Source organism: Vannielia sp. (assembly GCF_029212645.1).
Taxonomy (GTDB): Bacteria; Pseudomonadota; Alphaproteobacteria; order Rhodobacterales; family Rhodobacteraceae; genus Vannielia.
In genome coordinates this window covers 1-41615 of sequence record NZ_JARGND010000029.1, presented here as the reverse complement: position 1 = coordinate 41615, position 41615 = coordinate 1, and the positions used below count along the sequence as shown (strand labels likewise).

Annotated in this window: 38 protein-coding genes and 3 tRNA genes; 20 read left to right on the top strand and 21 right to left on the bottom strand. The window is 63.7% G+C overall.

Annotated features, from left to right (window positions below; all coding sequences use genetic code 11):
• The 6 genes from P1U55_RS10635 to cobA form a co-directional block, all read right to left on the bottom strand.
• Window positions 1–767, bottom strand: a 767-nt coding sequence (locus P1U55_RS10635; protein ID WP_301047555.1) for a ferredoxin--NADP reductase, incomplete at its 3' end; no start/stop codon positions are given.
• A gap of 84 nt (window positions 768–851) precedes the next feature.
• Window positions 852–1268, bottom strand: a complete 417-nt coding sequence (locus tag P1U55_RS10630; RefSeq protein ID WP_301047554.1) for a DUF934 domain-containing protein — start codon at window positions 1266–1268, stop codon at window positions 852–854.
• A 3-nt stretch (window positions 1269–1271) separates the two neighbouring features.
• Window positions 1272–2057, bottom strand: a complete 786-nt coding sequence (locus P1U55_RS10625; protein WP_301047553.1) for a phosphoadenylyl-sulfate reductase — start codon at window positions 2055–2057, stop codon at window positions 1272–1274.
• A complete protein-coding gene (locus P1U55_RS10620) occupies window positions 2047–3714 on the bottom strand; it encodes a nitrite/sulfite reductase (RefSeq protein ID WP_301047552.1) in 1668 nt (555 codons plus the stop codon). The genes P1U55_RS10625 and P1U55_RS10620 overlap by 11 nt, the downstream gene beginning before the upstream one ends.
• Window positions 3714–4013 (bottom strand): DUF2849 domain-containing protein, encoded by a 300-nt coding sequence (locus P1U55_RS10615; RefSeq protein WP_301047551.1) that lies wholly within the window; start codon window positions 4011–4013, stop codon window positions 3714–3716. Before P1U55_RS10615 ends, P1U55_RS10620 begins: the two co-directional genes overlap by 1 nt.
• A complete protein-coding gene (gene cobA / locus P1U55_RS10610; RefSeq protein ID WP_301047550.1) occupies window positions 4010–4756 on the bottom strand; it encodes a uroporphyrinogen-III C-methyltransferase in 747 nt (248 codons plus the stop codon). The genes P1U55_RS10615 and cobA overlap by 4 nt, the downstream gene beginning before the upstream one ends.
• 137 nt (window positions 4757–4893) lie before the next feature.
• Between cobA and P1U55_RS10605 the strand changes: the two genes are divergently transcribed.
• A complete protein-coding gene (locus tag P1U55_RS10605; RefSeq protein WP_301047549.1) occupies window positions 4894–5358 on the top strand; it encodes an Lrp/AsnC family transcriptional regulator in 465 nt (154 codons plus the stop codon).
• A gap of 184 nt (window positions 5359–5542) precedes the next feature.
• Here the strand turns inward: P1U55_RS10605 and P1U55_RS10600 are convergent, their stop codons facing one another.
• On the bottom strand, window positions 5543–6724 hold the full coding sequence (locus P1U55_RS10600; protein WP_301047548.1) for a cytochrome P450: 1182 nt from the start codon (window positions 6722–6724) through the stop codon (window positions 5543–5545).
• 45 nt (window positions 6725–6769) lie between these two features.
• Between P1U55_RS10600 and P1U55_RS10595 the strand changes: the two genes are divergently transcribed.
• The 5 genes from P1U55_RS10595 (at window position 6770) to P1U55_RS10575 (ending at window position 13705) form a co-directional block, all read left to right on the top strand.
• Window positions 6770–8545, top strand: a complete 1776-nt coding sequence (locus tag P1U55_RS10595; protein WP_301047547.1) for an ATP-binding protein — start codon at window positions 6770–6772, stop codon at window positions 8543–8545.
• A complete protein-coding gene (locus P1U55_RS10590; protein ID WP_301047546.1) occupies window positions 8542–9768 on the top strand; it encodes a sigma-54 dependent transcriptional regulator in 1227 nt (408 codons plus the stop codon). The genes P1U55_RS10595 and P1U55_RS10590 overlap by 4 nt, the downstream gene beginning before the upstream one ends.
• Window positions 9769–10018: 250 nt before the next feature.
• The gene (locus P1U55_RS10585) at window positions 10019–11020 is read left to right on the top strand and encodes a DctP family TRAP transporter solute-binding subunit (protein ID WP_301047545.1); all 1002 of its coding nucleotides are present in this window, start codon (window positions 10019–10021) and stop codon (window positions 11018–11020) included.
• Between the two features lie 119 nt (window positions 11021–11139).
• Entirely contained in the window at window positions 11140–11829 is a 690-nt protein-coding gene (locus tag P1U55_RS10580; protein ID WP_301047544.1) for a TRAP transporter small permease, read from the top strand.
• Window positions 11798–13705: a TRAP transporter large permease gene (locus P1U55_RS10575; RefSeq protein ID WP_301047543.1), complete on the top strand. Its 1908-nt coding sequence runs from the start codon at window positions 11798–11800 to the stop codon at window positions 13703–13705. The genes P1U55_RS10580 and P1U55_RS10575 overlap by 32 nt, the downstream gene beginning before the upstream one ends.
• Before the next feature lie 123 nt (window positions 13706–13828).
• Here P1U55_RS10575 and tpiA read toward each other — a convergent pair whose 3' ends face one another.
• From tpiA to P1U55_RS10560, 3 genes are all read right to left on the bottom strand, one after another.
• Entirely contained in the window at window positions 13829–14590 is a 762-nt protein-coding gene (tpiA, locus tag P1U55_RS10570; RefSeq protein WP_301047542.1) for a triose-phosphate isomerase, read from the bottom strand.
• 209 nt (window positions 14591–14799) lie between these two features.
• Window positions 14800–15150 (bottom strand): iron-sulfur cluster assembly accessory protein, encoded by a 351-nt coding sequence (locus P1U55_RS10565; protein ID WP_301047541.1) that lies wholly within the window; start codon window positions 15148–15150, stop codon window positions 14800–14802.
• A gap of 85 nt (window positions 15151–15235) precedes the next feature.
• The gene (locus tag P1U55_RS10560) at window positions 15236–15598 is read right to left on the bottom strand and encodes an SUF system Fe-S cluster assembly protein (protein WP_301047540.1); all 363 of its coding nucleotides are present in this window, start codon (window positions 15596–15598) and stop codon (window positions 15236–15238) included.
• A 392-nt stretch (window positions 15599–15990) separates the two neighbouring features.
• On the opposite strand from P1U55_RS10560, the gene tgt reads away from it, so the two are divergent.
• Window positions 15991–17121, top strand: a complete 1131-nt coding sequence (gene tgt / locus P1U55_RS10555; protein ID WP_301047539.1) for a tRNA guanosine(34) transglycosylase Tgt — start codon at window positions 15991–15993, stop codon at window positions 17119–17121.
• A gap of 126 nt (window positions 17122–17247) precedes the next feature.
• Here tgt and P1U55_RS10550 read toward each other — a convergent pair whose 3' ends face one another.
• On the bottom strand, window positions 17248–17940 hold the full coding sequence (locus P1U55_RS10550) for an endonuclease/exonuclease/phosphatase family protein (protein ID WP_301047538.1): 693 nt from the start codon (window positions 17938–17940) through the stop codon (window positions 17248–17250).
• A gap of 40 nt (window positions 17941–17980) precedes the next feature.
• On the opposite strand from P1U55_RS10550, the gene P1U55_RS10545 reads away from it, so the two are divergent.
• The gene (locus P1U55_RS10545) at window positions 17981–18634 is read left to right on the top strand and encodes a hypothetical protein (RefSeq protein ID WP_301047537.1); all 654 of its coding nucleotides are present in this window, start codon (window positions 17981–17983) and stop codon (window positions 18632–18634) included.
• A gap of 6 nt (window positions 18635–18640) precedes the next feature.
• Here the strand turns inward: P1U55_RS10545 and P1U55_RS10540 are convergent, their stop codons facing one another.
• Window positions 18641–19921, bottom strand: a complete 1281-nt coding sequence (locus P1U55_RS10540; protein WP_301047536.1) for an MFS transporter — start codon at window positions 19919–19921, stop codon at window positions 18641–18643.
• Between the two features lie 409 nt (window positions 19922–20330).
• Between P1U55_RS10540 and P1U55_RS10535 the strand changes: the two genes are divergently transcribed.
• The 6 genes from P1U55_RS10535 to pgi all read left to right on the top strand — a co-directional run bounded on the left by P1U55_RS10535 (window position 20331) and on the right by pgi (window position 26317).
• The gene (locus P1U55_RS10535; protein ID WP_301047535.1) at window positions 20331–20963 is read left to right on the top strand and encodes a DNA-3-methyladenine glycosylase 2 family protein; all 633 of its coding nucleotides are present in this window, start codon (window positions 20331–20333) and stop codon (window positions 20961–20963) included.
• On the top strand, window positions 20964–21632 hold the full coding sequence (locus P1U55_RS10530) for an alpha/beta fold hydrolase (protein WP_301047534.1): 669 nt from the start codon (window positions 20964–20966) through the stop codon (window positions 21630–21632).
• A 172-nt stretch (window positions 21633–21804) separates the two neighbouring features.
• Window positions 21805–22389, top strand: coding sequence for an HNH endonuclease (locus P1U55_RS10525; RefSeq protein WP_301047533.1), 585 nt, complete (start codon window positions 21805–21807; stop codon window positions 22387–22389).
• 127 nt (window positions 22390–22516) lie between these two features.
• Window positions 22517–23974, top strand: coding sequence for a glucose-6-phosphate dehydrogenase (zwf, locus tag P1U55_RS10520; RefSeq protein WP_301047532.1), 1458 nt, complete (start codon window positions 22517–22519; stop codon window positions 23972–23974).
• Window positions 23971–24642 (top strand): 6-phosphogluconolactonase, encoded by a 672-nt coding sequence (gene pgl, locus P1U55_RS10515; RefSeq protein ID WP_301047531.1) that lies wholly within the window; start codon window positions 23971–23973, stop codon window positions 24640–24642. Before zwf ends, pgl begins: the two co-directional genes overlap by 4 nt.
• 73 nt (window positions 24643–24715) lie before the next feature.
• Window positions 24716–26317 carry a glucose-6-phosphate isomerase gene (pgi, locus tag P1U55_RS10510; RefSeq protein WP_301047530.1) on the top strand — a complete coding sequence of 534 codons (1602 nt, stop codon included), beginning with the start codon at window positions 24716–24718 and terminating at the stop codon, window positions 26315–26317.
• Between the two features lie 87 nt (window positions 26318–26404).
• Here pgi and P1U55_RS10505 read toward each other — a convergent pair.
• From P1U55_RS10505 to P1U55_RS10475, 7 genes are all read right to left on the bottom strand, one after another.
• Window positions 26405–26478: transfer RNA gene (locus P1U55_RS10505), tRNA-Gly, on the bottom strand.
• Between the two features lie 352 nt (window positions 26479–26830).
• Window positions 26831–28873: an ASKHA domain-containing protein gene (locus P1U55_RS10500; protein ID WP_301047529.1), complete on the bottom strand. Its 2043-nt coding sequence runs from the start codon at window positions 28871–28873 to the stop codon at window positions 26831–26833.
• On the bottom strand, window positions 28870–29379 hold the full coding sequence (locus P1U55_RS10495; RefSeq protein ID WP_301047528.1) for a hypothetical protein: 510 nt from the start codon (window positions 29377–29379) through the stop codon (window positions 28870–28872). The genes P1U55_RS10500 and P1U55_RS10495 overlap by 4 nt, the downstream gene beginning before the upstream one ends.
• A 156-nt stretch (window positions 29380–29535) precedes the next feature.
• On the bottom strand, window positions 29536–29766 hold the full coding sequence (locus P1U55_RS10490; RefSeq protein ID WP_301047527.1) for an N-(5'-phosphoribosyl)anthranilate isomerase: 231 nt from the start codon (window positions 29764–29766) through the stop codon (window positions 29536–29538).
• Window positions 29767–29814: 48 nt separating this feature from the next.
• Window positions 29815–30789 (bottom strand): methyltetrahydrofolate cobalamin methyltransferase, encoded by a 975-nt coding sequence (locus P1U55_RS10485; protein ID WP_301047526.1) that lies wholly within the window; start codon window positions 30787–30789, stop codon window positions 29815–29817.
• A 38-nt stretch (window positions 30790–30827) separates the two neighbouring features.
• Window positions 30828–31742, bottom strand: a complete 915-nt coding sequence (locus tag P1U55_RS10480) for a methylenetetrahydrofolate reductase (RefSeq protein WP_301047525.1) — start codon at window positions 31740–31742, stop codon at window positions 30828–30830.
• 16 nt (window positions 31743–31758) lie between these two features.
• Window positions 31759–32058 carry a virulence factor gene (locus P1U55_RS10475; RefSeq protein WP_301047524.1) on the bottom strand — a complete coding sequence of 100 codons (300 nt, stop codon included), beginning with the start codon at window positions 32056–32058 and terminating at the stop codon, window positions 31759–31761.
• A gap of 280 nt (window positions 32059–32338) precedes the next feature.
• Between P1U55_RS10475 and P1U55_RS10470 the strand changes: the two genes are divergently transcribed.
• Both P1U55_RS10470 and P1U55_RS10465 read left to right on the top strand, forming a co-directional pair.
• Window positions 32339–33451 carry a Ppx/GppA phosphatase family protein gene (locus P1U55_RS10470; protein WP_301047523.1) on the top strand — a complete coding sequence of 371 codons (1113 nt, stop codon included), beginning with the start codon at window positions 32339–32341 and terminating at the stop codon, window positions 33449–33451.
• Window positions 33452–33496: 45 nt separating this feature from the next.
• Window positions 33497–34228 carry an RlmE family RNA methyltransferase gene (locus tag P1U55_RS10465; RefSeq protein WP_301047522.1) on the top strand — a complete coding sequence of 244 codons (732 nt, stop codon included), beginning with the start codon at window positions 33497–33499 and terminating at the stop codon, window positions 34226–34228.
• A 40-nt stretch (window positions 34229–34268) separates the two neighbouring features.
• Here P1U55_RS10465 and P1U55_RS10460 read toward each other — a convergent pair whose 3' ends face one another.
• The gene (locus P1U55_RS10460; RefSeq protein ID WP_301047521.1) at window positions 34269–36527 is read right to left on the bottom strand and encodes a glycosyltransferase family 2 protein; all 2259 of its coding nucleotides are present in this window, start codon (window positions 36525–36527) and stop codon (window positions 34269–34271) included.
• A 279-nt stretch (window positions 36528–36806) separates the two neighbouring features.
• Window positions 36807–37754, bottom strand: coding sequence for a hypothetical protein (locus tag P1U55_RS10455; protein WP_301047520.1), 948 nt, complete (start codon window positions 37752–37754; stop codon window positions 36807–36809).
• 428 nt (window positions 37755–38182) lie between these two features.
• Here P1U55_RS10455 and lon point away from each other — a divergent pair, with 428 nt between their 5' ends.
• From lon to P1U55_RS10435, 4 genes are all read left to right on the top strand, one after another.
• Window positions 38183–40597: an endopeptidase La gene (gene lon, locus P1U55_RS10450; RefSeq protein WP_301047519.1), complete on the top strand. Its 2415-nt coding sequence runs from the start codon at window positions 38183–38185 to the stop codon at window positions 40595–40597.
• 164 nt (window positions 40598–40761) lie between these two features.
• Window positions 40762–41226 carry an HU family DNA-binding protein gene (locus tag P1U55_RS10445; protein WP_301047518.1) on the top strand — a complete coding sequence of 155 codons (465 nt, stop codon included), beginning with the start codon at window positions 40762–40764 and terminating at the stop codon, window positions 41224–41226.
• A gap of 12 nt (window positions 41227–41238) precedes the next feature.
• A tRNA-Val gene (locus P1U55_RS10440) sits at window positions 41239–41313 on the top strand.
• A gap of 88 nt (window positions 41314–41401) precedes the next feature.
• A tRNA-Val gene (locus P1U55_RS10435) sits at window positions 41402–41477 on the top strand.
• Window positions 41478–41615 lie beyond the last annotated feature (138 nt).

The following is a 41615-nucleotide window of genomic DNA, read 5'->3' as shown; positions in this document are numbered from 1 at the left end:
TCGAGGTTGAAGGCGAGGTTGCCGCAGACCATGGCGCGGTCTGTTTCGGGGTTCAGCGGCTCGGTGCCGAGGTCAGCGAAGGCCTCGCCCGAGCGCATCAGGTCGGTGATGCGGCCCATCTTGGGGCTCTCTTCGCGGGTCGTGGTGGGGTAATACTTGATCTTCTTCCAGAAGCCCTCACCGATCACCTCGTTGAGCAACTCGTCATGCTGGAGGCTTTCGATCAGCTTGGCACCATAGGTCAGCTCTGCGGCCTCGCGGCAGGTGTGGGTGATGATGACCTCGTCGTAATCCTCATAGGTTTGCGGCTCGCGCAGGAGCGATGCAAAGGGCGCAAAGCCGGTGCCGGTGGCGAAAAACCAGATCCGCTTGCCGGGCAGAAGCGCGTCATGCACGAGGGTGCCCACGGGCTTGGGGCGCAGGATGATCTCATCGCCCGGTTCGATGTGCTGGAGCCTTGAGGTGAGCGGGCCGGCCTGCACCTTGATCGAGTAGAACTCCAGCTCCTCATCCCACGACGGCGAGGCGATGGAATAGGCGCGCAGCAGCGGTTTTTGCTTGCCGGTTTTTGGATCGGGGTCGCCCATGAGGCCGATCATCACGAACTCGCCGGAGCGAAACCGCAGCGCGGCGGGCCGGGTGCAGCGGAACGAGAACAGCCGGTCGGTATAGTGCTCGACGGCGGTGACGGTTTGCGCATCGGGCAGGGTGGGCGTGGCTTTTACGGGCTGTGCGGAGGTGTCGTTCACGGGTTTTTGCTCGGTCATTTGCTCATGGTCGCGCCCTTATCGGGGTGGCGCCTTTCTGGTGCTTTGATCTGTATCAGAAATACTGAATGTGTCGCGCAGAATCTAGCCGCGCATCCGGTTTTGGTAGTCCCGCGCCTGCCAGTCGGCGCGGGCCTGCCACTCAGGCGCGGGCTGGCGGGCGGCAAGGTCGGGCGAGATTTCGACCTCGTCAAAGCCGCAGCGCCGGGCCATGGCGTATTGATCCGAGATCACGTGGCCAGCGGCCCGCAGACGCCCCTGAAAGCCCGCGCGGCGCAGGGTGCGGGCCTGGGTAAAACCGCGCCCATCGGCACAGCTGGGACAGGCGACGCGGATCATATCAATCTGCTGGAGGTGATCTGCCAGCGCGGTGGGATCATCCTCGGGGGCAAGATCAACGGCAACAACCGCCGCCTCGGTGGGCAGATCGGCCAGCGGAGCAAAGCCGTGTGTCCAGTCATCAGGCGCAAAGCCGCTGTCGGTGACGATTACGTTGCTCATGGGTCAGGCTCGCTTCAGCAGTTGGGGGGCGTCATTGGTATCTTGCCGGGCAGAGGGGGCGGGGCCGGGGACGGCGCGGCCATCAACAAAGTGGATGCCGCATTCTTCCTTGTCCTGCCCGCGCCAGCGCCCGGCGCGCACATCTTCACCCTCGGCCACGGGGGTGGTGCAGGGGGTGCAGCCGATAGAGGGGTAGCCCCTTGAAACCAGCGGGTGGCGCGGCAGATCGTGGGTTTCGATATAGGCACGCAGGTCATCCGCTGTCCAATCGGCCAGTGGGTTGACCTTGACGCGGGGGCCATCGGCCTCAAACCGGGGCAGATCGGAGCGGGTATCGGCCTGAAACCGCTTGCGCCCGGTGATCCAGCTTTCATAGCCCTCAAGCGCGGCGGCGAGCACGCGGGTTTTGCGCAGATCGCAGCAGGCATCGGTATCGCGCTGGTGCAGGGTGTTGCCCGGATCTTCGGCTTGCAGGGTCAGATTGCTGGCGCGGATCACCTGCACATTGGTGAGGCCAAGCGTGGCGGCCACCTCTTGCTGGTAGCTGAGGGTCTCGGGGAAGAGCAGGCGCGTGTCGATGAAGAGCACCGGCAGATCGGGTGCGACCTGAGCCAGCATATGCAAGAGCACGACGGACTCGGCGCCAAAGCTCGAGACCACCGCGAGGCGGCCCAGATCGGGCTCGTCCACGGCGGCGGCAATGAGCGCCTGCGCCGTGGCCCCCTGGTGGCGGGCGTGGAGGCGGTGCGCGAGGGCCGTGGCGGCGCTGTGCGGTGGATCAAGCTGCATGTCGAGCACGAGTCTCCGGGTAGAGGGCGGCCTTGAAGGGGGCATCGCCCAAACGGCGGAATGTTTCAAGGAAAGTCTCGTCGGCGCTGTCGCGCAGATCAAGGTAGGCGAGAATGAGCCGCTCGATCGCGGGCACGACATCATCCGCCGCGAAGCCCGGCCCCATGCGGGTGCCGATGGCGGCGGTTTCGGTGTGATCGCCGCCAAGGGTGATCTGGTAGTTCTCCACCCCTGCGCGATCCAGCCCGAGGATGCCGATATGGCCAACGTGGTGGTGGCCGCAGGCGTTGATGCATCCCGAAATCTTGATCTTGAGCGCGCCGACCTCATGCTCGATCTTGAGCTCGTCTATCCGGGTGGCGATCTCTTGTGCGACCGGGATCGAGCGGGCGGTGGCCAGAGCGCAATAATCCATGCCGGGGCAGGCGATGATATCGGAGGCCAGCCCGACGTTGGCGGTGCCAAGGCCCGCGCCGGAAAGTGCAGCGTGCAGCGTGGGCAGATCAGCTTTGTGAACATGCGGCAGGATCACGTTTTGCTCGTGGCTGATGCGCAGCTCACCGTGGCTGTGGGCCTCGGCCAGATCGGCCATGAGGCGCATCTGATCGGCGGTGGCATCGCCCGGCGTTGCGCCATGGGCCTTGAGCGAGATCGTGACGATGGCATGGTCCGCATCTTTATGGGCGGTGAGGTTGGTATCGGCCCAGGCGCGAAACACCGGATCGCCTTGATAAGCAGTATCATAGGCGGTGGTTGCGCCAGAGCGCAGGCTGGGGGTGGCGAACTGCGCCTCGATCCCGGCCAGCATTTCCTGATCGACGCCGGAAAACTCGGGCCGGATGCGGCGGAAGGCCTTTTCAACATCGGCGCGGATGGCCTCGATCCCGTGCTCGTGCACGGTGATCTTGACGCGGGCCTTATACTTGTTGTCGCGCCGCCCGAGGCGGTTGTAGGTGTGCACGATGGCCTCGCAATAGGGCAGCAGATCGGCGCGGGGCAGAAACTCGCGGATGACCTTGCCGATCATCGGGGTGCGCCCGAGGCCACCGCCAACGATCACCTTGAAGCCCTGCTCGCCGTCTTGCTCAACGATTTGCAGGCCGATGTCATGGGAGCGGATGACGGCGCGATCTGCCGCAGCGCCGGTGACGGCGATCTTGAACTTGCGCGGCAGGAACTGAAATTCGGGGTGGTCGGTGGACCACTGGCGCAGCAGCTCGGCCACCGGGCGCGGATCGGCCAGCTCATCGGCGGCGGCCCCGGCGAAGTGATCTGCGGTCACGTTGCGGATGCAGTTGCCCGAGGTCTGGATCGCGTGCATTTGCACATCGGCCAGCGCCTCAAGGATATCGGGCACATCGCGCAGGGCGGGCCAGTTGAACTGGATGTTCTGGCGGGTGGTGAAGTGGCCATAGCCCTTGTCATAGGTTTCGGCGATCCAGGCGAGCTGGCGCATTTGGGCCGAAGAAACAGTGCCATAGGGGATGGCGACGCGCAGCATATAGGCGTGGAGTTGCAGATAGAGGCCGTTCATCAGGCGCAGCGGCTTGAACTCATCTTCGGTGAGCGCGCCATCAATGCGGCGCTCCACCTGAGCGCGAAACTGGGCGACGCGGCTGCGCACGAAGGCTTCATCAAAGTCGGTGTAATGATACATCAGAGATCCACCTGCTTGCCATGGGCATAGTTGGAAGGGCCGGTGGCGCGGAAGCGCTCACGGAAGTGATCGGGCTGAGGGCCGGTTGCGCCCTCGGTGGCATCGGCGAGGTAAACGCCAACCACATCGGCCACCTGTAGCGAGGCGGCAGAAAGCGCCGCCTCGGCGGCCTGCTGCTCGGTGAAGAGGCGGGCCTGATCGTGGCGGCGGGTCCATTCGCCCGTGGCGGTGAGATAGACCACATCGCCCTCGATCAGGGCATTGGCGGTGACGACCTTGGGGGTGAAGGCGCGGCTCATCGGGTGGCCTCCAGAAGCGGCAGGGCGGCGGCGGCGGCGCGGGGCGCAAGGCCATAAAGAAGGACAGCGGGGCCGGTGAGGGCCTGAGTGGCCTCGGGGAGCGCGGCGAGGGTGGTGGCGATGCAGCGCTCATCGCGGCGCGAGGCGTTTTCGACCACGGTCACGGGGGTATCGGCGGCAGCGCCGTGCATCAGCAGCCGCCCTTGCAGGAAGCGCGCGCCGCGTTTGGCCATGTAGATCCCGGCGACGGCACCGGGGCGGGCGAGGGCGCGCCAATCCTGCTCGGTGTAACCTGCCACATCATGGCCGGTGAGCAGGCGCAGCTCGGAGTTGCGGCCCCGCGCGGTGAGGCTTTGGCCCAGCGAGGCGGCAGCAGCAGAGGCGGCGGTGATGCCGGGCAGGATGCGAAACGGGATGGCATGGGGCGCGATGGCCTCGATCTCTTCATCCAGACGGCCAAAAACCGCAGGATCGCCCGCCTTGAGGCGCACAACGCGCAGGCCCTCCAGCGCGAGGGTGACGAGCAGCGCGTTGATTTCCTCCTGCGCGGTGGACGTGCCAAACCCGTGCTTGCCGACGTTGATCTTGCGGCCCGGCGCGAGGGCGAGGATTTCAGGCGAGACCAGCCGATCATGCACCACTGCATCGGCGGCTTCCATGGCGCGCAGCGCGGCGATGGTCAAAAGCGCGGGGTCGCCGGGGCCGGCACCGGTGAAGGCGATCTCTCCAAGAGGCTTGGTCATGGGGTGGTCCTTGCTGGTCATGAGGGGAATATAGAATTTTGTTCTGGATTTTGGCAGTGTCTCGCGGCAGTTAAGGAAAAACGTTCTATGTTAATGGCCCTCTGGGCTGAAATTCTACCAATGCCGGAGAAGTGCGAATGTCTGTCCGCCTTGATGCGATCGACCGGAAAATCCTTGCAGAGCTACAGGCTGATGCGAGCCAGTCGCTGGATGAAATTGCCAAGAAAGTGGGTTCGTCAAAGACGCCTGTGTGGAATCGGGTGCGCAAGATGCGCGAGGCCGGGGTGATCCGCCAGAACACGGTGATCCTGGATGCCGAGGCGCTGGGGCTGGAGGCCTGCTTTTTTGTACTGATCCGCACCTCAGAGCATGAGGCGGATTGGCAGCGGCGCTTTTTGGAGACGCTGAAAGCGAGGCCAGAGGTGCTGGAAGCCCACCGGCTGGCGGGGGATATTGACTATATCCTGAAGGTGCAGGTGCAAAACGCGCGGGCTTACGATGCGTTTTATCAGGCGCTGATCAGCGAGGTGAGGATTCACAACGTGACGGCCTTGCTGTCGATGGAAGAGTTGAAATCAACCACCGCGCTGCCTTTGGGCTAACGCGGGCCGGCCCGCCAGCGGGGGCCAGCCCCCGCACTCCCGAGATATTTTTGGCTAGAGAATGTGGCGCGTGGCCGGGGTTGGCGCTTTTTGCGGGAGCGATTTTGGTGGTTTGCGTGATGAAGGGCGGGTTCGTCTTGTTGGCGCAGGTGAAGCTGAAGATTGGGCGGCTCCGGGGGCGGAGCTAGGTGGTGACCATCAGCTTTTTGAGCCCGTGGAAGTGGTAGATGGGCGCGAAACGGGGCGGCTCGGCGAGGCGAAGCTGGGGGCAGGCGGAGAACAGGGCGGGCAGGGCGATGTGCATCTCGAGCCGGGCCAGGGGAGCACCGACGCAAAAGTGCAGCCCGCCGCCGAAGGCCATGTTGGAGGGGCTTTTGCGATCCGCGATGAAGCGGTGCGGATTGGGGTAGGCCATAGGATCACGGCCCGCCGCTGCGAGCAGGCAAGAGAGCTTCTCGCCGCGTTTGAAGCTGTGGCCATAGAGGGTGACATCCTCGCGGGCGATCCGCTCGAAGATATGCAGCGGCGGGGTGTAACGCAGCAGTTCCTCGGTGAGGAGGGGGGCATTTTCCGGCACGGCGGCGTGGGGGGCAAGCCCCTCATCCAGAATGGTTTTTACCGAGTTTCCGAGGCTATGGACGGTGGCCTCATGGCCCGCGTTCAGCAGCAGGATCACGGTTGAGGTCAGCTCATCGGCAGAGAGCTGCGAGCCCGAGTCCTCAGCCGCGATGAGGTGCGAGATGAGATCATCGGTGGGGGTGGTGCGACGGCGGGCGATTTCATCGGCGAGGAAGGCGGTGAAGGATTTGGTGGCGGTAACGGCGGCGTCTTCCATCGCGCGGGTGCGGCCTGCCTGGTACATCCCCACCATGGCGCCGGACCATGCCAGCAGATCTGGCGCGCGGCTGGGATCAACCCCGAGCAGCGTGGCGATGGTGATCACCGGCAGGGGGCGGCAAAAGGCCTCGAGCAGATCGAACGGGCCGTCCGGAAAGGCGGCGATCAGGCCGTCGCAAAGCGCGGTGATCGCGGGGCGCTGCGCCTCGACGGTGGCGGAGGTGAAGGCGCGCAACACGAGGCCGCGCAGGCGGGTGTGGCGAGGGGGATCGGCCTCCAGCATCGAGTGGGCCTCAACCGCGTAGAAGGGCGCGAGGTGGGGTGGGATGGCGGGTGCAAGATCGGCGGGCATTTCACGGCCCAGGCGGCGGTCTTTCAGCAGGCGTTTCACTTGCGAATATCCGGCAGCGGCGACCTGGCCATAATCTTCCCAGAAGACCAGATCCCCGGCGGCGCGGGCGCGGTCATAAAACGGGTAAGGGTCCTGCACGAAGGCCGGATCGGTGGGAGATTGTGAGAGCCGTTGCATCGGGCAACGCTTTCAGAACGTTTGATGATTGTCTAGGAAGGAAGGATGACGCGCAGGCTTTTGACAATCGGGGTGTTTTTGGCAGCGGCTCTCGGGCTATCGGGGCTGGTTGGCTGGGTGTCATTTGTTTCGGCGCTGGATGAGGTGGAGCGGCGCGGGGAGAGTGATTTGCGGCTGGCCTCGCAGCGCCTGACGGGGCAGCTTCAACGCTATGCCGAGCTGGCGGTGGTGCTGGCGGACCGCCCTGAGCTGGAAGCGCTGGCGATGGGGCGGGGTGAGGCAAGGACGATTTCACGACTGTTGCGCAGGCAGGCCGACAAGACCGGCTCAACGGAGATATTACTTACCGATGCGCAGGGGCGGGTGGTTGCCGCGTCTAACGGCGCGCCGGAGGGCTTTGGGCGGCTCACCGGCGTGGATGTGACGCGCGCGCGCAATGGGGCTTTGGGGGCCGATCACCGGGTGGATGTGGCCAGCGGGCGGCGGCTATATTCTTACGCGGCCCCGCTTTTTTCGCCCCATGGGCCGGTGGCGGGGACGGTGGTGATCCGGGCTGATCTGCGGCTGATCGAGGACGATTGGGCGGGCGATCCGGTTGCGGTGTTCTTTACTGATGAACAGGGGGTGGTTTTTGCCGCCAACCGCTCGGAGTTGCTGCTTCGGGCCCGTGGCGGGCTGCTGGAGCGCGCGCGTTATGGCGGTGTGACGCTGGCGGATTTCATTGAGTATGACCCCTGGCGGGTATCGGAGTGGGAGCTGTGGTGCGTGCAGGGCGGGCCTTACCTTCCGGCTATGGCGCTGCATATCACGCAGGATTTACCGGTGATCGGGATGCGCGGCGAGGCGCTGGTGGACCTTGCGCCTGCGCGGCGGCTGGGGCTGCTGGCGGCGGCGGCGGCGGGGGCCCTGTGCCTAGTGTTCGGCGCGTTCGTTTTTGCGCTGTCAGAGCGGCGGCGGGCGCTGGCGGCGCGGCTGGAAAGCGAAGCGCGGGCCAACGCGGTGCTGGAGAGCCGGGTGCAGAGCCGCACGGCGGCCTTGCAGGCGGCCAACCTGCGCCTCAAGGGAGAGGTGCGCGAGCGCGAGGAAGCGGAGGCCGCGCTGCGCCGCGCACAGGAGGAACTGGTGCAGGCGGGCAAGCTGAGCGCCTTGGGAAAAATGTCGGCCGGGCTGTCGCATGAGCTGAACCAGCCGTTGATGGCGATCCGCTCATTTGCCGAAAACGGCGCGAGCTTCCTTGAGCGTGGCAAGCCGGAGCGGGCGGCGGAAAACCTGAGCCGTATCAGTGATCTGGCGCGCAGGATGGGGCGGATCATTCGTAACCTGAGGGCGTTTGCGCGCCAGGAAAGTGCGCCGATTGGCGAGGTGGATCTGGGCGCGGTGGTGGCCACGGTGCTGGAGATGGTTGAGGGGCGTGTGGCGCGTGATGGGGTGCGCGTTTCCTGGCAGCCGCCCGCCCATCCGGTAAGGGTGCGGGGCGGCGAAGTGCGGCTGCAACAGGTGGTTTTGAACCTTGTGTCCAACGGGCTGGACGCCATGGCAGAGCGCGATGACAAGCGCCTTGATCTGACGATTGAGCCGGGCGATCCGGTGCGCCTGAGGGTGGCGGACAGCGGGCCGGGGATTGCCGAGCCAGACCGGATTTTTGATCCGTTCTACTCCACCAAGGAGGTAGGTGCCTCCGAAGGGATGGGGCTTGGCCTGTCGATCTCCTACGGGTTGGTGCAGAGCTTTGGCGGGCAAATCCGCGGCGTGAACCGCAGCGGGGGCGGCGCGGAATTTACCGTGGAACTGGCCCCGGCAGAACAGGAGGCGGTGGCATGAAGAAGGTGCTTTTGGTTGATGATGATGCCGCAGTGCGCGAAGCCCTTGGGCAAACGCTTGAACTGGCGGAGATGGAGCCGATCCTCGCGGGCAGTTACATTGAGGCGAAGGATCACATCAGCGTCGGTTTCGAGGGGGTTGTGGTCAGCGATATCCGGATGCCGGGGCGCGATGGCTTTCACCTGCTGGCAGAGGCGCGCAAGAACGATTCCGAGCTTCCGGTGATCCTGTTGACCGGCGAGGGTGATGTGCCGATGGCGGTGAAGGGCATTGGTGAGGGCGCCTTTGACTTTCTGGAAAAGCCTTGCAGCCCCAAGGAGTTGGTCAGTGCTGTGGAGAAGGCGCTGAAGGCCCGTGCCCTTGTGTTGGAAAACCGGCGGTTGAAGCTGGAGTTGGAGCGGGGCGACGCGGCGGCGCGGATGGTTTACGGCCAGTCGGCAGAGGCCGATGCGCTGCGAAAGCGGGTGCGGGCGGTGGCGCGGGCCGGGGCAGAGGTGTTGATCACCGGGGCGGCGGGCTCCCAAACCGCGAAGATCGCCGAGGTGATCCACCTGTTGTCCCCCGCCGCGCCGCATCCGTTTTTGAAGCGCAGCGCCGCCACGCTGGACGAGGCGCGGCTGGATGCGGCGCTGGAGGCAGCGGGGGCGGGCACGCTGTATCTGGATGAAATCAGCGTGTTACCCGGTGCGGTTCAACTGGTTTTGCTGGATCGGCTGGAAAGCCCCGGACAGGTGCGCATTCTGGCCGGCACCACCCGCGATCTGGTGGGCGAGATGGAGGCGGGGCGGTTTGCGGCGGAGCTCTATTACCGCCTTGATGTGATGCAGGTGCGCATCCCGTGCCTTTCAGAACGGCGCGAGGATATTCCGGTGCTGTTTCGCGATTACGTTGCCCAGGCCGCCGAACAGGCCGGGTTGCCGGAACCGGAGGTGAGCGAGGAGCACCTGGCGCGGTTGATGGCGCAGGAGTGGCCGGGCAACGCGCGCTCGCTGATGTCGGCGGCGATGCGCTTTGTGCTGGGGATGCCCGAAGAGGTGCAGGAGGCGGCGGACCTCGGCCTTGCCGAGCAGATGGCGCGGGTGGAGCGCAGCCTGCTGGCGGCGGCGCTGGGGCGCCAGAATGGCAACGCCACAGCCACCGCCGCCGTGCTGAAGCTGCCCCGCAAAACCTTTTACGACAAGCTGGCCAAACATGGGTTGAAGGCTGAGGATTTTCGCCGGTAGGGCGCGAATGGCCCTGCGAAACCTGTGCGGAATTCCGCACAGTGGGCGTTAATGGCTGTGTGGAAATTGAAACGCAGCGATTTTGCGCTGGACGGCGTGACCTGAAAAAACCGTTTTGAAACCGAACGGTATTCAACGAAGTTGATGTTGGATAATTGGGGCTTGCAGCACATGGGTGGCATAGGCTTTTGTTTGCGCACAAGCGCTTGGGAGGCGCTTCAGCCTATTCAAAATGTCTGGGAGGACATCCATGAAATATCTTACCGCTGCCGCCACTGCCGTGGCGCTGACCTTTAGCGCATCTGCGACATTTGCAGCCTGCGACGAAGGCGAGATCGTGATCAAGCTGAGCCACGTAACCAACACCGACAAGCACCCCAAGGGCATTGCCGCCTCGCTGCTGGAACAGCGGGTCAACGATGAGATGGACGGCAAAGCCTGTATGGAGGTGTTCCCGAACTCCACGCTCTATAACGACGATCAGGTGCTGGAAGCGATGCTTCAGGGTGATGTGCAGATGGCCGCGCCCAGCCTGTCGAAGTTTGAGCAGTTCACCAAGCAGTTCCGCATTTTTGACCTGCCGTTCATGTTCAAGAACGTTGAGGCTGTTGACGCGTTTCAAGGCTCTGAAACCGGCGTTGCGATGAAGGAAAGCATGACCCGCCGGGGCCTGCTTGGACTGGCCTTCTGGCACAACGGCATGAAGCAGATGTCGGCCAACAAGCCGCTGATGCTGCCTTCGGATGCCAACGGGTTGAAGTTCCGGGTGCAAAACTCTGACGTGCTGAAGGCGCAGATGGCCGCGATGGGCGCTTCGCCCCAGCCGATGGCCTTTTCGGAAGTTTACGGCGCGCTGCAAACCGGCGTTGTGGACGGGCAGGAGAACACCTGGTCCAACATCTACGGCCAGAAGTTCTTTGAGGTGCAGGACGGCACCACCGAGACCAACCACGGCATCCTCGATTACATGCTGGTGACCAATGTGGACTGGTGGGAAGGGCTTGACGCGGACGTGCGCGACCAGCTGGCCACCATCATCGAAGAAGTCACCACCACACGCAACGCCGAGAGCTACAAGGTGAACCAGGAGGCCAAAGAGGCCATCATGGCCGCTGGCGGCGTGGTGCGCGAGCTGAACGAAGAGCAGCGCCAGGCCTGGGTTGATGCGATGAAGCCGGTTTGGTCCGAGTTCACCGAAGACGTGGGCCAGCAGAACATCGACGCGGCTCAAGAGATCAACGCAATGCACTGATCCGGGCAGGGGGCCGCAAGCCCCCCGTCTGACCAATAAGGCCCGGCCCCGCCATGCACGCGGGGCCGGACCAAGCCAACCACCCGACAGATGCAACCCGTGGCAGCAAGGGGAACGCCATGAGCGACGCGCTTCACACTCGCAGCCGCCTCGGACGGTTCGTCAACGAGCTGGAAGAGACGTTTATCGCGCTGATCCTTGGCGCGATGACCGTGATCACCTTTATCAATGTTGTGCTGCGGTATGGCTATAACTCGGGCCTGATCTGGGGCCTTGAGGCGACCACGATCCTGTTTGCATGGCTTGTGCTGTTCGGGATTTCCTATGCCGTCAAGACAACAGCGCATCTGGGTGTGGATGCGATCACCAATGCGATGCCCGATGGCGCGCGCAAACTGGTGACGCTGGCCGCCGCGCTGATCTGCATCATTTACGCCTTCCTGCTGCTCAAGGGCGCGTGGGATTACTGGGCGAATTTCGCCAACCTGCCGCAAACGACAGGGCGGTGGTTTCCGACCGGGTTTGAAGAGATGAAGCGCACCTCCTATCGCGGCTGGTATGCGCTGGTTGACACCCCCATGCCCGACTGGCTGCGCTGGATCGAACCTGCGCTGAACGAGGGCGAAGCTTACGAAAAGCTGCCCCGGTTTATCCCCTATTTCATCCTGCCGTTCGGCATGGCGCTGCTGCTGTTCCGCTTTGTGCAGGCGTTCGTGCGGCTTGCCACCGGCAAATCTGAGAGCTTGATCGTGAGCCATGAGGCCGAAGATCAGGTGGATGAGGTGCGAAGCCTCAACGAGGGGGATTGATCTGATGGATGTGGCGATCCTGTTTATCATGATCATCGGCCTGATGCTGGTAGGCGTGCCGATTGCGGTATCGCTTGGCATCTCGTCGATCGTGTTCCTGCTGGTGCTGAGTGACACCTCGCTTGCCTCTATTGCGCAAACGCTGTTTCAGGCGATGGCGGGGCATTACACGCTGCTGGCGGTTCCGTTCTTCATCCTCGCGTCGAGCTTCATGAGCACCGGCGGCGTGGCCAAGCGGATCATCCGCTTTTCCATTGCCATTGTCGGGCATTTCCCCGGTGGCCTTGCTATTGCGGGGGTTGCGGCCTGCATGATGTTTGCCGCGCTTTCCGGCTCATCCCCTGCCACGGTGGTGGCGATTGGCTCCATCGTGATCGCCGGGATGCGGCAGGTGGGTTACTCCAAGGACTTTGCCGCGGGCGTGATTGCCAATGCGGGCACGCTGGGCATCCTCATTCCGCCGTCCATCGTGATGGTGGTTTACGCTTCGGCAACCGATGTTTCGGTGGGGCGGATGTTCCTTGCCGGGCTGGTTCCCGGCTTGCTGGCAGGCGGGATGCTGATGGCGACGATCTTTGGCATTGCCGTGGTCAAGAAGCTGCCCAAGGGCGAGTGGCTGGGCTGGGGCGAGGTCATGGCCTCGATGCTCGAAGCGGGCTGGGGCCTGTTCCTGATCATCATCATCCTCGTCGGCATCTACGGCGGGATTTTCACCCCGACGGAAGCGGCGGCCGTGGCTTCGGTTTATGCCTTCATCGTGGCGGTGTTCGTTTACCGTGACATGGGGCCGCTCTCGACGCGCAAGTGGCTGCCGGACGAGCGCGAAGAGCGTGATCTGCTCGGCTTCCGGGTTGTGGGCTTCAGCGTGGTCAACCTGCTGCTTTGGCAGATGATCGCGGTGGTCGCCGATCCGGTTTCGCCGGTGCTGGCGCTGCAAATCGCGCTTGGGTTCTTTGCGGTGGCGCTGATCGTTGGCGCGCTGATGAGCCTTGCGGCCAAGCGCGGCTTCCTTGGCGTGATGACGCTGCTCGCCTTCGCCGTCACCGGCGTGCTGCCCTGGCTTTATGTGGTGCTCACCATGGTGCTGCCGGGGGACAGCAGCATCTGGTGGAAGCTCGCCTCAACTGTGGGGGCCTTCCTTGCCATCTGTGTGCCGCCTGCGGTGTTCCTGTTTGCGCTCGGCAAGGGCGCGCGGGGGCTGGCCGAAAGCGGAACGGGCTATGTGGCCTCGCTCAGCGGTGGGGCCTGGCTGGTGGCCAGGGGCAATATTGAAAACGTTATCTGGGCGGTGCCTGCGCTGTTTTCAAAGGCAACGAAGGACACGCTGTTCGAGGCGGGAAAGCTGACGGTGACGCTGATGTTCATCATCGCTAACGCGCTGATTTTGAAGCATGTTTTGACCGATGAGCAGATCCCGCAGCAAATTGCCGGGGCAATGCTTTCGGCCGGGTTGGGCGCGGTGATGTTCCTGGTGATCGTCAACGTGATCCTGCTCATCGGCGGGCAATTCATGGAGCCATCGGGGCTGATCGTGATCGTGGCGCCGCTGGTGTTTCCGATTGCGCTTCAGCTTGGGATCGACCCGATCCACCTGGGCATCATCATGGTGGTGAACATGGAGATCGGGATGATCACACCGCCCGTTGGCCTCAACCTGTTTGTCACCTCCGGGGTGGCCGGGATGCCGATGATGCGGGTGGTCAAGGCGGCGATGCCCTTCCTTGGCGTGCTGTTCATCTTCTTGATTATCGTGACGTATATTCCGGCGGTTTCGGTCGCCTTGCCAAACTCCACCTCGCTGGGGCCGCAGATCAACTGCGCCAACGTCCCCGGTGATCCGCTGGAGCGGGCTTTCTGCGAAGCACGTCAGGATTAAGAGTTTTGTAACGAGTAACGGGCCGCCTGAGAGGGCGGCCCATTTTATTAAGTGTCGGTTTATTGAGTGGTGGTTTTGTTGAGTGTCGGTTTTTTTTGAGTATCGGGGCGCGGTGCCGGGCCGTCAGCCTTGGTTCCGCGCGCCTTCAAGAGCGGTGATGATCGCTGAAAAGTCGCTCGCCTTGAGGCTGGCGCCGCCCACAAGCGCGCCGTCAACATTGCTGACGTTGAAGATTTCTTCAGCGTTGTCGGGTTTGACCGAGCCGCCGTAAAGCAGGCGGACCGAGCGGCCAATGCCTTCGCCAAAACGGCGCTCCAGCCGGGCGCGGATAAAATCATGCACCTCACCGATCTGGTTGAGCGTTGGGGTGCGCCCGGTGCCGATGGCCCAGATCGGCTCATAGGCGACGACAAGGTTGTGGCCCGTCACCCCATCGGGGACCGAGCCGGAAAGCTGCCCGCCGATGATATCAAGCGTGTTGGAGGCATCGCGCTCGGCCTCGCTTTCGCCGCAGCAGATAACGCAGGTGAGGCCAGCGGAAAGAGCGGCATTGGCCTTGGCGCGCACGTCTTCATTGCGCTCACCGTGATCTGCCCGGCGCTCGGAGTGGCCAAGAATCACATGGCTCGCCCCGGAATCGGCCAGCATGGGGGCAGAGATATCACCCGTATGCGCCCCGGACCCCGCCTTGTGGCAATCCTGCCCGCCGACCGCGAGAGGGGTGCCTTTGGCGCGCTCGACCATGGGCGCGAGCAGCGTTGCGGGGGGGCAGAGCAGCATATCAACGCCGGGCGCGGGGTGGGCTTGCACCAGCGCCTCGGCCTCGGCCAATTGGGCGGTGAGCCCGTTCATCTTCCAGTTGCCTGCTGCCAATTTGCGCCGCATCGTGGCCTCCCTTTTGTTGCCGCCTGAGTAAGCCGTGAAATCGCCGGGCTTGCAAGCCGGGGTTGCTGCGGCATTGCATCGGGTGTGGGGTGACGCTGGTCTTCACCTCGAAAGGCGCTGAGCGCCTGCACGCCGAAGGCCATCTGGCCCGCTGCTATGGTGCATATGCAGAAAGGCTGGGCGGGGATTTGTGCTGCAGGATCGGGGGGTTACATGCCCTCGAACTTGATGGATTCACCACAGCCGCAGGCCTCGGACACGTTGGGATTGTTGAACTTGAAGCCGGATTCCAGCAGGCCGGTTTCGTAATCAATCTCGGTGCCAAAGAGGAACATCTGGGCCATGGGCGCGATCATGACACGGGCGCCGTCCTGCTCGATTACCTCTTCGTTTTCGCCAATATCGGCGGCAAATTCCATGGTGTATTCCATGCCCGCGCAGCCGCCCTTTTTGACGCCAAGACGCAGGCCTTTTTTGCTGTCACGCGCCATCAATTTGGTGATCTCGCTCACCGCAGCGGGGGTGAGGGTGACGGGGGGCTTTCCGGGGATGCCAAACATCTGAATGCTCCTTTGGCCTGTGTTTCAGGCCGGGCGGCGGGGGCTTTGCGGCGGGTTGATTTGTGCCGCTAAACCCAAGACTTTATTACATAAAGCCCAGCTCTAGGCGGGCTTCATCGCTCATCATTTCCATGCCCCAGGGCGGCTCCCATGTCAGCTCGACATCGACCTGTTTGACGCCGGGGAGCGGCTCAACCGCATCGGCGACCCAACCGGGCATCTCACCGGCCACCGGGCAGCCCGGCGCGGTGAGAGACATGATCACGCGGACCTCGTTTTCCTCATTGATGAGGATCGAGTAGATCAACCCGAGGTCAAAAATATTCACAGGGATTTCAGGGTCATAGACCGTGCGGCACGCCTCGACGACCGCCTCGTGCAGCGGGTGCCCGGTGCTGGAGGGCGTGATCAGCGGGGTGCCTTCAAGGGGGGGCGTATCTTCGGGCATGGGGGCTCCTGTTATCCTGAGTATTTACATAGGATACAGCGGCCGGATCGGCAAGGGCAGGGAGGTGCGGCGTTGCGCGCGGGGTGGGGGAAGGCGGGGCGGATTTGAGCGGTTAATTGCAAAAAGATCACAGCCACAAGCGATGCACGAGCCATGCACAAGTGATGCGCATCGGGTTTTTTTGCACTGGGTTAAGTGAATGGGGCGGTCGGTGGGGGCGTGTTGGCGGTGCGGTGGCGCGGGCCAGCGGGATGAAAGCTGGAACGCTGGAGCGCCCTTTGGGGGGGACGGCGGCGCAAAACGGCGATTCCTGCGAATTTGAGGGGGCGGTGCGGCGATTTTCCCGGTGCAGAGGCTTGTCGCCGCCCGGCGTTTTGACGCATGTGGACGCTATGACAGAGCGATTTTCATTTGCCCTAGAGGCGACCGATGGCCGTGCGCGCAAAGGCGTGATCTCAACCCCGCGCGGCGATATCCGCACGCCCGCCTTCATGCCGGTGGGCACGGCGGCGACGGTGAAGGCAATGCTGCCCGAAAGCGTGGCGGCAACGGGGGCGGATATTTTGCTCGGCAACACCTATCACTTGATGTTGCGCCCCGGTGCCGAGCGGGTGGCGCGGCTGGGTGGGCTGCACCGGTTCATGAACTGGGAAAAGCCGATCCTGACGGATTCGGGCGGGTTTCAGGTGATGTCACTTTCGGATTTGCGCAAGCTGACCGAGGAGGGGGTTGAGTTTCGCTCTCACGTGGATGGCTCGAAGCATTTTCTGAGCCCGGAAACCTCGATGGAGATCCAGCGGCTTTTGGGCAGCGATATTGTGATGTGTTTCGATGAGTGCCCCGCGCTGCCGGCGACCGAGGAGGCGGTGGCGGCCTCGATGCGGTTAAGTATGCGATGGGCCGAACGCTCGAAGGTGGCCTTTGGTGACAGGCCCGGCCACGCGCTGTTTGGCATCCAGCAGGGCGGGGTGAGCGAGGGGCTGCGCTGGGAGAGTGCCGAGGCCTTGCAGGCGATTGGTTTTGACGGCTACGCGATTGGCGGGCTGGCTGTGGGCGAGGGGCAGGAGGCGATGTTTGGCGTGCTGGATTACGCGCCGGGGATGCTGCCCGAGGACAGGCCGCGCTACCTGATGGGCGTGGGCAAGCCCGATGACATTGTGGGCGCGGTGAAGCGCGGGGTGGACATGATGGACTGTGTGCTGCCGTCGCGGAGCGGGCGCACCGGGCAGGCCTGGACGCGGCGCGGGCAGGTGAACCTGAAGAATGCGCGCCATGCCGATGATCCGCGCCCGCTTGATGAGGACTGTAGTTGCCCAGCGTGCAGGAGTTACTCCCGCGCCTATTTGCACCATGTCTACCGCGCCGGGGAGATGATTGCCGGGATGCTGCTGACCTGGCATAACCTGCATTACTATCAAGAGCTTATGGCCGGGATGCGCGAGGCGATTGCCGAAGGGCGGTTTGCCGCCTTTGAGGCGGAGTTTCACGCGCTGCGCGCTGAGGGGGATATAGAGCGGCTTTAGGGGCTGGCGGGGTGACGCGCGCGCTAAAGCGCATTGCCCCACCCGCCATCCCGAAGCGGTGGCGGCAGAGATAGTGTGCCGGGAACTGGCCGGGGCGGGGTGTGAGCGGGGCTATGGCGCGGGCGATCAGCCGAGGTGAAGCTCTGCCAGTATGGGCAGGTGATCAGACGGGTGCGGGCCACGCGCGCGAGGGGGGGCGGGCAGCATTTGTGCTCTGACGCTGTCGCAATGTGCGAGCCTGTCAAGCGAGCCGATGGGCATTTGCGCGGGGAAGGTGCGGCCCGGTGTGAGGATGGTGTAGTGCCGCGCCAGACGCCCGAGGCCCACCCGGCGGGACCATTCATTGAAATCCCCGGCGATCACCGTGGGGCGGGGGGAAAGCGCCTCCAGCTCGTCGCGGATATGGTCAAGCTGGGCGCGGCGGGAGCGGCGCAGAAGCCCGAGGTGGACGCCGACGAGGCGCAGGTTGTGCAGCTCTGCCACCACGGCGCCGCGCGGCTCCAGCCCCGGCAAAGGGTAGCGGCGGATGGTTTCGGCGTGCAGATCGGGGCGGGCCAGCATTGCGATGCCGTGCCAACCGAGGCTTACATCATTTTCGGCCACGGGCAGGGGAATGAGGCCGGTTTTGCTTTCGATCAGATCGCGGGGCAGGGCCGAGGGGCGCTGGCCGAGGCGAAAATCAGCCTCTTGCAGCACCACCACATCGGCCTTGAGCGCGGCAATGGCGGTGAGCACGCGCAGCGGGTCGCGGCGCAGGTCTGAGCCGAGTGCGGCGCGAATGTTGTAGCTGGCCAGCCGGAGGGGTGCGAAATCAGACATATACCCTATATTGGGATCAACATCCCGAAAGAGAAGAGCCATGCCGCGCATCAGCAGCCCGATCCTTGTTTTGTTCATACAGTTCTTTTTGTTGATCGAGGGGGTGACAGCCCTGGTGCAGCAAAGCTGGTCGGCGTTGTTTGTGGCTGTGACCACCCTGGTGCTGACCTTTTTGCCCAACCGATTTGCCGGGTATCTTGGGATCACCCTGCCGGGCTCGGTGTTGACGGGAATTGTGATTTTCCTCTTTGCCACGTTGTTTTTGGGCGAGGTGGAAGGGTTTTATAACCGGTTCTGGTGGTGGGATGTGGCGTTGCACTTCCTGTCGGCGGTCAGCTTTGGGCTGATGGGGTTTTTGGCGATCTTCATGCTGTTTGAGGGGGATCGCTACGCCGCGCCGCCCTGGGCGCTGGCGGTGCTGGCCTTTTGTGTGGGGCTTTCGATTGGGGCGCTTTGGGAGGTGTTTGAGTTCAGCATGGACCAGCTTTTTGGGACGAACATGCAGAAATCGGGCCTTGTGGACACGATGAAGGATTTGATCGTGGATACCATCGGTGCGGCGATTGGGGCGGTGACCGGGTTTTTCTATCTCAAGGGGCGGCAGGTTGGCGGGCTGGGGCACGTGATGGAGCAGTTCGTGCAGGCGAACCGGCGGTTTTACGGCAAGCTCACCGGGCGGGACGATGGGGATTGAGGCGGCTTAATCGTCCTGCGGGCGCAGCCAGAGCCAGATCAGCGCACCGCCTGCGAGGGCGAGGAAGGGGATCATGGCGAGGTTGACCGCTGTCCAGCCGTCTTGCGCCGCACCGCCCGAGCAGTTCATCAGCCCGCCCGAGGCGAGCGAGGCCACGGTGACGCCGCCGAAGACGATGAGATCGTTGAGGCCCTGCATCCGGCCCCGCTCATGCGGCTCATGCGAGCTGGCCAGCAGGGCGGTGGCGCCGATGAAGCCAAAGTTCCACCCCAGGCCGAGCAGGATCAGCGCGAGGAAGAACTGCTCAAGCTGCACCCCGGTGAGAGCGACGGCGCCGGCGGCGGCAAGGATTGCGAGGCCGAGCACGATGATCTTCTGGGTGCCGAAGCGCGCGATCAGGTGGCCGGTGAAGAAGCTGGGGATATACATTGCCAGCACATGCGCGGTGACCACGTAGCCCGCGATGAACTGGAACTGCTCGCGCGCCGTGCCTTCGGGGATGAGGGTGAGCAGCCAGGAGGGGATTTCGGTGGTGCCGGTGACGCCGCAGCCGACCAGGGCGAGGGGGGTTGAGGTCATCACCAGGTTCATCAGGGCATAGCTGACCATGGCCGAGATGATGGCCACCGCGATGCGCGGGGTGCGCAGCATTTGCATCCGGGTGCGGCCGTGGGGGGCATCGGCATCGGGCTTGGGGGGCTTGGGAATATCGAGGAACAGGAACAGCCCGGCCCCGAAGATATTGAGCGCCATAACGGCGACATAGGTGCCAACAAAGGGGATTGGCCCCATCGCGAAAGAAGCGGCATTGCCCAGTTGCGGGCCGATGACGGCGGCGGCGAGGCCACCGGCCATGACGTAGGAGATTGCCTTTGGGCGGAACTCGGGGGTGGCGGTATCGGCGGCGGCGAAGCGGTAGAAGCCCTGGGCCGACATGTAGGTGCCGGTGCACAGGCTGCCGAGCAGGTAGAGCGGGAAGGAGGCGGAATAGATCCCGTAGGCCGAGATGCCCGCGCCGAGGGCGCCCATCGTGGTGCCAAGCATGAAGCCCGCGCGCCGCCCGTGGCTTTGCATGAAGGCCGAGACCGGGGTGGCCGAGAGCATGGAGCCAAGCACGATCAGCGAAATCGGCAGGGTGGCAAAGCAGGCATTGGGCGCAAGCTGCTGGCCCGCCAGCCCGCCGATCGTGAAGATCATCGGCATCTGCGCCCCGAGGATCGCCTGAGCGAGAACCAGGACGATGACATTACGGCGGGTGCGCGGGGTGGGGCCTGTGGTGGTGGTCATTCACGAGGTTTAAGCAGGGTCGCGGCGGGGTGCAAGAGCGTCTGGTGAGGGGGATGCCGCGCGGTGGGATGGAGGGTGATCTGCCGATCCCGGTTTGTTTAGTTGGCGGGGCGATGGGCGGCAGGGCAGCCACCCGCACTGGGCGACCAGCGGGGGGCAGGTGCACCCGATACGCCGACAGCGGGAAAGCAATTCTCCGAACCGCGCCGACAGGGAGGGCAGCCGCAGGCACCGCGCCGACAACGGCAAGCCAGCCCCCCGCACCACGCCGACAGCGGAGGGCCAACCCCCCGCACCGCGCCCCCAGCGGGGGGCCAGCCCCCCGCGCCCCCCGGGATATTTCTGGAGCATTGAGAGCAGGGTGTGGCGAGTGGTTTCGGTGTGTGGGGGGATCGGCTAGGTATGGGGGATGACTGTTGGCCGGATCATTGAGACGCAGGCCTGTGTGGCCGAGGGGGCGCGGTTTCTGGCGGCGCGTTGTGAGCGCATGGCGGCGGCGCTGGAGGCGGTGGGCGAGGTGCCGTTGCGGCGGCACGACGATGGTTTTGGCGCGCTGTTGTCGGCCATTGTGAGCCAGCAGGTGAGCGTGGCTTCGGCGGCGGCGATCTGGGGGCGGCTGGAGGCGGCGGGGCTGGTGGATGTGGCTTCGGTCCGGGGGGCGAGCGATGAGGATTTGCGCGGCTGTGGGTTGTCGCGCCCCAAGGTGCGTTATGCGCGGGCCTTGGCGCAGGCGGAGGTGGATTATGGCGCGTTGCGGCTGGCCAGTGATGCGCAGGTTGTGGCGGTGTTGACGCAGGTTGCGGGCATCGGGCGGTGGACGGCAGAGGTGTATGCGATGCTGTCGCTGGGGCGGGCGGATGGGTTTGCCGCCGGTGATCTGGCATTGCAGGAGGCGGCGCGGATGCTTTACGGGCTGGAGGCGCGGCCATCGGAGGCGGGGTTGCGCAGAATGGCCGAGGATTGGGCCCCGTGGCGCGCGGTGGCAGCGCGGCTGCTTTGGGCGTATTTCCGGGTGGCAAAACAGAGAGAAGGGATCAGCTAGATGGCAGCGAGAGAGTTGAAGGTGGGGCGGCGGGAGCCGACCTCGGGGGTGGTGAAACAGGTGGTGATTTTCCTGCATGGCTATGGGGCGGATGGCAATGATCTGCTGGGGCTGGCAGACCCGCTTTCAGCGCATATGCCCGATGCGCTGTTTTTGGCCCCCGACGCGCCTGAGCCGTGCCCCAACAACCCGATGGGCCATCAGTGGTTTTCGATTCCGAGGATGGATGGCTCAAGCGAAGCGGAGTCAGCGGCGGGATTTCTGCGTGCGCAGGAGGACTTGAACGCCTTTCTTGATGCAGCGCTTGAAGATGAGGGCGTAAGTGCCGAACAAGTTATGCTGATTGGCTTTTCGCAGGGCACGATGATGAGCCTGCAGGTGGCCCCGCGCCGGGCCGAGCCTTTTGCCGGGGTGATCGGCTTTTCGGGGCGGATGCTGGAGCCGGAGCGGCTTGAAGCGGAGAAAAAGGCAGTGTTTCCGGTGCTGTTGCTGCATGGGGATGCGGACCCGATGGTGCCATACGAATCGATGGGGATGGCAGCGGATGCGCTCACCCAGGCGGGCTATCCGGTTTACACCTATACCATGGAAGGCACCGGGCACGGGATATCGCCGGAGGGGCTGAACACCGCCTTTGGCTTTATCAGTGAGTTCCTGCTGAAGAGCTGATCTGGCGCCCGGCGGGGGGCATCGGGCGGGGCTGTCACCCGGCTGTTACCTCGCCGGGGTTCACTTGCGCAGACCCCTCGTTTTGTGGGGGTTGCGCCGGAGTCAACGCTAGATATAGTCGACAAAAGACTCAGGGGCCATAGACGGGCAGGCAGCGACGGAGAGACAACGGATGGACGGTGACTTCAGGGCGAATTTCGTCCGAGACCCGAAGAACCTCAAGCATCACCCGGCATTGGTGCTCAACGCCGATTATCGCCCCTTATCCTATTACCCGTTATCGCTGTGGCCCTGGCAGGAGGCGATCAAGGCGTCCTGGCTCGACCGGGTGGATATTATCGCTGAATATGACGAGGTGGTGCGAAGTCCGTCGACCGAGATCCGCATCCCCTCGGTCGTTGTTCTCAAAGATTATGTGAAACCTCAAAAGCGCGTGGCCTTCACGCGCTTTAATTTATTTCTGAGGGACGAATTCAGGTGCCAGTACTGCGGTGCAAAGGGGGATTTGACCTTTGACCATGTGGTGCCGCGCGCAAGGGGCGGGCGCACCAGTTGGGAGAATGTGGTGGCGGCCTGTTCGCCGTGCAATCTCAGGAAGGGCTCAAAGCACCTGTCGCACACCGGGATGCGCCTGCGCAAACCGCCGCGCCCGCCGTCATCAGAAGGGCTGCGCAACATGGGGCGGCGGTTTCCGCCCAACTACCTGCATGAAAGCTGGATGGACTACCTTTACTGGGATGCCGAGCTGGAAGCCTGAGCCGGGGCGGTGCGGCAAACCTATCGAGGTTTGCCATAGCGGGTAGCGGTGCTAGACTTTGGTTTCGTCTCGGGGTAGATCGGTCCCGTTAGCGCTAACGCGCAGTTGATGGCACCCAGGAGGGCATATGGTATCCCGCGTCATTCCCGTTGATCCGTTTGATCTGGTCATTTTCGGTGGCACAGGGGATCTGGCCCGCCGCAAGATTTTGCCCGGTCTTTACAGGCGCATGGCCGCCGGGCAGATGCCTGCGGAAGCGCGGATCATTGGCGCGGCAAGGACCGATCTGGACCGGGCGGGCTATCAGGCGATGGTGCGCGAGGCGATCGAGGAATTTGGCGACCCAAAGCACGCGGGCGATGCGGCGGGGGTGAGCGATTTCCTTGAGCGGCTCGATTATGTGGCGGTGGATGCCACCGGCGATGATGGCTGGAAAGAGCTGAAGGGCAAGATGCGCGATGGCATGATCCGGGCCTTTTACTTTTCGGTCGGGCCGAGCCTGTTTGGCGATCTCGCGGAGCGTTTGAAGGCCCACAAGATCGCCGGGGACGAAAGCCGGATCGTGGTGGAAAAGCCGTTTGGCCATGATCTGGCCTCGGCCAAGGCGCTGAACGCCAGCCTCGCGAGGTATTTCGACGAAACGCAGATTTATCGGATTGACCATTATCTTGGCAAGGAGACGGTGCAGAACCTCATGGCCGTGCGCTTTGGCAACATGCTGTTCGAGCCGTTATGGAACTCGCAATACGTGGATCATATCCAGATCACCGTGGCCGAAACGGTGGGTGTGGCCGGGCGTGGCAGCTATTATGACAAGTCGGGCGCGATGCGCGATATGGTGCAAAACCACCTGATGCAGCTTTTGTGCCTGATCGCCATGGAGCCGCCCGCGAAGTTTGATCCGGACGCGGTGCGCGATGAAAAGTTGAAGGTGATCCGGGCGCTGGACCCGGTGGACCACCATGAGATCGTGCGCGGCCAGTATGATGCCGGGGCCGATGGCCCGAGCTACCGCGAAGATGTGGAAGACCCGAAAAGCCGCACCGAAAGCTATGTGGCGATGAAGCTGGGGCTCTCCAACTGGCGGTGGGCGGGCACGCCGTTTTACCTGCGCACCGGTAAGCGGCTGAAGACCCGTGCCAGCGAGATTGCCGTGGTGTTCAAGGATGCGCCGCATTCGATCTTCGGCCCCGATGCCGGGCGGCACCGCAATATCCTGACCATTCGCCTGCAACCCAACGAGGGCATGGAGCTTGGCGTGACGATCAAGGAGCCGGGGCCGGGCGGGATGCGCCTGATGGATGTGCCGCTTGATATGTCCTTCGCGGATGCTTTGGGAGACGAGGCCGAAGAGGTGCCGGACGCTTATGAGCGGCTGATCATGGATGTGATCCGGGGCAACCAGACGCTGTTTATGCGCGGTGACGAGGTAGAGGCGGCCTGGGCCTGGACCGACCCGATTATTGAAGGCTGGATTGATCGCCACGATGTGCCAAAACCTTATGATCCGGGCAGTTCCGGCCCCGATGACGCGATGTTGCTGGTCCACCGGGATGGGCGCAAGTGGCGGGATATCAGGGCATGAAATTTCGTGAATATCCCGACCGCGAGATGCTGATGATGGATCTGGCCGACCAGATTTCCAGCGAGTTGAGGATGGCGCTGGAAACCCATGAGAGCGCCAGTTTTTGCGTGCCCGGCGGCTCTACCCCCGGCCCGGTGTTTGACATGCTGTCGGGCGTTAACCTCGATTGGGGGAGAGTCGCGGTGTTTTTGAACGATGAACGCTGGGTGCCTGAGGGGCATGAGCGCTCTAACACCACGCTGATCCGCGAGCGCCTGCTGGTGGGGCCTGCGGCGGCGGCGGGTTATGTGCCGCTTTACGCGGACGCCCCCGAACCTGAGGCCGCGATGGAGCGCCTTGCTGCGGGGATCGAGCCGCATTTGCCGATCTCGGTGCTGCTGCTGGGGATGGGGGCCGATATGCATACGGCGAGCCTGTTTCCGGGGGCCGACCGGCTGGAAGAGGCGCTTTCATCGCGCGCGCCGGTGTTGCTGCCGATGCGGGCGGCGGCGGCGGGCGAGCCGCGCATCACCCTTTCGGCGCGGGTGCTGCAAGGCGCGCTTTCCACCCATATCCTGATCACCGGAGACGCCAAGCGTGACGCCCTTGAGCGCGCCCGCCACATGGACCCGCTGGATGCGCCGGTGCGGGCGGTTTTGAGCGAGGCGACGGTGCATTGGGCGCCATGATCGGGCGTTAATCTCTCTTACATGTCATTGCCTCAAACACGCGTTGAGGCGGCGTATCTCGAAAGGACATCCCATGTGGGACAAGTTGAAATCCTACCACGATGAGCACGCGCGTCGCCCGATCTTGAAGCTGTTCAACACCCCCGACCGCGCCCGAAACTTCTCGGCGCGGATGGGGGATATGCTGTTTGATTTCTCCAAGACCAGTATCGACACCGAGGCGATGTGGCTGCTGTTGCAACTGGCCGAAAGCGCGGATCTGGCGCAAAAGCGCGATGCGATGTTTGCCGGAGAAAAGATCAACGTGACCGAGGATCGTGCCGTGCTGCACACCGCGCTGCGCAACCTTGATGGCGGCCCCGTGATGGTGGACGGCGAAGATGTGATGCCCGGCGTCAAGGCGGTGCTCAAGCAGATGGAGGATTTTGCCGGGGATGTGCGCGGTGGGCGGTTTTCCGGCGCGGGGGGGCAGATTACTGATGTGGTGAACATCGGGATTGGCGGCTCTGATCTGGGGCCGGCGATGGCCTGCCTTGCGCTTGCCCCTTACCACGACGGGCCGCGCTGCCACTTTGTGAGCAACGTGGATGGCGCCGATATTTCTGATACATTGCGGCGGCTTGACCCGAAGCGCACGCTGGTGATCGTGGCCTCAAAGACCTTCACCACCATTGAAACCATGACCAATGCCGCCACCGCCAAAGCCTGGATCAGCGAGGGCGGCGGTGATGTGAAGGGCCAGTTTGCTGCCCTGTCGACCAACCTCGAGAAGACCGGGGCCTTTGGCATCCCGCCCGAGCGGGTGTTTGGCTTTGAGGATTGGGTGGGCGGGCGCTACTCGGTTTGGGGGCCGATTGGCCTGTCGCTGATGATTGCGATCGGCGCTAACGGGTTCAAGGCGTTCCTGCGCGGCGCGCAGGCGATGGACCGCCATTTTTGCGCTGCCGAATTTCGCGCGAACCTGCCGGTGCTTTTGGCGCTGGTGGGCATTTGGCATCACCAGATTTGCGGCTATGCCACCCGCGCCGTGCTGCCCTATGACCAGCGGCTTGCCCGGCTTCCGGCTTATCTTCAGCAGTTGGAGATGGAGAGCAATGGCAAGCGGGTGAAGATTGATGGCTCCCCGGTGTCCCGTGCCACCGGGCCGGTGGTCTGGGGCGAACCGGGAACCAACGGGCAGCACGCCTTTTACCAGTTGATCCATCAAGGCCCGGACGTGGTGCCTTGCGAGTTTTTATGCGCGGCGCAGGGCCATGAAGAGGATTTGGAGCACCAGCATGAGCTGCTGGTTGCAAACTGTCTGGCGCAGGCCGAGGCCCTGATGCGGGGCCGCTCGATGGGCGAGGCGCGCAAGATGATGGAAGCCAAGGGGCTGAGCGGTGAGGAACTGGAGCGGCAGGCAAGCCACCGGGTGTTCCCCGGCTCGCGCCCCTCGACCATGCTGCTTTACCCCAAGCTGACGCCGGAAATTCTGGGCATGATCATCGCGCTTTATGAGCACCGGGTGTTTGTGGAAGGCGTGATCCTTGGCATCAACAGTTTTGACCAATGGGGCGTGGAACTGGGCAAGGAACTGGCGGTCGCGTTGCAGCCGGTGATCGCCGGAGAGCAGGACGGTGCTGATAAGGACGACAGCACGCGCCGGTTGGTGGAATACATCCGCACAAGGCGGTGAGCGGGTTGATTTGCGGGAAGGCCTGCAAAGCATATCGCCCCGGCGCTTACCCTGCCTGTGCCGCTAAAATCCGGAAAGTGGGGAAGTTGGAGCGGGTGAAGGGAATCGAACCCTCGTCACTTGCTTGGGAAGCAAAAGCTCTACCATTGAGCTACACCCGCCGCGTGGCTTGAGATATGCGATGGTGCGGGGCGGCGTCAAGTAGGGATCGCGGGGGCGGGAAAAGGGAATGGGCCGGGGCTGCTTTTGGGAAATTGCAGGCCCGGCCCATGATCCGGTTGCCCTGGCGCGCGTGGTCCGGGACAGGGACCATGTGGGAGGAGAAGCGCGCCCTATCGAGGGGCCGGATGGTCGCAGGAACGCTCCGCAGGAAGCAATTTCAGTGGGGTTGAAATGTGCTTCAAGGTCGCGGAAGTTCCAACGATAAAAATTATCTGGGCATCGCGGGCGGCACTTTCAAGAGCGGGGCTGCGAATTTGTGCCAAGGCGGAATGAGCAAGGCTTTCCGGGGGGTTAGCCCCGGCGACGGCGGCGGCGGCCTGTGCCGTCTGCGCCGCTGCCGCCCGCGTTGAAGCTGGGCTCGGGCAGGGGCACCACGGCGGAGAGCTGCGGGAAGGGCGCGGTGGCGTGGGGCAGGGCATTGGCGGCGACGAAATGCTCCTGAAAGCGCGGCTCAACGGCGGTTTCAACCTTGTGGATCTGGCGCACAAGCTCTTGCACGTTACGGCGTTCAACGCGGTTCAGCAGGGCGATGCGCGCGCCGGTTCCCGCGGCGTTGCCGGCGCTGGTGACCTTATCGAGCGGGGCGTCGGGGATCATGCCGAGCACCATGGCGTGCTTGGGGCTGATATGGGCGCCAAAGGCCCCGGCAAGCACGATGCGATCCACCTCATCCACGCCAAGCTCATCCATCAGCAGGCGCGCGCCCGCATAGAGCGCGGATTTGGCCAGCTGGATGGCGCGGATATCGCCTTGGGTGACGGTCACGCGCGGGCCGCCCTCGGCGGTGGCGTCATGCAGGAGGTACTCAAAGGTGCGGCCCTGCGCGGTGATGCGCGGGGTGCCGGTGGCCTCGGTTGAGCCGATCAGGCCGGAGCGATCCACAAGGCCCGCCATGCGCATTTCGGCCACGGCCTCGATGATGCCGGAGCCGCAGATGCCGGTGACGCCGGTTGTGGCGGTGGCCAGATCAAAGCCCTCATCGGTGTTCCAGAGATCACAGCCGATGACCTTGAAGCGCGGCTCCTTGGTGGCGGGATCAATCTCGACCCGCTCGATGGCACCGGGGGCAGCGCGCTGGCCAGAGCTGATTTGCGCGCCCTCAAAGGCCGGGCCGGTGGGCGAGGAGCAGGCCAGAACGCGGGAGGTGGAGCCGAGCAGGATTTCGGCGTTGGTGCCGACGTCGACGATCAACACCAGATCGGACGAAAGCTGCGGTGCCTCCGAAAGCGCCACGGCGGCGGCATCGGCCCCGACGTGGCCCGCGATACAGGGCAGCACAAAGGCGCGGGCCTGCGGGTGGATTGCCTCGGGCATGAGGGTGGCGGCGGGCAGTTCGAGCGCGTCGGAGGTGGCGAGCGCGAAGGGCGCCTGGCCAAGTTCAACCGGGTCAATCCCGAGCGCGAGGTGGTGCATGACCGGGTTGCAGACCAGCGTGATCTCGAAGATCGACGCGGGATCAACCTGCGCTTCGGTGGCGGTGGCGCGGGCCAGATCGGCGAGGGCGGCACGCACGGCGGTGGTCATCTCAACGTCGCCGCCGGGGTTCATCATGGCGTAGGACACCCGGCTCATCAGGTCTTCGCCAAAGCGGATTTGCGGGTTCATCACCCCGGAGGAGGCTTTGACCTCGCCGGTTTCAAGATCACACAGGTGGGCGGCGATGGTGGTGGAGCCAAGATCAATTGCAAGGCCATGAAGCGGGCCTTCAAAGAAGCCGGGCCAGAGGGCGAGCAGGCGGGCGGGGCGTGCATCATCAGGGCGGTGGATGGCGCAGGTGACCTGCCATTTGCCCGCTCGCAGGGTGGGCTGGAGGCTGGGGAGGAGATTAAGATCAACCTCCATCTCCTTGATATCCCAAGTTTCTGCGAGAGATTTGCGCAGGCGCTCCAGATCGCCGGAGGGAGCGTGCATATCCGGTTCGGTGACATCAACAAGGTAGAGCCGGGTGGCAGGGTCCATCGCGATGACGCGGGTATCGGCGCTTTTGCGGATCACCTGCTTGTGGACCTGGCTTTCGGGTGGCACGTCGATCACCACATCCTTGAGGATCTGGGCCTGACAGCCAAGGCGGCGGCCTTCCTTGAGGCCGCGCACGGTATCATAGCGCGCCTCAACGCTGTTCCACTCAGACAGCGCATCGGGGGCGACGGTGACGCCATGCTTGGAAAATTCGCCCACGCCGGGGCTGACCTGACATTTGGAGCAGATGCCGCGCCCGCCGCAGACGCTATCAAGATCGACCCCAAGCTTGCGGGCGGCCTCCAGCACAGAGGTGCCCGCCGCCACATGGCCGCGCTTGCCCGAGGGGGTGAATATGACGAGTGGGTCGCTCATGCCTGGCCCCCGCAGGCGCGGATTTTCTCGCGGATAGGGGCGAGGAAGGTTTCGACCGTGGCGTCGGGCAGGCTGGGGAAGGTGACCTCAACCGCGTTGACGCCGCCGCCGGGGCATGGGCCGCCATCGAGCAGCGTGCATTGAGTCAGGGCGCCATTGTCGAGCCGGAAGAGCGCGCGGGGCGGCAGATCGGGGTCGGGCGTGGGCGGGGTGGTGAGGCGCAGGGCCTGAATGGAGCGCATTGGCATCCGCTCCAGCGTGCTTTCTTCAACCCGCGACTCTGGTGCGACGATCTCGTTGACGATGCCAAGCTCACAGCCGGTGAAGATGAAGTCGATCCGGTAGCGCCCATCGGGGCCGCGCCACTCGAACGGGGCTTTGAGGACGATCTCCTTGGGGGCGGCGTTTTCTGCGCTTTTGCCGCCCATGGCGAGATAGAAGAGCACGCCGAACATGGCCAGCACTGCCAGCAGGACCACGCCCAGACCGTTCATCATCAACTTCATAGCGTTGCTCCGGTTGCCTCAGAGGCAGATGTGCCAAAAGCGGGGCTTTGGGGCAAGTGCGCGTTTTCGACAGGCGCCCGCGTGGAAGCGGAAGAATTTTCACGAAAATTCTTCGGGGCCGAAAAATCTTCGTCAAGATTTTTCCGGGTGGCGGCGCTAGACGAGGACGCGGAGCGGGGCGCGGGTGCAGATGATGATATACTGCCCGCCCGCTTCGACCATGTGGAAGCCACGGCGGCGCACCTCAAGTTCGAGGGTTTCGCGCCCGATCTTACGGTCGACATCATCAACCCGCCTCCGCACCACACCGCCCGAGATCGCGGATTTCGCCGAGAAAATCTGGCTTAGCCATTGATCGTTGGCGGAGAGGGGGCTGAGGAAGCTCATCCCGCAAGCCTGCCTTGGGCATGTTTAACATCGGGTTAAATCCCGCGCTCAGCCGCGACGGCGGCGGCGGCGGCCTGATCCGGCGGAGGTGCTGGCCTGGCTTGCCTCGGCAAAGCTGGCGCCTTCAGCCACCGCATCGAGCACGCGGGAGAATTTGATCCACTCGCCGCCGTTCGGGTCATGGTTCATCAGCAGGTTGGCGGCGCGGATGGCCTCCATCTCGACCGAGCGCACCGGGTTCATGATGGCGCTGGTCATGCCCGCGCCGATGGCCATGGGCAGGAAGGCCGCGTTGACGCCGTGGCGGTGGGGCAGCCCGAAGGACACGTTGGAGGCGCCGCAGGTGGTATTGACGCCCAGCTCATCGCGCAAACGGCGCACGAGGGTAAAGACCTGCTGGCCCGCCGTGGCCATGGCCCCGATCGGCATGACCAGCGGGTCCACCACGATGTCATGGGCGGGGATGCCGAAATCGGCGGCACGCTCAACGATCTTTTTGGCGACGGCGAAGCGCACATCGGGGTCTTCGCTGATGCCGGTGTCATCATTGGAGATGGCGACCACGGGCACGTTATACTTTTTGACCAGCGGCAGAACCAGCTCAAGGCGCTCTTCCTCGCCGGTGACGGAGTTCAGCAGCGGGCGGCCCTCGGCCATTTCGAGGCCGTTTTTCAACGCGCCGGGGACGGACGAGTCGATGCAGAGCGGCACATCGACCAGCGCCTGCACCTTCTCGATCAACTGCTTCATCAGCATCGGCTCAACGAAGTTGTTGTCGGCGTAGCGCGGGTCTTCGGCCATTTTATTGGTGAAAACCGCGCCGGAGTTCACATCGAGCACCATGGCGCCGCAGGCGACCTGCTCAAGCGCGTCGCGCTCGATGGTGGAAAAATCATCCATCTCAAGCTCGGCGGCGAGCTTTTTGCGCCCAGTCGGGTTGATCCGCTCGCCGATCACGCAGAAGGGCTCGTCAAAGCCGATGGTGACGGTCTTTGTTTTGCTTTCGATCACGGTGCGGGTCATGTGGGTTTCTTGGCTCTCTTTTTGGACGGGGCCTGGGATCAGGCGGTTTGGGCGGTGTCGTGGGCGCCGTTTTCGGCGGCCCAGCGGGCGCAGGGGGTGATACCACCCAGCGGGAAGAAGTGCACCTTGGCAATGTTGCAGGCAGGATGAGCGGCCTTGTGCGCGGCGAGGTTTGAAAGCACCTCGGTTGGCTCAAACGGCTTCACCAGCCGGGTCACATCGCGGGCGCGGCGCTGAAGCACCCGCAGCGAGGGGCCAACACCGCAGGCGACGGCGAATTTGATCATGGTTTGCAGCTTGGCGGGGCCAGCGATGCCGATGTGAACGGGCAGGGTGACGCCCGCTTTGGCCAGCCGATCCACCCATTTGATCACCGGGGCCGCCTCAAAGCAGAACTGGGTGACGATGGCCATTTCGGCATCGGTGCGCTCAGAGAATTGTTGTTTCCACAAAAGGGCTTCATCGACGTTCTTCATGCTGCCGTCAGGGTCGATGTCACGGTTGCCCTCGGGGTGGCCGGCCACGTGCAGCCGGGTGAAGCCGGCGCGATCAAAGAGGCCGGTTTCCATCAGCTGCATGGAGCTTTCAAACACGCCCTGCGGAGCCGAGAGGCCGCCGCCCAGAAGCAAGGCCTGGTTCACCCCGGCTTCGCCCTGGTAGCGGGCGATCCAATCGGCCAGCGTGGCGGCATCGGGGATGATGCGGGCGGGAAAGTGCGGCATGACCTCAAAGCCATCAACGGCGAGGCGGGCGGCGGTGGCGACCATCTCCTCGATCGGGGTGCCCGCAATATGGGCGATGTAAACGCGGGTGCCAGCGGGCAGGAGCGCCTTGAAATCCGCGACCTTGGCGGCGGTGCGCGGCATCACCTCGATCGAGTGGTTTGCGATGAAGCCCGCCAGTTCGCCCGAGGCGGGGGCGGGCTTGCGGCGAGAGAAGGTGAGAATGGCCATTGCGCGTCTCCGATGCTCAGGTTTGCCAACCGTCATTGGCGATCAGGGCCTTTATCTTCTCTGGCCCGTAATCGCCCTCAAGGCGCGCGGCGGTGTCATTAGCAATGGCCTGAGGATCGCCCTCGGCCTCACCCGACGCCACCTTGCGCCATTCGGAGAGATAGGCATCGCTGTCTTTTGCGCCGATCTTCATGGCACAGCGGTCAATAGCCTGTTCAAAACGCTCGGGCAGCACCGCCTTGGCGCCGCGACGCCCGCGGCCAACGATGACCTGCGCGGGGATATCCCGCCAGTAGACGATGGTGATCTGGGGCATATGGCCCTTCTCCTGCTCAGCGTTTCACGCTCTCCTGCCTTTCAGCATTACGCGGTTTTGACCGCCCGCCACGCGCGATTATCGACATGGTGAGCGGCGGAAACGACAGGAGCCTGCCAAGGTGTAAACGCCTCGTGGCAATATGATAACCCCACTGAGGGCTCATAATCTTCAACATGATGATGAATGCTGTGTGACGCTTTGCGCGCCCGAGCCTCAAACAAGTGGACAGGTCGCCGCGCCGGGCGTAGGCTCAAGATAACTCGAAATGGAGGGCGATATGCCCGCGAAGCGTCCGATAGGTGCGGACGCGTTCCCGCAAGCGGTTGAGCTGCCCGCACCGCCCGTCTCTGATCCGGTTGCCACCTATGCGGCACTGGATCTGGGGACAAATGCCTGCCGGATGCTGGTTGCCCAACCCAAGGGCAGCCAGTTCCATGTGATCGACAGTTTCTCGAAGTCGGTCCACCTTGGCCAGGGGCTTGAAGCCTCTGGGCGGATCAGCCGTGCCTCGATGGGGCGCACCGTGCAGGCCATGCGGATATGCCGGAAAAAGTTTGAAAAACATGGTGTTGAGCGGATGCGGCTGGTGGCGACAGAGGCTTGCCGGCGCGCTGCCAACGGTATGGACCTGATCCGCGCGGTGGAGCGCGAGACCGGGTTGGCGCTGGAGGTCATCCAGCCCGAGGAAGAGGCGCGGCTGGCGGTGGTCAGCTGTGCGCCGCTGGTTTCCAACAGGACCGAGCAGCTTTTGGTGGTGGATATTGGCGGCGGCTCGACCGAGCTTGTGTGGATTGATCTTTCGCGCGTGCCAAGGGCCGAGCGGGCGCGGGCGATCATGCGGCTGCACAAGGGGTTTGTTACCGAGGAAACCCTGTTTCCGGCGGCCAAGGTGGTGGATTGGATCTCGATCCCGCTGGGCGTGGCCACGTTGCGCGACCAGTTTCGCGATGTGCGCGGCGATGGCGCGCGGTTTGCGCTGATGTCCTGTTATTTTGAGGATATGCTGGCCGAATTCGCCCCCTATGAGGCGGGCGTGGCGCGCGAGGGCTTTCAGATAATCGGCACCTCGGGCACCGTGACCACGGTGGCGGCCTCGCATTTGGGGTTGCGGCGGTATGATCGCAACAAGGTGGACGGGCTGCGCATGACCACGGCGCAGATTGATGCGGTGATCCGGGGCTACCTGCTGATGGGCGACGCGGGCCGCAAGGCCGATCCGCGCATTGGGCGGGACCGCCAAGCGCTTATCATGTCAGGCTCGGCGATCTTGCAGGCGCTGATGCGGGCCTGGCCGACGGACAGGCTTTCGGTGGCGGATCGGGGGCTGCGCGAGGGGCTGCTTTATGCCCAGATGAGTGCCGATGGCGTGCTGGAGGACGGCGGGCTTTAGGCGTGGTGGGTTGACACCCACCCACCGGCCAGCCAGCTAGGCGATATGGTAAAGAAACCCACAGGAAAAAACACCTCGGGGCGCGGCCAGCGCGATTTGAAGGTGAAGGTGAAAAGCGCACGCGGGCGGCGGCTGTCGTCAACGTTGTGGCTGGAGCGGCAGCTGAACGACCCCTATGTGCAGCGGGCCAAACGCGAGGGCTATCGCGGGCGGGCGGCGTTCAAGATCATGGATCTGGACGACAAGTATCGCTTTCTGGTGCCCGGTGCGCGGGTGGTGGACCTTGGCTGCGCGCCCGGCGGCTGGTGCCAGATCGCGGTGCCGCGCATCAACGCGCTTGGAGAGAAGGGCGGCAAGGCGCAGGGGCGGATCATTGGCGTTGATTTGCAAGAGGTTGAGCCGATTGCCGGGGCTGAATTGCATGTGCTCGACTTCATGGAAGAGGGCGCGGACGAACAGGTGAAGCAGTGGCTTGGCGGGCAGGCGGATGTTGTGATGTCTGACATGGCGGCCGCCTCATCGGGGCATAAGCAGACCGACCATTTGCGCATTATCTCGCTGTGCGAAGCGGCGGCCTATCTCGCGTTTGACGTGCTGGCACCGGGCGGGACCTTTGTGGCCAAGGTGCTGGCGGGCGGCGCGGAGGGCGATCTTCAGAAGCTGCTGAAACAGCGGTTCAAGAAGGTGGCCAATGTGAAGCCGGGCGCAAGCCGGGCTGACAGCTCTGAGAAGTTTGTGGTGGCGACGGGGTTTCGGGGGCCAGAGGCTGAGGAATAGGGCGCTTTAACATCGCCTTGTAAGGTGCTGGTGTAGTTTGTTAAACCCAGCGGCGGAGCAACCGGCGCACCCAGGGGCGCAGGCGGATATTGAGCCGCAGCACGGCCGGATCGTGCGCCGCGTTGCGGGCGGCGGGGCGGGCAGGCTCACCACCTTGCATTAGCATCGGGCTGGACTGGGCCGAGAGCAGCAGATCCTCCAGCCGAGCGGTGCTGACAGCTTCGGGCGCGTGCCATTTTTCAACATGAAGTTTGTCGCACATCGCTTTGATATCAGGCGTATAACCACGCGATGAGGCCCATTCGGCGCTGCGCGCCTGCCATGCCTCCAACAGCGCTATACGGCGGGCGGGCGGCAGCAGGGAGCTGCGGTTGATTGGGGTGGGGTTGAGCGCAAAATAACCGCGGATCAGCTCACGGCGGGTCTCGCGGTGTTCGACCAGCATGTTGACGAGGCGGACCAGCTCGATGCTTTCGCGGTCGGGCGAGGGGTAGCGGGGGGCGCCGGGGATGGGGCCAAGATCATCCGGCAGATCGGCCAGCTCGCGAAAGCCCTCCCAGATGCGGTGATCGGTGGCGAGCCTGTCAAAATCGGCGAGCCGAACCTGTGTGCCGCTGGCCTCCTCGAAAGGCGCAAAGAGGGTGGGCCAATCGGTGAGGCCGGTGCCGTAATCCACCAGAAACTCCTCAAGCGAGCGCGCGCCGCCGCGCTGCCCGCCGGTGACGACTTCTTTGTAGAGCGCCTCGCCGTAGGTATCGGCGCGGCGGCCCAGTGCGACCAGGTCAATGTGTTTGAAACCGGAGAGGCGCTGCATGAGGCGCGCGATCAGATCATTGCGGGTGGGATCGGTGGGCAGGCCCATATTTTCGCATGATATCAGGGTGATACCGGGGCGCTCGCCGATGATTTCGCGGTAAAGGTTGCGCCAAAGCTGTTCATCGCCCTTGCGGTGCGCGGCCAGCAGGCCCTGGTGGCCGGGGAAGGCGCCATCGCGGGTGTGTTGCTCCTCTGGCGGGGAGAGGCCGGTAGAGGGGATGAGGATGCGGCGCTCCAGAAGGCGCTCGCGGTGGCCCAGCAGATTGTGCTGGATATAGGTGGAGCCGGTTTTATGCAGCCCGAGGTGGAGCACCAGCTTGCCGGGTAGCGGCGGGCAGGGGCGGGGTGGCTCGGCGGGGGCCGGGGCGCGGGCGCGCAGCAGGGCATCGGCCTCAACAAAGCGGCCTTCGCGCAGCAATTTGTGCAATTCGAAAAAATCGAGCCGGGTGATCCGCCCGCGCCGGGTTTTCATGCCGACGCGGGAGGTTTTGGCGACCATCGGATCATCAAAGAAGGCGTTGGAGAAGCTGTCATCGCCCAGGAGGGCCCGCAGGCGGGGGCCAAAGGCGGCGGTTTCGGGCGATTCGGCGGCGGCGAGCAGGGGAATGATCTCCATGTCCCAGATCAGGCGGGAGACCGCGTTGAACAACTCGCGCTTTTCAAAGCGGGCGGGCAGGCGATTGGCGGCGACCTCGCTGCGCACCACGGCGAGGCATTTTTCCAGCAGTTGCACCTGAAGGCGCAGGGTATCGGGGGTGGTGGGCGACACCGAGATGGACCCGGCGCGCCGCCGCCACACGCGGGTGGGCGTGCCAAGGTAGGCGATCTTGCCGGCGCGGGTGGTGGTTTGCAGCACGAAGAGGCGGTCTTCAAAGCGGGGCTGGGCGGGATCGAAGGTGAGCGCGTTTTCGGCCAGAAAGCGGCGCGCGTAGATCGACGACCAGGAGGAGACGATGAATTGCGCCTCTTCGGCCTGCAACAGCCCATCGGTGGTGCGCCGCTCCCTGTGCAGCGCGTCATCCCGGTGCAACACGCCGAGCTCTGGCCCGCCTTCGCGCGACAGGTAGCAAGGGGCGTGGGTGATATCGGCGCCGGTTTGCTTGGCGAGCGCCAATTGCGCCGCGAGGCCGCCGGAGGTGTAGTAATCATCGGAATCAAGGAAGGCGATGAAGGCGCCTTTGGCGGCGGCGAGGCCGGTGTTGCGCGCCGCAGAAAGCCCCTCGTTCTTGACGTGGCTGAGCAGGCGCACCGGCGGCGTGGCTCCAAGAGCGCGGATATCGTCGGGGGAAAACCGCTCCGGGTTGTCGTTGACCACGATCACCTCGACCCCGGCGATGCCTTGGGCGGCGATGGAGCGCAGCGCGGAGGAGAGGAAGGCGATTTCGTCGTAGAACGGCAGGATCACCGTGAGCGGCACGGGGGTTTCGCTGGTATCTGACGGAAGGGAAACGCCTGTGGTGGCGGGGGGCAGGCCCGCGATCATCGGGTGTTCAGAGGCTGGGTATGTCGTCCGACGGGCCGTCGTCGGAATCGATTGAGAACACGAAAATCAGGCCGAACAGCATGACCAGAAGTGGCCCAAGGATTTCAAACGGCACGATCTCACCCCGAAAATAGGCATTACGATATCTTCTTCATATTGAATAAAGTTTTTTCGATCAAGCAGTGGCGGGCTGAATGGTGGGGAAGGGGGCGGGCAGGCCACGGTACGGGGCGGCACGGGTGAGGAAGTGCCGGGAGGGCGCCGGGACGGCGGCAGCGCTTATGGGCGCACGGCTTTGCGCACGGCTTCCAGTGTGAGGTGATCCTCGGGGAGTGTGGCGAGGTTTGGCATGGGGGTGCCGTGTTGGCCGGTGTTGCCCTCGACTGTTCCGGTATCGGCGGGCAGGCCGGCATCAGCGGCGTCACGGGCGGTGGGCACGGGGGGATTCAGCTTGAGGAAATGTGCTTGCAGGTGGCGGATTTCGCAGCCGAGCGGATCATCGAACCAGCGCTCGACCGCTTCGCCCGGTGTCATCCCTTCGCGGGTTTCTTCCAGCGAGAGGTGCGAGGTGTCGGGGTCAATCTCGGAGATGGTGAGGGATAGCACGCCCGATGAAAGGGTGCCTTCGGCGTCTTCGCCTTCGATGTGGATGCGCACGCGGCCGGCGCTGTCACGCTCCAGCACGGTGAGGGTGACCTCTTCGGCCAGCTCGCCACAGGCCATCAGCCCGGCATAGAAGGTATCGTTGCAGTCGGGATCGGTTTCGACATCAATCAGGCGGGCGGAGGTGAGCCGGGGGGCGGCACCGGGCACCACGGCGGCCCAAAGCTCGGCCCCGTCGGCGCTGATCTGGCCCTGGGCGGAGGTGGCATAGGGGAAAGAGACCCTGAGCAGATGTTTCCAACCCTCGTGGCCCAGCATGACCAACCCGGCAGAGAACAGCGCTGCCAGCGGCAGGCCGATCAGCCCGTCGAGCGCGGTAAAGCTGCCAAGCAGGCCACCAAGGAAGGTGCCCGCGCCGATACACTCCAGCCAACCCCGCTTTGACGGGTAATAGGCCAGCACGGCGGCGGCGATGGCAGCCATCACCACGGGGGCCAGCAGGAAGGAGATCAGCTTGGAATACCATCGCAGGCCCGGCAAAAGGCCGATGAACAGCAGCCCGATCGCCATCGAGACAGCGAAGAACAGAAGACGACGGCGCTGGCCGGACAAAATCGCAAGCATCGGGTGGGCCTTTGGTATGGGCTATGAAACGCGGCTGGTGATCGCCTGGCGCCAATATGGCGGCGCAATATGGCGGCGGTTTGGCGCAAGCGTGAGCATGATTGGGAAGATTGCCGCCGGGGTGGATGCAATCGGGCAAAGCGGGCCAAATTGTTAACGAGGCATCGCCAAAAGCGGGCAGAAAACAGGCAGGTGGGAAGATCACGCGCAATCACGGTTGCGGGTGCAGCATTTGGTAAAATCCGGGGCGATCCACGCTTGTGAAGCGCGGCGCGGACAGGCAGGATGGGGGCGCTGGATGGTTGGCGCTTGAAAAGCCGGGGGGCACCCCCACTTTAGAGGGCAGACCGGAGGGGGCTGTGGCTGCCGATTAAGCCCGCAAATGCGGGTTGGGGCCGATACTCCCTTGCCAAGAACAAGGAAACGATATGCACGAGCAAATGAGCCAATCCTATCCCGTCCTCCCGCTGCGCGACATCGTTGTGTTTCCACACATGATCGTGCCGCTGTTCGTGGGCCGTGAAAAATCGGTCCGCGCGTTGGAGGAAGTGATGGGCGATGACAAGCAGATCCTGCTTGCAAGCCAGATCGACCCATCGGTCGATGAGCCCACAACGGATGGGATTTACAAGGCAGGGGTGCTGGCCAATGTGCTGCAACTGCTGAAGCTGCCCGATGGCACCGTGAAGGTGCTGGTCGAGGGCCGCCACCGGGTGAGGATTGTCGAATATACCGACCGCGAGGCGTATTTCGAGGCGAGCGCCGAGCCGCTGACCGAAATGCCCGGCGATGATGAAACCGTTTCGGCCCTGACCCACACGGTTGCCGAAGAGTTTGAGCGCTATGCAAAGGTGCGCAAAAACATCCCCGAAGAGGCGCTTGCCGCCGTTTCAGAGGCCGACACCCCCGAAAAGCTTGCCGATCTGGTGAGTGGCCATCTGGGTGTGGAAGTGGACCAGAAGCAGGAGCTTCTGGAAACGCTCAACGTGGGCGAACGTCTGGAAAAGGTTTATGGCCTGATGCAGGGCGAGATGAGCGTTTTGCAGGTTGAGAAAAAGATCAAGACCCGCGTGAAGAGCCAGATGGAGCGCACCCAGCGCGAATACTATCTGAATGAGCAGATGAAGGCCATTCAGAAGGAGCTGGGCGACGGCGACGAAGGCCAGAACGAGGTGGCCGAGCTTGAGGCGAAGATCGCCGAGACCAAGCTGAGCAAGGAAGCCCGCGAAAAGGCCGAAGGCGAGATCAAGAAGCTCAAGAACATGAGCCCGATGAGTGCCGAGGCCACAGTGGTGCGCAACTACCTTGACTGGATGCTGTCGATCCCGTGGGGCACCAAATCCCGCGTGAAAAAGGACCTGACCCGCGCCGAGAAGGTGCTGGACGATGACCACTATGGTCTGGAAAAGGTCAAGGAGCGGATCGTTGAGTATCTGGCGGTGCAGCAGCGCAGCAAAAAGCTGAAGGGGCCAATCCTGTGCCTCGTTGGCCCGCCGGGCGTAGGTAAAACCAGCCTTGGCAAGAGCGTGGCAAAGGCGACAGGGCGCGAGTTTATCCGCATCAGCCTTGGCGGCGTGCGCGATGAGTCCGAGATCCGGGGCCACCGGCGGACCTACATCGGCTCGATGCCCGGCAAGATCATTCAGGCGCTGAAGAAGGCGAAAACCACCAATCCGCTGATCCTGCTCGATGAGATCGACAAGATGGGCCAGGATTTCCGGGGCGATCCGGCGAGTGCCATGCTTGAGGTGCTTGACCCTGAGCAAAACGGCACCTTCGTGGACCACTACCTTGAGGTGGAATATGACCTCAGCAACGTGATGTTCCTGACCACGGCGAACTCCTACAACATGCCCGGCCCGCTTTTGGACCGGATGGAGATCATCCCGCTGGCCGGCTACACCGAGGACGAGAAGGGCGAGATCGCGCGCCAGCACCTGATCGACAAGCAGCGCAAGAACCATGGCCTGAAAAAGGGCGAGTTCGAGCTGTCTGACGAGGCGTTGACCGAGATCATTCGCCGCTACACCCGCGAGGCGGGGGTGCGTAACCTTGAGCGCGAGATCGCCAAGCTGGCCCGCAAGGCGGTGACCAAGATCGTGCGCAAGCAGGAGGAAACGGTGTCGGTGGATAAGGGCGATCTGGAGGATTTCCTCGGGGTCAAACGCCACCGCTATGGCCTTGCCGAGATGGAAGATCAGATCGGCGTTGTCACCGGGTTGGCCTGGACCAGCGTGGGCGGTGATCTGCTGTCGATCGAGGCGCTCAAGCTGCCCGGCAAGGGCCGCATGAAAACCACCGGCAAGCTGGGTGACGTGATGAAGGAATCGATCGAGGCGGCATCGTCTTATGTGCGCTCGATCAGCCCGCAGATCGGGGTGAAGCCGCCCCGGTTTGAGAAGTGGGATATCCACGTTCACGTCCCCGACGGGGCCACGCCAAAGGATGGCCCAAGCGCGGGCCTTGCCATGGTAACGGCCATCGTTTCGGTGCTGACGCAGATCCCGGTGCGCCGTGACATCGCCATGACCGGCGAGGTGACGCTGCGTGGCAATGCAACCGCAATCGGCGGGCTGAAGGAGAAACTTCTCGCAGCCCTCAGGGGCGGCATCAAGACGGTGCTGATCCCGGAAGAAAACGAGAAGGATCTGCGCGACATCCCCGATAACGTGAAGGAGGGGCTGGAGATCATCCCCGTCAGCCACGTGACCGAGGTGCTCAAGCACGCGCTGGTGCGCGAGCCAGAGCCGATCGAATGGGACGAGGCCGCCGAAGAAGCTGCCGCCGCTGCCGCGCTTTCGAAAGACAGCAAAGGCAAGGGCGAGGGGGCTGTCGCCCACTGAGCCGGGTGGCATTGAGTTGAGAGGGGCGCGCTGGCAACGGCGCGCCCTTTTTGTTGCGGTCGCCTGTGGTTGCGCGGGGGCCAGAGCCGCAGGAATGAAGCGTTTGCGCGAAGGCGAGAGGGTGATAGGCTTGGCGCAGAGCAGCAACACCGAAAGAGGCATCAATGGCCACGCGCAAGACCACCACCACCCGCAAAACCACGAGCCGCGCCAAGAGCACCACAGCGCGCAAACCCGCCGCCGCCAAGGCCAAACCCGCCGCAGCCGCCAAGCCGGAGGGCACCGCCGCCAACCTGATGGACCCGGCGACCGCGCCCACAGCTGCAAAAATGACCGTGGTCAATAGCGCCGAGCCTGTGGTGGCTGCAACGCAGCTGAAGAAGAAAGACTTCATCGACCGGGTGGTCGCTGCCAGCGGGCTGAAAAAGAAAGACGTGAAGCCAGTGGTTGAGACCACGCTGGCCGAGCTTGGCGCGATGATCTCCGAGGGCAGCGAGATGCAAACCCCCGAGCTGGGCAAGCTGATGATCCAGCGCCGCAAGGAGGTTTCGGGTGGGGAGGTTGTTGTGCTCAAGTTGCGCAGAAAAACCGCAGAAAAACCCCTTGCGAATGATGGTGAGGAAGGCTAAATCCACCGCCACGGGTGATTAGCTCAGTGGTAGAGCGCTTCGTTCACATCGAAGATGTCAGGAGTTCAAATCTCTTATCACCCACCAGGTTTTGGCCCTGCTGCCCAAATGGCGCGGGGCCTTTCCTTGCCCCGGGGCTTGCCTTGCGGGTAGGGCTTGCGCTAAAGCGGCGCAGGGGTCGTTAGCTCAGTTGGTAGAGCGCTTCGTTTACACCGAAGATGTCGGGAGTTCGAGCCTCTCACGACCCACCATTTACCCCCCCGAACAGCACCGATCAGAGGTTGGCCAATGTGGATGGTCCCGACCGACGCGCCTGCTGCGCGGACTGCTGGGGCGGGAGTTCGAGCCTCTCACGACCCACCATTTACCCCCCCGAACAGCACCGATCA

Coding starts and splice junctions, on each gene's coding strand:
- P1U55_RS10455 (WP_301047520.1), bottom strand. CDS start 37,754: ATGCTTGCGATTTTGTCCGGCCAGCGCCGTCGTCTTCTGTTCTTCGCT.
- P1U55_RS10525 (WP_301047533.1), top strand. CDS start 21,805: ATGGACGGTGACTTCAGGGCGAATTTCGTCCGAGACCCGAAGAACCTC.
- P1U55_RS10475 (WP_301047524.1), bottom strand. CDS start 32,058: ATGCCCCAGATCACCATCGTCTACTGGCGGGATATCCCCGCGCAGGTC.
- P1U55_RS10575 (WP_301047543.1), top strand. CDS start 11,798: ATGAGGTGCGAAGCCTCAACGAGGGGGATTGATCTGATGGATGTGGCG.
- P1U55_RS10540 (WP_301047536.1), bottom strand. CDS start 19,921: ATGACCACCACCACAGGCCCCACCCCGCGCACCCGCCGTAATGTCATC.
- P1U55_RS10460 (WP_301047521.1), bottom strand. CDS start 36,527: ATGATCGCGGGCCTGCCCCCCGCCACCACAGGCGTTTCCCTTCCGTCA.
- P1U55_RS10580 (WP_301047544.1), top strand. CDS start 11,140: ATGAGCGACGCGCTTCACACTCGCAGCCGCCTCGGACGGTTCGTCAAC.
- P1U55_RS10595 (WP_301047547.1), top strand. CDS start 6,770: ATGACGCGCAGGCTTTTGACAATCGGGGTGTTTTTGGCAGCGGCTCTC.
- P1U55_RS10550 (WP_301047538.1), bottom strand. CDS start 17,940: ATGTCTGATTTCGCACCCCTCCGGCTGGCCAGCTACAACATTCGCGCC.
- P1U55_RS10500 (WP_301047529.1), bottom strand. CDS start 28,873: ATGAGCGACCCACTCGTCATATTCACCCCCTCGGGCAAGCGCGGCCAT.
- P1U55_RS10630 (WP_301047554.1), bottom strand. CDS start 1,268: ATGAGCAACGTAATCGTCACCGACAGCGGCTTTGCGCCTGATGACTGG.
- cobA (WP_301047550.1), bottom strand. CDS start 4,756: ATGACCAAGCCTCTTGGAGAGATCGCCTTCACCGGTGCCGGCCCCGGC.
- pgi (WP_301047530.1), top strand. CDS start 24,716: ATGTGGGACAAGTTGAAATCCTACCACGATGAGCACGCGCGTCGCCCG.
- P1U55_RS10590 (WP_301047546.1), top strand. CDS start 8,542: ATGAAGAAGGTGCTTTTGGTTGATGATGATGCCGCAGTGCGCGAAGCC.
- P1U55_RS10585 (WP_301047545.1), top strand. CDS start 10,019: ATGAAATATCTTACCGCTGCCGCCACTGCCGTGGCGCTGACCTTTAGC.
- tpiA (WP_301047542.1), bottom strand. CDS start 14,590: ATGCGGCGCAAATTGGCAGCAGGCAACTGGAAGATGAACGGGCTCACC.
- P1U55_RS10445 (WP_301047518.1), top strand. CDS start 40,762: ATGGCCACGCGCAAGACCACCACCACCCGCAAAACCACGAGCCGCGCC.
- P1U55_RS10615 (WP_301047551.1), bottom strand. CDS start 4,013: ATGAGCCGCGCCTTCACCCCCAAGGTCGTCACCGCCAATGCCCTGATC.
- P1U55_RS10480 (WP_301047525.1), bottom strand. CDS start 31,742: ATGGCCATTCTCACCTTCTCTCGCCGCAAGCCCGCCCCCGCCTCGGGC.
- P1U55_RS10485 (WP_301047526.1), bottom strand. CDS start 30,789: ATGACCCGCACCGTGATCGAAAGCAAAACAAAGACCGTCACCATCGGC.
- P1U55_RS10530 (WP_301047534.1), top strand. CDS start 20,964: ATGGCAGCGAGAGAGTTGAAGGTGGGGCGGCGGGAGCCGACCTCGGGG.
- P1U55_RS10490 (WP_301047527.1), bottom strand. CDS start 29,766: ATGAGCTTCCTCAGCCCCCTCTCCGCCAACGATCAATGGCTAAGCCAG.
- P1U55_RS10535 (WP_301047535.1), top strand. CDS start 20,331: ATGACTGTTGGCCGGATCATTGAGACGCAGGCCTGTGTGGCCGAGGGG.
- P1U55_RS10560 (WP_301047540.1), bottom strand. CDS start 15,598: ATGCCCGAAGATACGCCCCCCCTTGAAGGCACCCCGCTGATCACGCCC.
- P1U55_RS10495 (WP_301047528.1), bottom strand. CDS start 29,379: ATGAAGTTGATGATGAACGGTCTGGGCGTGGTCCTGCTGGCAGTGCTG.
- P1U55_RS10470 (WP_301047523.1), top strand. CDS start 32,339: ATGCCCGCGAAGCGTCCGATAGGTGCGGACGCGTTCCCGCAAGCGGTT.
- zwf (WP_301047532.1), top strand. CDS start 22,517: ATGGTATCCCGCGTCATTCCCGTTGATCCGTTTGATCTGGTCATTTTC.
- P1U55_RS10625 (WP_301047553.1), bottom strand. CDS start 2,057: ATGCAGCTTGATCCACCGCACAGCGCCGCCACGGCCCTCGCGCACCGC.
- tgt (WP_301047539.1), top strand. CDS start 15,991: ATGACAGAGCGATTTTCATTTGCCCTAGAGGCGACCGATGGCCGTGCG.
- P1U55_RS10545 (WP_301047537.1), top strand. CDS start 17,981: ATGCCGCGCATCAGCAGCCCGATCCTTGTTTTGTTCATACAGTTCTTT.
- P1U55_RS10605 (WP_301047549.1), top strand. CDS start 4,894: ATGTCTGTCCGCCTTGATGCGATCGACCGGAAAATCCTTGCAGAGCTA.
- pgl (WP_301047531.1), top strand. CDS start 23,971: ATGAAATTTCGTGAATATCCCGACCGCGAGATGCTGATGATGGATCTG.
- lon (WP_301047519.1), top strand. CDS start 38,183: ATGCACGAGCAAATGAGCCAATCCTATCCCGTCCTCCCGCTGCGCGAC.
- P1U55_RS10565 (WP_301047541.1), bottom strand. CDS start 15,150: ATGTTTGGCATCCCCGGAAAGCCCCCCGTCACCCTCACCCCCGCTGCG.
- P1U55_RS10600 (WP_301047548.1), bottom strand. CDS start 6,724: ATGCAACGGCTCTCACAATCTCCCACCGATCCGGCCTTCGTGCAGGAC.
- P1U55_RS10465 (WP_301047522.1), top strand. CDS start 33,497: ATGGTAAAGAAACCCACAGGAAAAAACACCTCGGGGCGCGGCCAGCGC.
- P1U55_RS10620 (WP_301047552.1), bottom strand. CDS start 3,714: ATGTATCATTACACCGACTTTGATGAAGCCTTCGTGCGCAGCCGCGTC.